Genomic DNA, 56,474 nt, shown 5'->3' on the forward strand with positions numbered 1-56,474 from the left:
TCTTTGCCGGCCCATGTCAATGTCAACCGGTTACAGTTGATGGCCACTGCGCAGGCCTTCGGCCCATTCGATATTCACCGCGAACGTTAAGTCTAGAGTAACTATAATATTGCGCTGCGGGAATTTCCCCCTTCCTATGCAGCCATGAGGTCGACGCCCGCCACGCCCAGCCTGTTGCTTGTCGCGATCACGCTGTTCTGCGTGGCGCTGGCCTTCGGTCTTGTCGTGGCGGCGACCTCGTTCAATTCCCTGTCGCTGCGGCTCATGCCCACCGACGGGGATGCCGTGCTCATCACCCAGGTGCATGACGGGGCGGTGTTTTCCGAACCGGGCCCGCGCTGGGCCACTGTGCTCAAGGCCATCGGCAGCGCCCCGCCCGACGGCGCGCGTCCGGCCGATTGGCCCGCGCCCCTGCCGGTCACCAGTGCGGACCTGCTGCCCGAGCCTGACAGCCTCGCCAGCTATGCCGAATATGACGCCTTCCTCGCGCGCCAGTCCGCCCTGGCCGATGTCATGGCGGCCGATGCGGTCGAGCTTTACCTGCAGGACATCTTCACCCAGGAAGAATTCACCTCGGTCCTTTATACCGACTATCGCGACGTCACCGCGCTGGGTGACGGCTTCTGGCTGCAATTGCTGACCGGGGTTGCCGCACTGCTCATCGCCGGCTGGGTCTGGGCTTTGCGTCCACGACATATCGGGCCGATCATGTTCCTGATCAGCGCCATCGGACTGACCTGCTCCACCGCGACCTCGGCGCTTTATGCGAACAGGGAACTGGCGCTGCATGCCGACCTCTATGCCATGCTGGTGCCCATCAACCATCTCGGCGTCGTGACCTTCGGCCTCGCCATGATCGGCCTGTTGCTCAGCTATCCACGGCAACTGGTTAACCCGCGCTGGTTCTGGCTGCTGCCGGTCATCGGCGCCGCCTATATGGTTTTCGATACCAGCCATGTCGAACTGGGTCTCGGCCCGTCCCAGCTTTATGTCTTCATCGCGCTGGCCATGCTGGGCATTCTCGCCGCCATCGCGCTGCAATGGCGCGCCACGCGCGGAAGCCCGCCGGATCGGGCGGCACTGGGCTGGCTGGGCCTGTCCGTGGTGGCCGGCGCCGGCGCCTATACTTTGCTCGGCGCCGCGCCCATCCTGCTCGACACGCCTTTCGCGCTGCCGCAAAGCCATGTCACCAGTGTGCTCGTCGTCATCTATGCCGGGCTCGCGCTCGGGCTCAGCCGCTATCGCCTGTTCGACCTGGGCGAGTGGTCCTATCGGGTGCTGTTCTACACCGTTGGCGCGCTGGTGCTGCTGGCACTCGATGCCGCTGTCATCTACCTGCTCAATATCGATGCCGCGCCGGCTCTGGGCATTTCGCTGCTGCTGGTTGCCTTCATCTACCTGCCCTTCCGCGACTGGATCTGGCGCCGTGCCACTGCCCGCCGGGCCATCGGGCAGGATGAGCTGTTTTCCGCCGCGCTCGACGTGGCCTTCGCGCCATCGCCGTCGCAAAGCGCGGCGCGCTGGCAGGCCCTGCTGCGCCGTTTGTTCGATCCGCTGCAGATCATCGAGACCGAACCGGCCAGCTCCCAGCCCGCAATGGGCGAGGACGGGCTATCGATGCAATTGCCCGCCGTGGCCGGGGCGCCGCCTTTGCGCCTGACCTATCCCTTTGCCGGGCGCGGGCTGTTCTCGCCCAATCATCTCAAGCTCGCCACCAACCTGGTGTCGCTCACCGAACGCGCCGAGGAAGGCCGCGAGGCCTATATGCGCGGCGTGGGCGAGGAGCGGCGCCGCATGGCGCGCGACCTGCATGACGATGTCGGCGCAAGGCTGCTGACTGGCCTTCACACCGCCGACGACACCACGCGCCCGACGCTGCAGGCGGCGCTCAGCGATATCCGCGCCATCGTCAGCGGCCTGTCGGGTGAGGAAGCCAGCCTCGACCGCGTGCTGGCCGAAACCCGCCACGAAGCCGCCCGCCGGCTCGAAGCGGCGGAAATCATGCTCGACTGGCCCCTGCCCGAAGCCGAGATCGAGGCGATCCAGCTTGACTATCGGTTGCACAAGGCACTGACCTCGGCGGTGCGCGAAATCGTCTCCAACGCCATCCGCCATTCCGGCGCCAGCCGCTTCACGGTGACGGCCAGCCTCTCGCCCGGACAACTGGCGCTGCATTTCGCCGACAATGGCAAGGGCATGCCATCAGAGGCACTGGCCGGGGAAACAGCAGGCTTCGGCCTGCGCAACCTGCGCCACCGCATCGAGGATGTCGGCGGGCATCTGACGCTGGCCGCCCAAGCCACCGGCACCACGATCACGCTCGATATTCCGCTGGTGCTGGCGCCCCACACCCCGGAACCGGGGGTGCTGGAACCGGCCGATCCGCTTAATTCACCGCTATGACTGTCGAACCCGTCGCTGCCCGCCTGTGCCTGCTGATCGAGGATCAACCCCGTACCCGCGACTGGATGCTGGTCGTGCTGGCCTCGGCCTTTCCCGACCTGCGCATCGAAACCGCGGGCACGCTCAAGGCCGCCCATGCCTGGCTCGACCGCCACGGCGCCGGCCTCTGGCTCGCCATCATCGATATAGGCCTGCCCGACGGTTCGGGCGTCGATATCGTGCGGCGCCTCAATCGCGATCACCCCCAGGTGCTTCCCGTTGTCGCCACAATCTATGACGATGACGCGCATCTGTTCGAGGCCATCGCTGCCGGCGCCCGCGGCTATGTGCTCAAGGACGAGGAAGCGGACCTGCTGGTCAATTATCTGCGCCGCATCGAGCGCGGCGAGCCGCCTTTGTCGCCCTCCATCGCTCACCGCATGCTGAGCCATTTCCGCGCGCCCGCCGTGGTCAAGGACGAAGCCGGCCTCAGCCCACGCGAAACCGAGGTGCTGACCCTGCTCGCCCGCGGCATGACCGTCTCGGAAGCCGCTTCACGCCTGAGCCTGCAACCGCAGACCGTCGCGTCCTATGTCAAGGTGATCTACCAGAAACTCTGCGTCACCAGCCGAGCGGAGGCGACACGCGAAGCGGTGAGGCGGGGGCTGGCCTAGGCTCCCCCCCGAACCGGGGCTGATCCCTGAGCTTAACTGGCCCATTCTCCGCAGCAGCCGGAGAAGACCGATGAAACTGCGCTCTGCCTTGACCATTCTCGCCATTGCCGTCATGGCGATATTGCTGTTCCTGCCGGCCGATATCCGTGCGGCGCCTCTGCCCGGCCCCGACGATACGCGCCTCGAAGGCTCTACAGCCCCAGGAACCTGATCGTATCCGGATCGACCGGCACGCCTTCCTGCTGCCGGTGCGCCATTTCTTCCCATTCGCGGTCGCCCGGGGCCATCACGCGTTCGGCGCCCTCGCGCACCGGGGCGCTGCGCAGGCTGGCGAGGTAGCGCGTGATCATCGCCCCGAACAGCTCGCGCCCGACGAACTTGTCCGGGTCGATGACCAGCACGAAATGGCCCATGTTCCGCGGCGTCGAAATATCGTCCCCGCCATACATGGGGATGAAATCGGTATCGAGTGTCGTGCCGGTCAGCAGCGCCGAGAACAGCGTGGCCACCCCGGCCAGAGCCGCGCCCTTGTAGCCATATTCGGCTCCGCCCAGCGGCAGCAGCATGTCGGCGGTATTGGGGTCCGTGGTTGCACCGCCATGCTTGTCTGCCGCCACACCGTCAGGCAGTTCCAGCTCCAGCGAGCGATGCAGCAGCACGCGATTCATCGGAATGGACGAGGTTGCCATGTCGAGCAGCCAGGGCCTGCTGTCCGGCACCGGCGCGGCGAAGGCCAGCGGATTGGTGCCGTGGAACCGTGCCGCGCCATCGAACAGGGCCACCATGGAATCGGTATTGGTCGTGGCGAAGGTGACGAAGCCCCGCTCCGCGCCAGCAAGCGCATAGGCGCCCGCCGCGCCCAGATGGGACGAATGGGCAATGCCTACCGCTCCCACGCCGGCCTTTTGCGCCAGCTCTATCCCCACCTCGACGGCATGATAGGCCGCGTAATGCCCCAGCCCGTCATCGCCATCCACCATGGCGCTGCCGGCAGCACGGATATCCACCTTGAGCTGCGGATTCTTGTTGAGCCGGCCACCGGCCAGCATGTTGCAATAGTGTTCCGTCAGCCGCACGCCATGGCTGTCCACGCCGACCAGCGACGCGTGCAGCATGGCCCTGGTGGCCGCTGTGAGCGATGCCTCGCTGGCTCCTGCTTCGCGCAGCCGCGTGGCGACTTTCTCCTCAAGCAGCGTCGCCGGAAACCGTTGCGATGAACTTTCCAAGTCTAAAATCTCCCCGACACCAGCCAGTCGCGGTGTCATTCCCGCGAAAGCGGGAACCTCCGTTGGCCGAACCCTCATCGAAACAGAGGTCCCCGCTTTCGCGGGGATGACTCAATGTGTGGTGGAACATTAGCGGCCACGACCTCATCCGTCATTCACACAACGGAGATTCCCGCTGACCGGGCATGACACCGCGGATCGGGCGGACTATGCTCAGCGCCAACAGTTGAGACCTGCAATGACGACCATCGATCCCACTACCCGCGACCTCTGGCAGGTCATAGCCGCCACCGACGAAGTGCCTGTCGGCATGGTCGAGACCACTGTCCTGCTCGATGTCAGGCTCGCCCTGACCCGCGACACGTCAGGCAATCCCGTGGTCTGGCGCCGTACCAATGAGGAGCAGGACGACGAGATCGACCCCGAAACCGTGCTCGATCGTCTCCCCGTTATCACCGGCTATGGCTATGTCTGGACCAGCCTGGGCAATCCGCCCAGGGAACTGTTTCCCATCCCCGAATATGCCGAAGCCGACCGCAAGAACATGAGCTGCGGCTCGATCGGCCTGGCCGTATCGGCCCCGCGCGCGGTGGAAAATTTTCTCGACATGGGCCACTTCCCCTATGTCCATACCGACATTCTCGGCGCCGAACCGCATACCGAGGTCAAGGAATATGACGTCGAGGTGTCCGAGGAACGCGACGAGGTGCTCGCCACCCGCTGCAAGTTCATCCAGCCCCGCGCCGCCAAGTCGGCGACCGAGGCCATGGAAGTCGAATACGTCTATCGCGTGCCGCACCCGTTCTGCTCGGTGCTCTACAAATCCTGCCCCGAGGACGAGAGCCGCCGCGACGTCATCGCCATTTTCCTGCAGCCGATGACCGAAGAGCGCTGCCGCGCCCACCTGCTGCAGTCGATGATCGATTCCGAATCCACCATTACCGACCTGCGCCGCTTCCAGCAGACCATTTTCGGCCAGGACAAGCCGATCCTCGAAAACCAGTATCCCAAGCGCCTGCCGCTCGACCCACGCGCCGAAACGCCGATCCGCGCCGACAAGAGCGCCATCGCCTATCGCCGCTGGCTGAGCCAGAAGGGCATCACCTATGGCGTGATCCCGATGGCAAGCTGATCCGATGCAGCGCGCCTCGTACGCCAAGGCCCGCAAGAAAACGACCTCATCCGATCGTGGCGCGATCCCTGACTATCCTCGGATGACCGAATGACTCTCTCCCTCTCCGACCCCACCTGGTACCCCATCGCCTCGAGCGAGGACCTGCCCTTCCGCCATGTTTATCAGGGCCAGTTGCTCGGCCGCGAACTCGCCGTCTGGCGGGCCGATGACGGCAATGTCAATGTCTGGGAAAACCGGTGCCTGCATCGCGGAGTGCGCCTCTCCATCGGCATCAACGAAGGCGGCGAGCTCAAATGCCAGTATCACGGCTGGCGCTATGCCAACCGCTCGGCCGGCTGCACCTATATTCCGGCCCACCCCGCCGATGCCCCGGCCCGCCGCATCCAGAACCGCACCTATCCGGTGCGCGAGGCCTATGGCCTCATCTGGTCGGCCGCTAATGACCAGCAGGCTTTCCGCCCCTTTGCCGGCGCCGAAGGGCATGACTGGTTCGCGCTTCGCCCCGTGCCGGTCAATGCCGCACCCGAGGATGTGCTGGCCGCGCTTGGCGGACTCGCGCCAGACGACCAGCCGGCCGATCTGCTGCCCGGCCTCGCCGTTCGTTTTGGCGGCATCTATTACTTCGTCCAGCCCGTCGATGCCGGCCGTGCCGTGATCCGCGGCCTGCTGCGCGAGCAGCCAGTCGATGCAGTGGCGACCCTCCGCCACTACAATGAGTTGCTGTCCAAGCTGCGCGACCGCCTCGAACGCTCGGCCGCCCGCAAGCCGGCGCCCGAGCCGCTGCAGCCTGCATACGACAAGGTCTCGGCCGACCTAGCCACCATGCCCGATATCGCCATTCCCAAGGGCAATACCATCACCGTCATGGTCAAGCGCAAATGGGTCAGCGCCGATGGCGTTATCGGCTTCGAGCTGGCGGGGCGCGACGGGCACCTTCCCACGTTCCAGCCCGGCGCCCATATCGACCTGCATTTGCCCAATGGCATGACGCGGCAATATTCCATCACCAATGGGCCGGGCGAGCTGATGAGCTATATCATCGGCGTCAAGCAGGAGAGCGCTTCCAAGGGCGGCTCCAAGGTGCTGGTCGAAACCGTGCGCGAGGGCGACCTGCTCTCCATTTCCGAGCCGCGCAACAATTTCCCGCTGCGCCGCGACGCTATCAGAACCGTGCTGATCGCGGGCGGCATCGGCATCACGCCTTTGCTCTCCATGGCACGCTTCCTAGACAAGTCCGCCTTGCCCTACGAATTGCATTACTTCACCCGGGCCGGCGAAACCGTCGCCTTCCGCAGCGAACTCGAGGCGTTGCATGGCAAGGTGATCTTCCACACCGGCCTGCCCCGCGCCGAAATCGGCACTGCCATCGCCACGGCCCTGGGCCAGTGGAGCATGGCCCAGCATGTCTATGTCTGCGGCCCCGGCCCGATGCTCGAAACCGTCCGCGACACCGCTGCCGCGCAGGGCTGGCCGGATGAGTCGATCCATTTCGAATATTTCAAGAATGACAAGATCATCGACAATTCGTCGGCCTTCGATGTCGAACTCGCGCGTTCGGCCATGACGCTGCATGTGCCTTCGGGCAAATCCATCATGGAAGTGATGCGCGAGGCCGGCCTCACCGTGCCCTCATCCTGCGAACAGGGTGCCTGCGGCACCTGCCTCACCACGGTCATCGAAGGCGAGGTGGACCATCAGGACGTCTATCTCAACGACAGCGAAAAACGCGCCAATAGCTGCATGATGACCTGCGTAAGCAGGGCGAAATCGGCCCGCCTGGTGCTGGATATCTGACCATGGCCATTACCCTTTACGACTTCGAACTGTCAGGGAACTGCTACAAGCTCCGCCTGCTGATGGGCATCCTCAAGCTGCGCTACGACATCGTGCCGGTGGATTTCTATCCCGGCCGCCAGCACAAGGCCGATTGGTTCCTGCGCCTCAACCCCTTCGGCCAGCTCCCCGTGTTGCAGGACGGCGACCTGACCCTGTCGGATTCCGGCGCCATCCTCACCTATCTGGCGAAGAAATATGACGAGACCGGCCTGTGGTTTCCCGATGATCCGGCTATCACGGCCGAAGTGCTGCGCTGGCATGCCGTGGCCGACGACATCACGTCCACGGCCTCGGCCGCGCGGCTGGCACTGGGTTTCTTCTACGATTTCGACGTCGAAAAGGCCCAGAGGGGCGCTCACCGCATCTTCCGGTTGATGGATGAGCATCTCTGGTTCGGCGAGCGCGAAGGCCGCGACTGGTTGTGTTCACCTGCGCACCCGACGACGGCCGATATCGCCTGCTTCCCCTACGTCATGCTGAGCGAAGAAGGCGGCATTTCCCGCCAGGACTATCCAGCCTTGCGGCGGTGGACCGACCGGGTGCGGCGGATACCGGCTTTCACCGTGATGTCAGGGGTTTTCCCAGCCGGTCGGGCGGTGGAAGAGGCGTAGCGACCCGATCATTAGGGCGGATAGCGATGGTCCCCGCCCTGCCAGTCGCGCACGGTAAAGCATCCGTCGCCGCCTGATATGGCGCTGGCCCCGATTTCTGCCTTGCCGTGTCCGCCGGGAATGTCGAGCACATAGGTCGGCTGCGCCAGCCCGGAAATCCGGCCGCGCAGGGCCGAAACCAATTGCTGCCCCTCTTCGATGCCAAGGCGGAAATGGCTGGTTCCCGGCGCCAGGTCGGGGTGGTGCAGGTAATAGGGCTTCACCCGGTTTTCGACGAAAGCCTTCATCAGGTCAGCCAGCGTGTCGACATCGTCATTGACGCCCCTGAGCAGCACCGACTGGCTGACCAGCACCACGCCGCCATCGGCCAGCCGCGCCAGCGCTGCCTTGGCCTGGGGCGTGAATTCGCGCGGATGATTGGCATGCACCGCCAGATAGGTGGTCTTGCCGCTGGCCTTGAATGCCGCGACCATGTCGCCATCCACCCGGTCCGGCTCCACCACCGGCACGCGCGTATGGAAGCGCACGATCTTCAGATGCTCAATATCAGCCAGCCGCTCCATGATATCGCGCAGGCGCCGGGGCGACAGCACCAGCGGGTCACCCCCGGTGAGGATGACCTCCCAGATTTCGGCGTGGTCCGCGATATAGGCGATAGCCGCGTCGAGCTCGGTCGCGGTCAACGTGCCCAGGCCCTGCGGCCCCACCATTTCGCGACGGAAGCAGAAGCGGCAATAGACCGGGCAGACATGCACCGCCTTGAGCAGCACCCGATCAGGATAGCGATGTACGATGCCTTCCACCGGCGAATGGGAAAGGTCGCCGATCGGGTCAGCCCGCTCCTCCGGCGTGGTCACCAGCTCGGCCGCATCAGGCACGAATTGGCGGGCGATGGGATCGTCCGGGTCTGCCGCATCGATCAGCGCGGCCACATCAGGCGTGATGGCGATGGCATATCTGGCCGCCACGGCGTCAAGGCCGACGCCATCGCTCAGTCCGGCATCGACCAGCGCCTCCACGGTCTTGATGGCGGCGCTCATTCCGCCACCGGCGCCCATAGCACCGCCTCGATCTTCGGCGCGCCCGTCGCCAGCATGACCAGTCGGTCGAAGCCCAGGGCTACGCCGCTCGCCTCCGGCATCAGTTCGAGCGCCGCCAGAAAGTCTTCGTCCAGCGGGTAGCGCTCGCCATAGATGCGCTGCTTCTCCGCCATTTCGGCGAGAAACCGCCGCCTCTGCTCCTCGGCATCGGTCAGTTCACCGAAGCCGTTGGCCAGTTCCACCCCGCAGGCATAGAGTTCGAACCGTTCCGATACCCGCTGGTCATCCGCCGCGCGCCGCGCCAGGGCCGCCTCGGCGGCCGGATAGCGGTCCAGCACGGTCACCCGCCCCATGCCGAGATTGGGCTCGACCTTCTCGACCAGGATGCGGCTGAAGAGATAGCTCCAGCTCCGATCATCGGGCACGTCGAGCCCGACAGCCAGCATCTGCCCGGCCAATTGCTCGCCATCGGGCACGCCCTCGCTGTCCATGCTGGCCAGCAGGTCTATGTTTGCATAGCGCTGGAAGGCATCGACCACGCTGAGCCGCTCCGGCTCGGCAAACGGATCGCATTGCCTGTCCCTGAAACGCAGCGCCTCGACGCCTGTCGCCCTTGCCGCAATGCGCAGCAATTCCACGCAGTCGGCGATAACAGCGTCATAGCCCTCGCCGGCCCGATACCATTCCAGCATGGTGAATTCAGGGTGGTGCAGCGCGCTGCGCTCGCGGTTGCGCCACACATGCTGGAGGCTCGCAATCCGCCGCTCCCCGGCGGCCAGCAGCTTCTTCATGGTGAATTCGGGCGAGGTGTGGAGATACATCGGCCGCCCCACGCCATCATTGCCGATCATGGTGGTGCCGAAAGCATGCAGGTGCGTCTCGTTGCCCGGCGAAAGCTGCAGGCCCGGCGGATCGACGATGAGAAAATCGTGGCTGGCGAGATAGGCCCGCACCCCCGCCTCGATCCGCCCGCGCGCCACAAGGATCGGCCGCCGGTCGGCATGGACCTGAGGCGACCACCATGGCGAGGGCTGGAAAACGGGCTGACTCATGTGACCTTTATTGCGGCCGGGCTGGCGATTTTCGCCGGAATAGGGTAGTGGGCGCTCGAAAAGTCTATTCCGGCGCCACAGACTGGCCGTCTCAACACGGCCCTGCCTCTACGACGCGCATCCGAAATGAACAAGGAAGAATAATGGTCAAGGTCATCGCCTCTTCGCTGCGCAAGGGCAACGTCGTCGAACAGGACGGCAATCTGCATGTCGTGCTGACGGCGGAAAACGTCCACCCCGGCAAGGGCAATTCCATCACCAACGTCAATATGCGCCGCATTTCCGATGGCGTGAAGGTCGTCGGCCGCTGGCGCACCGTCGAAATGGTCGAGAAGGCCGATGTCGACGATCGTGAATACGATTATCTCTATTCCGACGGCGAAGGCCACCACTTCATGGAGCCGGTCAGCTACGAGCAGATCACCGTAGCCGACGATGTCATCGGCGACCAGCGCGCCTATCTCACCGACGGCATGAAGGTGCATCTCAAGACCTTCGAAGGCACCGCCCTTTCGATGGAACTGCCGCAGCGCCTGACCTTCGAGATTGTCGAGACCGAGCCTGTCGTCAAGGGCCAGACGGCTTCCTCATCCTACAAGCCCGCCGTGCTCAATAACGGCCTGCGCGTCATGGTCCCACCCCATATCGGTACCGGCACCCGCATCGTGATTTTGACGGACGACAATTCGTATGTAGAGCGCGCGAAGGACTGATCGCCGGCCGCCCCTTCGGCGGCAAAATCTCCCCAGTGGGGAGATTTTAGGCGATCAGGCCCGGAGAGCTACGCTCGCAGGGCCCAGCTTCTCCTGCGGCACAATCTCGACCAAACGGGCCCTTTCGGGCCCGTTCTCATTTCTGCTCGATCTCTCCTGCTGCATCGCGCCAGTGCTCTTCGGCGCGGTCCACCGGCGTGCCTTCGGCCAGCCATTTGTCATAGGCCATCTGGCGCACCAGCATGTCCTTGGCGCGCAGCCAGTAATGGAACGGCCGACCCTCCGGCCGCCCATCCTGTTCCCACAGGAAATAGGCCGTCTGCCGAATTTGTTCGGCCACATCCGAATTTTTCCGCATCGCCGCAACCGGTTAGAAAGGGCGCAGGTTTCCCTGCGCCCGGTGGATCAGGCCGCCTTCAGGTTCACATTGGCCATGGCCACCTGGCTCAGCTTCTTGTCGGTCGCCACTTCTTCCTGCAGCGTGGCATCGAGCAGGGTCACGGCCTCGCTGAGGCCCAGTTGCTGCGCCCAGGTCTTGAGCGTGCCATAGCGGGCGATCTCGTAATGCTCCACCGCCTGCGCCGCCGAGACCAGTCCGGCATCGAGCGCCGCCGTGCCCTTGAACTCGTCCATGATGGACTTGCCTTCCTCGATAATGCCGAGAATGGCGTCGCAGGTCTTGCCGCGGGCCGGCTTGTCCAGCAGTTCGAAAATCTGCTCCAGCCGCTCGACATGGCCCTCGGTCTCTTCGAGATGCTTCTCGAACCCGGCCTTGAGCTCGGCCGAACTGGCCGCCTTGGCCATTTTGGGCAGCGTTTTCACGATCTGGCGTTCGGCGTAGTAGATGTCCTTGAGCGTGTCGAGGAACAGGTCATTGAGCGTTTTTTCGGTAGCCATGTGTCATCTCCAAAAAATGGTTTGACGCTGCTGCCGCAACTCTCCGCCTTGCCTGGGGGTTCCGCCCCGGCATGGTCTTTCCGTTCACTTCCGGGTGGCACCCAGGCCTAGCGCGCCGCCCAGACCAGTCCGCGCCGCAATATCTCGCGCACCGGCCCCACCAGCTCGTCGGCCGTATGCCCCAGCGAGGAATAGAATACCCGCCCCTGGTCATGCATGGTCGTGAACACGACCGGCATCACCACATCCTTACGCCAGGGGTGGAATTCCCCTGAAAAGGTGGTCGTCGCCAGCACGTCGACCGCCGGATCGTAGTTGAGATAATACTGCTCGCTCGTATGCTCGAAGCTGCCGATATCGGCCATGATGGGGTGGTCGCCCCGCTTCACGTCCACCGTGTAGGTGATGATATTGCCCGGATGCTGCACCCAGTAGACGCTGGCGGCATAGCGGAATGGCACCGAACTGCGGAAGCTCGTGGCCAGTCCCATATGGAACCCGGCCAGCCCGGTTCCCGCGCGGATCGCCGCGACCAGGTTGGCCATCTTTTCCGGCGCCAGTACCCCGTCGGTGATGACGGGCACGACGAGGTCGTTGCTGGCGATATCGTCAGCCCCCAGCGCCTCGTAATCCGAGGTCACCGTCACGGCGAAGCCTTCGGCCTCCAGCAGCTCGCGCACGACATTGGCGCTCCGCTCCGGCGTATGCAGTTCCATCCCGCCCCAGACCACGAGGGCTTTCTTCATAGTCCCAATCCCACTGCCTGCGTTCGATGTACCCCCTTGGGCACAAAGACGAATTCACCCGCAATATCCAGCAACTCCGCGGCCAGATGTACGACGCTGAGCCACATTTCGGTGCCCTGCAGGCTTGTCTCCTGCCCGTCGGCAAAGGCAAAGCCCGCGCCCGCCACCCAGCGTTCCCCTGCCCGGCCGATCACGGCACGCGCAATCGCCTCGGCCTCGGGCCGGCGATGATCGGTCTGCCTGAGGCAGAGCAGCAGCGGGTGCACGGTATCGAGCAGGTTGCAGGCCGTATAGGTCCGCCCGGAAAAGCCGTCGTGATTGCGATAGTTGAGCAGCACCGAGTCGATGGCCCGCTCGGCATTGGGCACCGGCAGGCCGAATTGCGCATAGGTGCCGCGGGTCAACCGGTAGAAGCCGTTGACCGGCTGCAGCAGCCCTTCCGCCGGTGTCGGCGAGCCCCACAGTCCCGTCGCCCGATCCTGTTTCAGCGCCAGCCAGCCGAACAAGGTCTCCCGCGCCCGCCCGGTCTCGAAATAGCGCGCATTGAAATAGAGCGCCGTGCCGATGGCATCCACGGCCGCTCCGGCGCCCCAGGCCCGCTCGCGCCAGGACAGGCTATCGAGCCAGTCGCATAGCGCCCGCGCGCCCAGTTCCACAGCCGAGACCCGATGCAGCGGCTGCCCGCCCAGCACTTCGATGGCATAGCCGACCGACAATACATTGTAGAGCGCCAGCCCATTGTCCCGCTGTGCCTGCCCGGCGGCGGGCGGTTGGTGCGGATCGGGGAACAGGCCGGTCTCCGGGTCCTGCAAGGCTTGCAATTGCTGGAGCGTCGCCGCCGCATCCAGCCCCTCGGGCAGCGCGCCAAACCCGGCTGCGATCTCGATGGCGTCGTTCAGGTGGCGCGCGCTGCGTCGCACGGTCCCGTCTGCCTCGCGCGAGATATATTCCCCGTCCTCGCGGAATCGCGCCAGGACCTCGGGCCACTGCGCTGCCGCAGCTTCCCCCAGCCGCACCAGCGCCCCGGCAGTATCGCGCCTGCTCGATTGTCCGCGATAGCGCACCACTTTGGCCGGCACGCCGCCGACAATGGCGAGATCAGGCACATCCTTGCTCACCACCGCCCCGGCCGCGATCACCGCGCCCTTGCCGACTTTGACCCCGTCGAGCACCACGGCATTGGCGCCGATCCACACATCGTCCCCGATGGTGATGCCCAGGCTTTCATGCTTCTGCATATGAATGGGCACGCCGGGATCGTCGAACCCGTGGTTGAACCCCACGATGGACACATGGCTGGCAATCCGCACGCCGTCGCCGCAGCGCACCTTGCCCGAAATCATCGCATAGCGATTGACCGTGCAATGCGCACCGAATTCCACATCGCCACGCACCAGCGCGTGGCCAGCGATCCAGCTATCCGCGCCCAGCACCAGATGCGACGTGAAGATCGCCGCCTCAGCTGCCACATAGGCCGTGGGGTGGAACGTCGCCCCCGCCACGGCGGCCCACCGCGCCAGCCGCGCCCGGTGCGCGGGCGAGTCGATGTCCGCGGGCGTCCGGTCCCAGGTCAGGAATTGCAGGCGCGCTTCATGCTCGGGATCGGGTTGATCGGATGGCTTGGCGGACAGAGACGTCATTCAATCCTCACCGGGTCAGGCCAGCCGTTCGAGCAGCGCCGGCTCGATCTCGAATTCCAACGGCGCCCCGGCCACGAAGCGCTCGATTTCCTCGATCGCCATCTGGCCCAGCCGCAGCCGTTCCGTGCCGACGGCCCCGGCCACATGCGGGGTCAGGAACACATTGGGCAGGTCATAGAGCGGGGAGCCGCGTTCGGGAATTTCGGGGTCGGTCACGTCGATCACGGCATGGATACGCCCCGATTGCAGCTCGGCAATCAGCGCCGCCTCGTCGATCAGCGCTCCGCGCGCCGTATTGATGAAGGCTGCGCCGTCCTTCATCAGCCCGAGTTGCCCGGCCCCGATCATCGCCCGCGTCGTCGGCAGCGATGGGGCGTGGATCGACACCACGTCCGAGCGCGCCATCAGCGTATCGAGATCGACCAGTTCCGCCCCATCGAGCACCGGATCATCAGGCTTCACGAAAGGGTCGCTCAGCAGCACGGTGAAGTCGAAGGCCTGCAGCATCCGCGCCACCTTGCGGCCGATGCGCGAGGCACCCACCAGACCGACCGTGCGGTGATAATTGCCGATCGGTTCGTCCATCAGGGCGTAACTGCTCCGCCGCCCCGGATCAGCCCGGTAGCGGTCGCGCAGTTCGAACACGCGCTTGTTGGCGAAGATGATCGCGGCCAATGTGAACTCCGCCACCGGTACCGCATTGGCGTCGGCCGCATGGGTCACCCTGATGCCCGCGTCATAGACGACGGGGTCCAGTGTGAATTTCACCGTTCCCGCCGCATGGGCAATGAGCTTCAGGTTCGGTGCGGCCTTGACCACTTCGGCCGTCACCATGGGGCAACCCCAGCCGGTGACGAGAATGTCGATCTCATCAAGTACGGCGCGCGCCTCGGCGCTGGAAAATTCCTCCAGCGGCACGGCGCGGACGATGTCACAGGTCTGCGCCAGCCGTGCCAGCGCCTCCTCGTCAAACACATGCCTGGTCTTGTCCGCCGCCATGGCGAAGGCGAGTTTAGGGCACATTTCAGAACCGCTCCGGCACCAGGATGGCGCTGACATCCACGCCCTCGCGGGCAAACATGGCCTCGAGCGCCGCCATATCAGGCGCATGCGGAACCTGGCTCAACGCCGCCTCGGCCTCAGCCCCCGCGGGCAGCGCCATCGCCGCCGTCACCAGCAGCGTCGTTCCATCAGGAATCTCGCCGCGCAATTGCGGCACGATGGTCTTGGAGACGATGAGGTTGGTGTTTGGATAGGCCCGGTGCGCACGGCCCTCGCGCTTGCCGGTGAGATCAACGATGGCACTCACATCGTCAGCGCTCTTGGCAACGGCTCGACCGGCCTCGTCGATATAGGTATCGGCATTGAGGTCGGCCCGCGCTATGGCAAAGCCACCTTCGGTGGCGTGCAACGCCCTCGGCGTCGTAATGCGATGCACGCGGATATGCCAGAGGTTGGCCGGGATCAGCCAGGTCTCGACCTCGACATCGCTCCACGGTTTCCACCGCGAATAGAGCGTCTGCTCGGCAATCTGCGCGACCTCATTGGTCTCGCGCACCCGGTAGTGCCGGCCGTCATCGGAAAAGGCCAAAGCCCCGTCGAAGGCGCCCTGGCTATAGGCGCGCTCGTCCACCTCGGTCGAAAAGCCGTAGCGGCTCGAATAGACGAATTTGGCATATTTCTCGGTGCCGGCCCGCATCTGCCAGTTCTGCTGGCCGCTCGACAGGGCGACCACATTGCCCGGCGTATGGGTCATCACCATGCCAGGATGCTTGAGCGGCACCGGCTTCTTGCTCACCACAGCCGGCGTTTCCTCGGCCATCCAGAACGGGTGATCGGCTGGCAGCGCCAGCGGCAGGAAAGCCTTAAGCGCCCAATAGGGCGAGCCGGCCGAATTGTAGCTCTCGGACATGAACAGGTTCGGATAGCCGTAGCCGATGGACAGCACGCCATCGCGGTTGGCGATCGGCTTGTCGGCCCACCAGCGCAGGTGGCGCAGGAACTGCCCCTTGATCTCGCCCCATGGCAGAGCTTCGAGGTCGGCAAAGGCCAGTGCGCCCCAGATGCCGCCACAGGCAAAGCGATAGGTCAGGCTCCGTCCGAAGGCCAGCACGCCGCCATCCTCGTCGAACCAATGGCGGATATCCTTGGCGAAGAGCTCGGCGCGTTCCTTGTAGGCCGCCACGCGCTTCTCGTCGCCTCGCGCCAGCTTGGCATAGATCAGCCCGTAAAAGTGCATGGCGAAGGGAATGTAGTGGTCGATGCGCCGGACATTGCCATCGCGATACCAGCCATCGCCCAGATAGAAGCCGTCCAGCTCTTCGAGATATTTTTCCGTCAGCGAGCGGTCGAACTCGACGCCGCATTCCGCGAGGCCAAGATCGACCAGGATGCGGAAGAATTTCCAGTTATTGTCGGCGTAATCAAACTGACGAGCATGCTTGAGGTATGCTGCCAGATTTCTTTTGGCTTTCTCGCTCAATGGCTCCCACACCAGATGCGGCAGCAGCCGCATGGTGAAGCCGATGGCCGCTAACTCGACCATGCGCTGGTCGGTGGCATTGACCGTGCCCCAATATTCGGGATGCTCGGGGTCGGTGCCATTGGCGAGGCCCCGCCGGTAGAGTTCCCAATGGTCGAATTTTCCGCCGCCTGCCGCCAGCGGCGTCAGCCCCCAGAGCGGGCGGGCAAAGCCTTCGAGGTCCGCCGCTGCGCGGTCGAAATGCGCCCCTGCCCCATCGAGCCGCACCCGCGCCGCGCCTTCAGAAAAGAAGGGCAGCAGCGGATTGAACAGGTCACCCAGCGCCCTTTCCACATCGGCGCGGGTCTTGAGCGGATTGCCATGCAGCGGATTGGCGCTCACCGGATCATAGATCATTTCAGGCAAAAACCTCGTTTGGCGCGTCGTCATAAGCGCCCTTCAAATTGAGTTTTTCGGCAAAGTGGCAGGCCGCTTCCTGCGCCGTTCCGTTGATGGGGCGCAAAGCCGGTTTGTCGGTGCGGCAGCGGTCCTCGGCATATTTGCAGCGCGTGTGGAACGGGCAGCCCACAGGGCGATTGCCGAGATAGGGGGATTTCCCCGCGCACTTCCTTCTTCCGCCCCTTGCGCCGCGTCGGGTCGGCAATGGGCAGCGCTTCGAGCAGCAATTCGGTATAGGGGTGGCGCGGCCGCTCGAACAGCATTTCGGTGGGCGCATTCTCGACCACATGCCCGAGATACATCACCACCACCCGGTCGGCGATATAATTGACCACCCCCAGGTCGTGGCTGATGAAGATATAGGTCAGCCCGAACTCGGCCTTGAGGTCTTCGAGCAGGTTCAGCACCTGCGCCTGGATGGAGACGTCGAGCGCCGAGACTGCCTCGTCGGCAATCACCAGCTTGGGGTCCAGCACCAGCGCGCGGGCAATGCCGATGCGCTGACGCTGGCCGCCGGAGAAGGCGTGCGGATAGCGTCCCACCGCTTCGGCGGGAATGCCGACCTTTTCGAGTGTGCTCAGCACGCGCTCTTCCAGTTCCTTGCCCTTGCAGATCTTGTGAATGCGCAGGGGCTCGGCCACGATATCGAAGACCCGCATATTGGGATTGAGCGAGCTCATCGGGTCCTGGAAGATCATGCGGATATCCTGCCGCCACGGCTTGATCTCCCGCTTGTTGAGCGCGGTCAGTTCCACCTCGCCGCCGGACTTGGGGTGATAGACCACCCTGCCCTCGCTGACCGGCTGCGCTTTGATGATGCAGCGGCCCAGAGTGGTCTTGCCGCAGCCGCTTTCGCCCACAATGGCCAGCGTTTCGCCGGCTTCTACCGTCAGGTTGATATCAGTCAGCGCATCGAGCCGCCGTTCCGGCCCGAACCAGCCGCCCGATAGTGTGAAATGCTTGGAGAGATGCTCGACAGTCAGCAAGGTACTCATGCCACCGCCTCCGCAGGTTGACGCGTCAGCAGGTGGCAGCGCGCATGATGGCCATTGCCCACCGCGGTCCGCTCCGGCCGCACCGTGGCACAGGGCTCGAAGGCATAGGGGCAGCGGCTGGTAAAGGCGCAGCCTTCGGGCCGATCCCGGGGCGCCGGCACCGTACCCTTGATGGGTGAGAGACGCACCCGATCGGCCTTGCGCGCCATCTTGGGAATGGAAGCCATCAGCGCCTGCGTATAGGGGTGGCTCGGGCGGGCAAACACATCGTGCACATTGCCCTGCTCGACCACATCGCCCAGATACATCACCGCCACCTCGTCAGCGATCTCGGCCACCACACCGAGATCATGGGTGATGAACAGCATGGCCATGCCGAAATCGGCCTGCAGTTGGCGCAGCAGGTCGAGAATCTGCGCCTGCGTGGTGACATCGAGCGCCGTGGTCGGCTCGTCCGCGATCAGCAGCTTGGGCGTACAGGCCAGCGCCATGGCGATCATCGCGCGCTGCCGCAAACCGCCCGATAGCTGGAACGGATAGGCATCCGCCCGCTCCCGCGCGCCGGGAATTCCCACCTGGTCGAGCAAAGCCACCGTGCGCTCCCGCGCCTGTTTGGGCTTGAGCCCTTCGTGGATGATGACCATTTCGTCGATCTGGTCGCCGATCGTATGCACCGGCGACAGCGAGCTCATCGGCTCCTGGAAGATCATCGAGATCTGGTTGCCCCGGATAGCCCGGAGCGGCAGGCTGTCCGGCTTGAGCTTGACGATATCGGTCGGTGGTTCGTCACCGGGCGAAAAGACAATCGAGCCACGCCGGATTTCCGCATTCTTGTCGAGCAGCCGCAGCACCGCCCGCGCGGTGACCGACTTGCCGCAACCGCTCTCGCCCACCAGCGCCAGCGTCTTGCCCGGCGTCAGCGTCAGGTCGACCTGCCGCACCGCTTCGATATCCGCCTCGTCGGGCGACGAGAAGGTGATGGACATGTCGGAAATGGTGAGGATGGGTTGGGTCACCTGGCAACTCCTGCACAACGAACGTGGCCCGGGACCACCCCCTCCCTAGCTCCGCTACGCCCCTTCAGGCCAAGCTTCGCTACCCTCCCCTCAAGGGGGAGGGTGACATTGAGGTTGTGGCACCATCTTGCCGAACCCTCCGGGTTCACCTCCCCCCTTGAGGGGGAGGCAAGCAGAGCTTGGCGCACAGCGCCTAGCGTCGCTCGGAGGGGGGTGTCTTTCCGCAAACGCGAAACGCCTGAAACCATCGTCTCACCGCCCATGTGGATCGGCCGCATCGCGCAGCCCATCGCCAAAGAAGTTCATGCTGAGAATGATCACCACCACGCAGATGCCCGGCGTCAAAAGCCAGGGTGCCGTGGCCAGCGTGCGGATATTCTGCGCGTCCTGCAGCAGCGTGCCCCAGCTAACGATTGGTGCCTGCAATCCGAGCCCGAGAAACGAGAGCGCGGTTTCGGCCAAGATCATGCCGGGAATGGCCAGCGTTGCTGCCGCGATGATGTGGCTCATGAAGCTGGGCACCATGTGCCGCGTGATGATGCGCCAATCGCTGGCGCCATCAAGCTGCGCCGCGGTCACGAAATCCTCGGTTCGCAGACTGAGGAAACGCCCGCGCACCACGCGCGCCAGTTCGGTCCAGCCGATGAGGCTCAATATGATGGTGATGGCGAAATAGGTCTGCAGCGCCGTCCAGTCCTTGGGCAAGGCCGCAGCCAGCCCCAGCCAGAGTGGAATGGTCGGCATCGAACGAATGAACTCGACCACGCGCATAACCGCGCTGTCGAACCAGCCGCCGTAATAGCCGGCAAAGCCGCCGATGATGATGCCGAAGAACAGGCTCAGCGTCACACCGGCGAGGCCGATCGAGAGCGAAATGCGCGTGCCGTGGATCAGCCGGCTCAGCAGGTCGCGGCCCAGCCGGTCGGCCCCCAGGATGTAGAATGGCGCCCGCGCCTCGGTCACCCCGATGAACTTGACCGACAGGGGGATGATGCCCAGCAGCATATAGGGGTCGGAGGGTGCGAAGAACCGCACCGGTATTTCCACCTCGGGATCGAGCACGAAAGTGCGTCGCATCGCCTTGGGGTCGATTTCGGTGGCATAACCGTTCACATGCGGGAAAAACCGCCAGGAGCCATCCTCGCTGGTCGAGAAAAACTGGATGCCCTGCGGCGGCGCATAGGTATAGCGCGCGCTATAGGCTGCCGGATCGGCAGGCGCCAGGAATTCGGCGAGCAGGGCCACGAGATAGAAGGCGATGACGATCCACAGGCTGACCAGCGCCAGCCGGTGCCGCTTGAAGCGCCGCCACATCAGCCCAAGCTGGCTCTCGCGCCGGGCGCGGACCACGGGAATGTCGATGGCAGCAGGATTTTGGGTGATTGTGTCCACGGCCACTTACTTGCTCCCGTAGCGAATGCGCGGGTCGATCCACGCGAGGAGAAGGTCCGAAATCAGCGTGCCGATCACGGTGAGTATGCCCAGCAGCATGATGATGGCGCCGGCCAGATACATGTCCTGTGATGTCAACGAGCGCAGCAGCAGCGGCCCGGCGGTTGGCAGGTTGAGCACGACCGACACCAGCACCGAACTCGACACCAGCGCCGGCAGCAGCCAGCCGATGGTCGAGATCAGCGGATTGAGCGCCACCCGCACCGGATACTTCATGATGGTACGGAATTCGCTGAGCCCCTTGGCCCGCGCCGTCGTGACATAGGGCTTCTTGAGCTCGTCGAGCAGGTTGGCCCTGAGGATGCGGATCAGCTCCGCCGTCCCCGCCATGGACAGCACCAGGATGGGCGCCCAGGCGTGGCTCAGGAAATCCCAGATCCGGGCCGGGCTCCAGCGCGCCGCCTCGTATTCGGGCGAGAACAGCCCGCCCAGCGTTTCCCCGAACCACACGAAGCTCAGATACATCAGGATCAGCGCGAAGAAGAAGTTGGGAATGGCCAGGCCGATAAAGCCGCCAATGGTGGCGAGGTAATCGCCCAGCGAATATTTGCGCACCGCCGCATAGATGCCGATGGGCAGCGCCACCAGCCACATGACGATGACCGCCAGGCCCTCGAGCAGGATGGAATTGCCCAGGCGCCCCCAGATCAGCGTCGTTACCGGCGCCTTCCATTCGAAGCTCTGCCCGAAATCGCCGCGCAATACGATGCCGGTGATCCATTTCCAATATTGCACGACATAGGGCTCGCCGAACCCGTATTGCCGCCGCAAGGCCTCGATGGCGGCGGGGTCCACCCGGTCGCCATTGGCGGCCAAGGTGGCCATGTAGGTCGTCAGATAGTCGCCCGGTGGCAGCTGGATGATGGCAAAGGCCACGAAGCTCACCGCCCACATGGTCAGGACCATCGCAATCAGCCGGCCCGTAATGAAACGCAGCATCGGCGTCTCCTGTTCGTCTGGACCCGGTACCACCCTCTCCCCTTGCGGGAGAGGGAGCAATTCTGCGTTCAGCAGAATTGCAGGGTGAGGGGTTGCTTCCTCATACGCAGCGGGCCGAGAGATCGCAGACCCCTCATCCGCCCTTCGGGCCCTTCTCCCGCAAGGGGAGAAGGGAAGAATTCTCAACCCTCCGCGGCGCGGGGAGCGCCGCGGAGGGCGGGAGGGATCCGTTATTCAGCCGCAAAATACCACTGGAACGGATCATAGGGGCCCGGGGTCGGGAAGAGATATGCGTGCAGCATCGGTTCGGCGATGTTCCGCATATTGTTGCGGGCAATGTAGTAGCCGTTGCCAGGCAGGCTGATGCCGATGACCGGGAAGTTTTCCTTGGCGATGGCCAGGATCTGCTTCATCAGGTCGTCGCGCTTGACCGGGTCGCCCTCGCCACGCAGCTGGTTGAACAGATCCATCTGCTCCTTGGCCCACGGCGCCGGCTCTTCGGCGATTTCCGGGCGGGAACCCTGGAACCACTGCGCCCAACGATAGGCCCAGACCGATTCATCGCCATTCGCCATGTAGTAGCGGGGCTCCTGGATCACATCGAGGCCACCGTCGCCCTGCCAAATCTGCGCATCGTAATCGCCGGCCGGACGCTTCTCGTAATAGAGCGTGCGGTCGATATTGTTGAGCTCGATATCGATGCCGCCGGCCTCGATCTGGAGCTGCAGCAATTCCATCATGTCGATCCATTCGGGCCGCACGGTGGAGATCATGTCGATGGTGACGACCAGGGGCGAACCGTCGGCGAAGGTGTAGAAGCCATCGCCATTCCGGGCGCCCAGGCCGGCCGCTTCGAAGGCGGCGGCTGCGGCATCCGGGTCGAACTCGGTATACTGCTTGGCCATCTCCTCGTCATAGAACGGCGATTCCGGGCGCGGCGCGGCCTGGAAGGGCTCGCCCTGTCCGGTGAAGATGACGTCGATGATTTCCTGGCGGTCGATCAGCTGGCTGATGCCGACGCGGAAGTCCTTGTTCTGGAACAGTTCGGCCCGCTTGGGATCGACATGATTCATGTTGAACTGCAGGACCATGGTGTTCATGTTCGAGGGAACATTTTCACCAAGGCGGTAGTCGCCGGCTTCCTGGCCATCGAAGAACAGCGGCTGGTTGGCCACGGTCGCGATATGGCGATCCTGGAAGTCGATCTCGCCATTGAGCGCCATCAGGGTCAGCTCTTCGAGCGAGTCCGACACGCGCATGGAGAGATGGTCGATATAGGGCAGCTGGTTCCCTTCGGTGTCGACCTTCCAGTAATAGGGGTTGCGCACGAAGGTGGCGCGGCTCGCATCGCCCGTCAGCGGCTCGTCGATCATCCACGCATTCATCATCGGCAATTCGGGATTGGCCCAGCGGATGGTTTCCGTTGCCCATGAGCAGCGGTCGGTCATCCACAATTCCCACGTCTCGAAGCCGGCGGCCTTGGCCTGGGCGGCCGCGTCGGGGTTATATTTGGGGTAGAACTGGCTGCAGTAATCCTTGGAAAGCGACACGACGGTAAAGCCGTTGACGCTGGCCAGCTCGTCCATGATCACGCCATTCGGCTTCTCGAACACGAACTTGAACGTAGTGTCGTCCACCACTTCCACCGTCACCGGATTGCTGGGGTTCTTGATGAAGCCGCCCACGCCATAGCTGGGCTCGCTGAACAGCTCGACCGCGAAGGCGATATCGGCGCTGGTGAACGGCGTGCCGTTATTCCACTTCAGCCCTTCGCGCAGGTGGAAGGTATAGGTGGTTGCGTCCGCGCTGACTTCCCAGCTTTCGGCCAGGTTCGGGACGATCTCGTTCCATTCCCGGTTGTAGCGGACCAGGCCATCATAGGCGACGGTACGGGCGATCCACGCATTGTCGAGGCCGCCCCGCAGCGCCGAGCGCCAGGTGCCGCCATAGGTCCCTACGCTCTCCACCGGCGTCACGACCAGCGGATTGGCCGGCAGGCGCTCTTCGACAGGCGGAAGGTCGGTACCGTCAAGCATGGGTGCCTGATGGTATTGCTGGCCGTGGGCCGCGCCCGCAAGGGTCATCAGGCTCACGAGGGCAGTGGCGCCCCATAGTGTCGGCCTGGTTCGGCCTCCAGTCGATTTTCTCATCGGGTTTCTCCTCCCAGAAAACGCAAACACGGTTTGTGTGCGCCTCCTCACGACGCGTCAGGAGCCTAGAACACCACTTGCGTTAACGCAAGTATTGCGTCAAAATTCCGATAATTACGCAAATTGCGTGAATTTGCGTTTGCATTGAAGGCGTTGGGCTGTGGATTATTGCGGCCGACAGCAGCGAGGGGACCACCGAATGACGACGGCCGAGAAGGTTGCGAGCCATCACGATATCGATCTGCAATTGCTGTATTTCACCAGCACAAGCCTGTCGGCAGACGGCGAGAGCCTGGCCGCCATCGGCGAGCAGGACGGCAACCCCAACCTGTTCCGGGTCGACCTCGCGACCAGGGCCGTGACCCAGTTGACCCACAACACGGAAGGCTGGCTGCGCTCCTATGTCTATTTCGACGGAACGCCCTATCGCGGCTTCGCCAAGGCCAGCGTTAGTTTCGATGCCCAGCGGAACAGGCTTTACTACCTGCAGGGTCGCCAACTCCGCACTGTCGATTTCGACGGCAACGAGCGCATATTGGCGGAACTGCCGGACGACCAGGTGACCGCCTTCACCCATGTATCGGCCGATGGCAAGCTGATCTGCGTGCCCACCACCGACGAGGCCGCCTTCACCGAAGACAAAGCCTGGAGCGAGCGGCACAAGGGGATCGATGCCCGCGTGCAGCGGCTGGGGCTGAACTCCTACCTGCGCGTCTTTTCCACCGAGACCGGCGAGCAGGTGCTGTGCGAACCGGTTCCTAGCGCCTGGGTCACCCATGTCCAGTTCTCGCCCACCGATTCGAACGTGATCCTCTACAATCACGAATGGCCATCCGATTGCGGTATCCGGCGGGTCTGGCTGTGGGACGGCAAGAACCATACGCAGCTGCGCCAGGAAGGCGAAGGTCGCAGCCGCCTCGATTGGACCTGCCACGAAATGTGGGAGCGCGACGGCAAGGCCGTGATCTATCACGGCCTCTATACCGACGGCACCGCCTATGTCGGCCGCGCGCCGATCGACGGCGGCGAGCCGATCGAAATCCGCCTGCCGGCGGACTGGACCCGCTACGGCCACTTCACCGTCGGCCCGGACGAAACCATGCTGGTGACCGATGGCTATTACCGGGGCGCTGCCGACGACGAGGTCAAGGTCTCGCCCTGGATATCGCGGCTCGACCTCGACTGGCGTGATGGCGCGATCCGCTGGCGCGTGCTGGGCCGTTCGGATTCCAACTGGGACAGCCAGGACAGCCATCCCCATCCGATCACCGATGCCGCAGGCAGGTTCGTGTATTTCACGTCCAATGTCGAAGGCCGGCGCGCCATTTATCGGCTGCCCACCGCACCGGACGAGCCGGTTGCCGACGTGTCGCTGCGGCCGCCCTGACGCCTACTCCAGCGTCCAGACCGTCTCGCCCTCGACCATCGAGACGCCGATTTCGAGCTGCTGCACCGCGGTTTCGCCGTCCATATGCTCGGCCAGCAGCCGCACGGCCCCGCGCCCGATGGCTTCGCGATCGACCTGCGTCGTGCTCAGCCGCGGCGTGGCCATGCCGGCCAGTGGCAGGTCGTCAAAGCCGATGATCGAAAAATAACGCGGCAGCGGACTGTCGGCGCCATAAATGCCCTCGAGCATTTCCACCGCGGCAATATCGTTCCAGATGAAGGCAGCCGTGACGTCATGCTTGCCGGCCAGCAGGTCATCCAGCAATTCCCTGGTATGCCGCTCGTCGGTATTGACGATCGTGCCCACGGCGCCGGGCGTTCTGGCAATGGCCTGCTCGAAGCCGCGCTGGCGCTGCCTGATGGTCGGCCGGTAGCGATGGGTATAGTGCAGAATCTTGCGATGCCCTGCATCGAGCAGGCGCTGCGTCGCCATATAGGCGCCGTAGTAGTTGGCCGGCGACACCGAGCTGACCCGCATATTGGGGTCGCTGCCATTGACCAGCACCACGGGCACTTCCGCCTCGGCCGACCAGCTCGCCAGCTCGTCCCAGGCGTCGATCCCGGCCAGTAGCACGCCACCGGCATCGGCCTGGGCGATCTGCTTCTTGATCAGCTCCAGCGTCACCGAGGATTCATTGACCAGCCGCACGTCAAGCGTCATGCCGACCGACGCCGCCTGCGCCTGCATGCCCTCGACAATGCCGAAATAGAAGCCCGACAACCCGCTCGTCGCGCTGCCCAGCGGCACCAGTGCCACGGCTTTCTTGTTGCCACTCGCGGCCGCCGTACCATGCTTGGATTTGTAGCCCAAGGTGCGCGCCATGCGCTGCACGTCGCGCCGCACCGCATCGCTGATGCCGATCTCGTTGGCCAGCGCCCGCGACACCGTGCTGACCGAAACGCCGAGGCGTTCCGCGATATCGGCCTGGTTTGCGCGCTTCTGGGGTGCCACGGAGTCTGCCTCGCTGTTTCATCTACGCAATATTTGCGTTTTTTGAGCAGCGCAAGTCCCCCGCCTGATTTATCCCCCCTAGCTGAAGCGCTGCGCCAGCCAGATCATCTGCGCCCGGTCCTGGAAAGCCTGGCCGCCTTCATGGTTGTTGAACTCGTATTCTTCGATGCTCTTGTCGGCCCCGGCATAGGCATTATAGGCGCCATAGACCGTCGATGGCGGGCAGGTCTCGTCCATGACAGCCACCGAGAACAGGGCCGCCGCTTTGGCCCGCCGGGCGAAGTTGACGCCGTCGAAATAGTTGAGCACCTCAAAGACATTGGCCTTCTTGTCGCGGTGCTGCGCCAGGAAGCGCACGATTTCGAGATAGGGGTCACGCCCTGCCTTTTGCAGCGCCCGCCGGTAGTCGCAGAGGAAGGGTACGTCGGGCATGACAGCCTTGACCCGCTCGTCGATCCCGGCCACGGCCAGCGAGATGCCGCCGCCCTGGCTGCCGCCGCATACCGCGATCCTGGTGGCATCGACAAAGTCCTGCGCCACCAGCATATCCACCGCCCGCACCGCATCGGTGAAGACCCGGCGATAGTAATAGTCGTTCTTGTCCAGGATACCCTTGGTCATCATGCCGGGGCCGGATGGGGTCGTGCCCACTGGGTCGGCCGTGCCGCCCATGGACCAGCCACTACCCTGCCCGCGCGTATCCATGCGGAAATAGGCATAGCCCGACGCCGCCCAATGCAGTTGCTCATGCGGAAAGCCGCGGCCGCCGCCATAGCCCAGATATTGCACCACCAGCGGCAGCTTTCCGCTGCGCTGCGCCGGCAGCACCAGCCAGCCCTTGATCGGATGGCCGCCAAAGCCCGGAAAGGTCACATCGAACGCCTCGACCGCCCGCAGCGTGGTGTCGGCCTTGACAATACTCACCGCGCCGCCGATCGCCCGCGCCTCGGCAATGGTCGCCTCCCAGAATGCCGCGAAATCCGCGGGTATCTGGACGCTGCTCTGATAGGCGCCCAGCTCGGGCTGGATCAGGTCGGGAAAGGGCACGGCAGGACTCCTCGCAAAATCACCGGCGCGACCATGCACCGGGCCAGCCGGTCATGCCAGATAGCGCGCGAAATTTCCTAGGGCTTCAATCCGGCCGGCACCGGCGGGGTCTCGTAGAGCAGCGTAATCTCGATCCGCTCATTGGCCGCCATATAGGGGTCGTTGGGGAAGAACGGCTCCGCCGTCGACCGGCCCACGACCGAGTTGACGTGATCATCGGCCAGCCCGAATTCACCCAGAATCTGCCGCACCGTATTGGCGCGATCGGCCGACAGCTCCCATGAGCCGTAGCGCGGATTGGCATAGACCCCGCCGGCCGCCGTATGGCCCGAAATCCGCACCGGGTTCGACAGTTTCTGCAGGATCGGCGCAATCGCCGCGATGGCCTTTCGCGTCACCTCGTTGGGATATTTCGACCCCTCCGGGAACATCGGCCGCCCCTCCTGGTCGATGATGCGGATATTGAGGCCTTCCTCAGTCTCTTCGACGATCAGGTTATCGGCAATTTCGGTAATGGCCGGCATGGCTTGCCAGGCCTGTCGGATACTCGCCGCAGCGCTGTGAAAGCCCTGGTCTTCCTCGGCCTTGAGATCGGTTTGCGAGGCATTGGTGGTTTCGAATTCATTGCCCTGCTGCTGGTCGCGACCGCTCATCGCGCCCGTCACCGTGCCGAATTCCTCGCCCTTGGGCGTCACCGAGGCATCCACCCTCTCCTGGGGAGTCGAGCCCTGCATCAGGGCATCGGAATCATCCAGCGCCGTGCCGCCCATCAGCCCACCCGAACCACTGGTGGTCGGGCTGACATTGGGTGGCGCGAAATAGGAGGCCAGACCTTCCTTCTGCTCGGGCGTCGTCATGCTGATCAGCCAGAGCAGCAGGAAGAAGGCCATCATGGCGGTCACGAAGTCGGCATAGGCGATCTTCCACGCGCCACCATGGTGGGCATGCTTCTTCTTCTTGACCTTCTTGATGATGATCGGCTGGTCGAAATTCGCCATTCTGGCTTCCTGGAGCTTGACCTATGTGGCGGCGGGCAGGTTCGCCGTCGCCTCGTCGATTTCGGCAAAGCTGGGCCGGTCTTCCGACATCAGCGCCTTGCGCGCGAATTCGATGGCCATGACCGGCACCTGGCCGGAAATGTGGGCCAGCAGCCCGACCTTGAGCGACAGGAAATACTTGTCTTCCGCCTCGTAGATATTGCGCAGCGACTGCGCGAACGGCCCGAAAAAGCCATAGGCCACGAAGACGCCGAAGAAGGTGCCGACCAGCGCGCCGCCGATCATGTGGCCCAGCACTTCGGGTGGCTCGCTGATCGCGCCCATCGTGTGAATCACGCCCAGCACGGCCGCCACGATGCCCAAAGCCGGCGTCCCATCGGCCAGCGCCTGCATGGCATTGACGACGCGCTCGTTCTCCTGGTGGTGGGTTTCCAGTTCCTCATCCATCAGGGCTTCCATCTCGTGGACATTGTTGGAGCCCAGCGTCACCATGCGGAGATAGTCGCACACGAACTCGACGGCGTGGTGATTGTTGGCAAAGGTCGGGAAGCGCGCGAACAGCGTCGATTCATGCGGGTTTTCGATATGCTGCTCCAGCGCCAGGATGCCCTTGGACTGCACCAGCTTGTAGAGGCTGAACTGCATGCCGAGCAGTTCGACATAGGCCGCCTTGTTGTATTTCGGCCCCTTGAACAGCGTGCCGAACACACTCATCGTCTGCTTCAGCACCGGCCCGGTATTGCCGATGACGTAAGCCCCCATGGCCGCGCCGAGAATGATGACGAATTCGAAGGGCTGCCACAGCACATAGAGATGCCCGCCGACCCCCATATACCCGCCGATGACGCTGCCCACGACGATGAGGATGCCGATTAGAAGACGCATTAGACCTGAAACTCACCTTGTGGACGACATCGTTTCCAGGTCGGCATTATCGGTCGGTTTACCTTAACAGCCGGTTTACCCATGGGTTTACGCCCGGTTGCACAATGGCGGCCGGGTCATGCCACAAGGCTTAAGATGGCGGTGGGCAGTTGAATTGAATCCCGCCGTCGCGGGCAGGATCGGGGCGCAGGTCTAACCCCAGAGGCCGCGCTGGCTGCGGGCATGGATGACCTGGCGCAGGAAGACTTCCGCGGGGCGATAGTACCAGGCCAGTTCCGCCGGCGATTGCGCCGGCCCCAGTTCGGCCGGTAGGCATTCGACCCGCAGGGCGGCACGCATGGCGCATCCGAGGTAATAAACCCCGCCGGTCATCAGAAAGATCGCGCTCGCCAACAGGTCTAAACTCACGACAAGTCCCCCAAAACAATTGCCGTGAAATATAGACGGATGCGCCGCTACCCCAAGAAAAACGACCCATTAAGCCTAACCGGCTCAAGTCTATCCATTAATCGAACAACGAAACCGGAAATGCCTAGCGCTTTTCGCGCTGTCTCCAGGCCGCGAATTCCGCGGTGAAGCGGTCCTGCGTTTTGGGATAAAGACCGATGATCGGGGTACCCGCCTTGACCTGCTCGACCACGAAATCCTCATAGGCGGTCATTTCAACCGCCTCGTCGGCTACCTCTTCAGCTATGGCCTGGGGAATGACGATCACGCAATCGTCGTCACCCACCACGATATCGTCCGGAAACACCGCCACATCGCCGCAACCGATCGGCATGTTGAGGTCCAGGGCCTCATGCAGGGTCAGGTTGGTCGGACTGGATGGGCGGGTATGATAGGCGGGAATATCGAGCGCCCCAATCGTGGCGGCGTCGCGGAAACCGCCATCGGTGACGACCCCGGCCACGCCGCGCACCATCAGGCGGGTGACCAATATGTCCCCGGCCGAAGCGGCGCGCGGATCCTTGCGACTATCCATCACCAGCACATGACCCGGAGGGCACGTTTCCACGGCCACGCGTTGCGGATGCGCTGGATTGCGGAATTCGGCCAGTTGGTTGCGATCCTCCCGCGCCGGAATATAGCGCAAAGTGAAAGCCGGGCCGACCATGTTGCGCCCCTTGGCCGTGATCGGATGCACACCCTGGATCACCTGGTTGCGCAAACCGCGCTTGAACAGGGCCGTGGCCAGGGTGGCGACGGAAACACCCGCCAGCTTTTCACGCAGGATCTCATTCATGGCGGCATTCCTCGGCGGTCAGGTGAGCTGGTTGGCGGCGATGAAAGCGTCGAGCTTGGCCTGCTGGCTTGATGTCAGCGGCCAGGCCGAGGGTGGCCGGGTCGGTCCGCAATCGCGGCCCAGCGCCAGCAATGCCGCCTTGACCCCGGTGACATTGGTGCCGTTCATCTCCTCGGCGCGGATTTCCTCAAAGGCCTTCATGCCTGAGATAAGCCGGTTGGCTTCGGTGTAGTCGCTCGCTTCCAGCGCCGCATGGATGGCCAGCGACCGTTCGGGCCAAACATTGATGAGACCGGAGGTGAAGCCGCGCGCGCCCACGGCATAAAAGGCCGGCGCCCAGACTTCTGCCAGCCCCCCAACCCAGACGATGGCCGGATCGCATGCGGCAATGGCTTCGGCCAGCTTGAGCGGGTTGGGCGTGGCCCATTTGACGCCCTTGACGCCGGGGCGGGCGCAGAGCTCCGCGATAGCCTTGGTGCCGATGGCGTCATTGCGCAGATAGAGCATCATGGGCAGCCCGCCCGACGCGTCGGCAATGGCATCCATATAGTCGACAATGCCGCGCGGCGAGACGAAGGGATCGGGTGGCTGATGCACCATGAGCGCAGTCGCCCCGGCCGCCGCGGAGGCTTTTGCCAGGGCGCAAGCATCGCGGATGCCGCGCCCGATTCCGGCCAGCAGCGGCGCACGCCCGTCGATCAGGCCCGCCACTTCACGCACCATGGTCGCCGCTTCTTCGATGGTGAGCGCGTAGAATTCACCGGTATTGCCGTTGACGACAGGCATATGCAGGCCCGCCCCAAGTGCACGATCGATAATGGGCGCGAGGCGCCCGGGCGCAACATCGCCATTGGCGTCGTAGGGCGTAACGAGAATGCCGGAAATGCCGGTCAGCGCCTGATCGAGGGACAGCATCATGATAGACCTTGATAGCTAGAAAATGTCGGGTTCGCCGGCGGCAGCGCCGAAATCGCGTTCGAGGAAATCGAAGTCGCAGCCCTTGTCGGCCTGGGTGACGTGCCTGGTATACATCCAGCCCCAGCCGCGCTCGAAACGAGGCTCGGGCGGCGACCAGACGGCCCGGCGCCGCTCCAGCTCGTCCTCGGCGACCAGCATGTCGAGGCGCCGATTGGGCAGGTCCAGCCGCACGATATCGCCGGTCTTCAGCAGGCCCAGCGGCCCGCCGACATAGGATTCGGGCGCCACATGCAGCACGCAGGCGCCATAAGACGTGCCGGACATGCGCGCATCGGAAATGCGCAGCATGTCGCGATGCCCCTGCTTGATCAGCGCTTTGGGAATGGGAAGCATGCCCCATTCCGGCATGGCCGGCCCGCCTTTCGGCCCGGCATTGCGCAGCACCAGAACATGGTCCGGCGTAACGGCCAGGTTTTCGTCCTCCACCGCCTTCTTCATCTCGGGATAGCTGTCAAAGACCAGTGCGGGGCCTTGGTGAACGTGGAATTTCACATCGCAAGCCGCCGGCTTGATGACGGCGCCATCAGGGCAAAGATTGCCCCGCAGAACCGCCAGCGAGCCCTCGTGATAAACCGGGTTCGAGAGCGGCCGGATGACATCGTCATTGTAGACCACGGCATCGGCGATATTCTCGCCCACCGTCTTGCCGTTGACGGTCAGGCAGGACGTATCGAGCCGGTCGGCGATCTGTTTCATCAATGCCCGCAACCCGCCGGCAAAGTAGAAGTCCTCCATCAGGTAATCCTTGCCGGACGGCCGGACATTGGCGAGCAGCGGGGTGACCCGGCCCAGCGCATCGAGTTCATCGAGGCCGAGATCGATACCGGCACGCCGCGCCATGGCGACCAGATGCACGACGGCATTGGTCGAGCAGCCCGTCGCCATGGCGACGATGGCCGCATTGCGCACCGACGCTGCGGTGACAATGCGCGACGGCACCAAATCCTCCCAGACCATGTCGACGATCCGCCGGCCGCAATCCGCCGACATGCGCGAATGGCCCGAATCCACGGCCGGGATTGAAGAGGCGCCCGGCAGGGTGAGGCCCAGCGCGTCGGTGATGGCAGTCATGGTGGACGCCGTGCCCATGGTCATGCAGACACCGGCCGAGCGGGCAATGCCGCCCTGCAGGCCGCGCCACTGTTCGTCGCTGACATTGCCGGCGCGCCGCTCGTCCCAGTATTTCCAGGCGTCGGAGCCCGAGCCCAGCACCGTGCCGGCATAATTACCGCGCAGCATGGGACCGGCTGGCAGGAAGATCAGCGGAATGCCGGCCGTAAGGGCACCCATCACCAGGCCCGGCGTGGTCTTGTCGCAACCGCCCATCAGCACCACGCCATCGAGCGGGTGCGAGCGGATCATCTCCTCGGTCTCCAAGGCCAACAGGTTGCGATAGAGCATGGAGGTGGGCTTGGTGAAACTCTCATCCACCGACAGTGTCGGCAGTTCGACCGCGAACCCGCCGGCCTGCGCGATACCGCGTTTGACCGACTGGACCCGCTCGGGGAAATGGCTGTGGCACGAATTGAGCTCGGACCAGGTGTTGAGAATGCCGATCACCGGCCGGCCCATGAAATCTTCTTCCGAATAGCCCAACTGCATCAGCCGCGACCGATGCCCGAAGCTGCGCAGATCATCCGGCGCGAACCACCGGGCCGACCGCAAATCTGCTGCCGTTTTGCGCGTAGCGTTGGCCATCATGCTCCTCCATATCCGTGCCGCTGTGTATGCGCATACATTTTGCACTGTCAATACGTTGCGATGGCAGATTGACAGGTAGCGCAACTATGCCACATCAATATGCATGCGCATTCATTCACGCTCGTCCGTCCGCTTCGCCAATCGACACCAGCAGTGCTTGGCGCGTCAGCGACCCTGGGGTAAGAGCGCTTCATGACCAATCGCGCCAAGGGCTCCGATCAGCTTCGCCGCAGCAGCGGCGTCACCATGACCGATGTGGGGCGCCTGGCCGGCGTCTCCCAGGTCACGGTTTCACGCGCCCTCTCGACGCCGCAAAAGGTGTCGCCCGAAACTTTGCAGCGCATCGAGGATGCCATCCGCCAGACCGGTTACGTGCCCAATGCCGTGGCCGGCGCCCTCGCCTCGAGCAAGAGCAATCTCGTGGCCGCCCTCATGCCCTCGGTCACCAACATCGTCTATTCCAGCATGCTCCATGCCTTTTCCGACATCATGTGGGGACACGGCTACCAGATCATCTTTTCCGAGACCGGCTTCGATCTCGACCGCGAAGAAAAGGCGATCGCCACCCATCTTTCGCGGCGGCCCGATGCGATGCTGCTCACCGGCATAAAGCACGGCCAGGGCGCGCGGCGCATGCTCGTCAATGCCGGCATTCCAGTGGTGGAAGTCTGGGACATCACCGATACCCCGATCGATTGCTGCGTCGGTTTCTCTCACGCCGGCGCCGGCAGCGCCGCGGCGGATTTCGCCATCGAGGCCGGCTATCGCCACGCCGTCACCATCACGGCCGGCGACGAGCGGGCCTGCCGCCGGCGTGACGCCTTTGCCGCCCGCTTCGCCAAGCTTTCGCAGACACAGGTACCGGCCGTCGATTTTGACAGGTCCGCCTCGCTCGGCCTCGGCCGCCAGGCGCTGACCCAGGTGCTGGAACAGGGCGTATTGCCCGGCACCGTGCTGTTTTGCAGTTCAGACCAGTTCGCCCAGGGTGTGCTGGTGGAAGCGGCCGATCGCGGCCTGTCGGTGCCGCGCGATATCGCCGTCATCGGTTTCGGCGACCAGGAATTTGCCGCCTATACCGAGCCATCGCTGACCAGCATCCGCATCGACCGGCAGATTCTGGGACAACTGGCCGCCAATGCCCTGGTGGACCGCTTCACCGCCGGCACGACGCTGAACGCCGTTCACGACGTGGGATTTGAACTCGTCCGGCGCAGCTCTGCATAACGATTGCGACATCAGCCGAAATGCCGATCGCTTTGCGCCTTTCTGCTGGTAGACCTCAAATGCGACAATGAGATACACCTGCCGCTGACGAGGAATCATTCATAATTGTCGTCATGCCTGCGATGATGTCTTCATGGCAGAAAGCTGATTCTAGAACATGAGGAACTGAGCGCTGGGATTCGATGACATGATGCTTATTGCCCTGATCGGCTTGCCGTTTCTCGGTAGCGTGATTGCAGCACTGCTACCGTCGGGCGCGCGCACCGGGGCGGCGATCCTGGCCGGGTTGGTTGCACTTGTCTGTCTTGCCCTGACGATATTCAGCTATACCGGCATTGCCGGTGGGGAAGTCGTCCGCCACGACATTGCCTGGCTGCCCGATCTGGGCCTGAACGTGGTTCTCAGGCTGAACGGGTTTTCCTGGCTCTTCGCCATCATGATCACCGGGATCGGCTTTCTCGTCGTGCTCTATGCACGCTACTACATGTCGCCGAAAGACCCGGTGCCGCGCTTCTTCTCGTTCCTGCTTGCCTTCATGGGCGCCATGCTCGGCATCGTGCTGTCGGGCAACCTGATCCAGTTGGTGATGTTCTGGGAACTGACCGGCATCTTCTCCTTCCTGCTGATCGGCTACTGGCACCACAATGCCGGCGCCCGCGACGGTGCGCGCATGGCGCTGATCGTGACCGGCACGGGCGGGCTGGCGCTGCTGGTGGCCATGCTGCTCATGGGCCATATCGTGGGCAGCTATGACCTCGATGTGGTGCTGGCTTCCGGCGACACGATTCGCAACCATCCCTATTACATACCGACGCTGCTCCTGGTCCTGCTGGCGGCCTTCACCAAGAGCGCCCAGTTTCCCTTCCAGTTCTGGCTGCCCCGCGCCATGGCGGCGCCGACGCCGGTCTCGGCCTATCTGCACTCGGCCACCATGGTGAAGGCCGGCGTTTTCCTGCTGGTGCTGTTTTGGCCCGTCATGGCGGGAACCCAGGCCTGGCAGTGGATCGTTACCTATACCGGCCTCGCCACCCTGCTGATCGGCGCCTATTCGGCTATTTTCCAGCAGGACCTCAAGGGCGTGCTGGCCTATTCCACCATCAGCCATCTCGGTCTCATCACCGCCCTTATCGGCATGAGTTCGCCGCTGGCTCTGGTGGCCGCCATCTTCCACATCGCCAACCACGCCACGTTCAAGGCGTCCTTGTTCATGGCGGCGGGTATCATCGACCACGAAACCGGCACGCGCGATATCCGACGCCTCAGCGGCCTGTTCCGCTTCATGCCGTTTACCGCGACCCTGGCCATGGTCGCCGCGGCCGCCATGGCGGGCGTGCCGCTGCTCAACGGGTTCCTGTCCAAGGAAATGTTCTTCGCCGAAACCGCCATCAAGAACACCAACCCCTTCGTCGATGTCTCGCTGCCCTTTGCCGCGGTGCTGGGGAGCCTGTTCGCGGTGACCTATTCGCTGCGCTTCATTCACGGCGTCTTCTTCGGTCCGCCGCCAACCGAACTCGACCGCGTGCCGCACGAGCCGCCGGCCCTGATGCGCCGGCCCATCGAAATCCTGGTGCTGATCTGCCTGCTGGTCGGCATCATTCCGGGCATCGCCATCGGGCCTTATCTGGGCGCGGCGGTGCTGTCGGTACTGGGACCCGAAGCGCCCTATTACAGCCTTGCCATCTGGCACGGCTTCACTACGCCCCTGCTGATGAGCCTTGTGGCGCTGGTGGGCGGCGTACTGCTCTATTTCCTGCTGCAGAAATATCTGGCGCGGGGCATCGATGGCGCGCCGCTGATCGACGACCTGATCGGCCCGCGCACTTTCGAGCGCCTGCTGATCCTGCTGTCGGTGCGCTGGGCCAAGACGCTCGAGCGCGTCTTCGGTACGCGACGCCTGCAGCCGCAACTGGCCATACTGGTCGGCATTGCAGTCCTGGCAGGCGCCGCGCCCTTCCTCGGCGCTTCCGGCCGGCTCAGCCTGTCGCTCGAAGGCGCCGACCTGGCTCTCGCTTTCGTCTGGGTGATCGGCACGACCTGCGCCGTCGGCGCCGCAGTGCAGGCAAAATATCACCGGCTGGCCGCGCTGATGCTGATGGGCGGCGCCGGACTGGCCACCTGCATCACCTTTGTCTGGTTCTCGGCGCCCGACCTGGCATTGACGCAATTGCTGGTCGAAGTCGTCACCACCGTGCTGATCCTGCTGGGGCTGCGCTGGCTGCCCAAGCGCTGGCAGGATGCCAATATCGATGTGGCGAAGTCGCGCGGGGCACGGTTCCGGCGCGCCCGCGACATGGTCCTCGCCATCGCGTCGGGAACCGGCCTCGCCTTCATGGCCTATGCCGTCATGACCCGCGACGCCCCCCGCAGCATTGCCAGCTTCTTCGTCGAAAATGCCTACGCGCTGGGCGGCGGGCACAATGTGGTCAATGTCATCCTCGTCGATTTCCGCGGTTTCGACACGCTGGGCGAAATCACCGTGCTCGGCATCGTGGCACTGACAACGTTTGCCCTGCTGCGGCGCTTCCGCCCCGCGGCGGACAGTATCGAGCGCCCCGAACAGCAGGTCATCCAGAGCGGCTTTGAGGGGCAGCGCAGTGCCGATGCGGAGGGCACGATCCTGTCCGATTTCCTGTTCGTGCCATCGGTCATCATGCGCTGGCTGTTTCCCGTCATCATTGTGCTGGCGATCTACCTGTTCCTGCGCGGACACGATCAGCCGGGCGGCGGCTTCATCGCCGGGATCACCATGTCGATCGCCTTCGTGCTGCAATATCTCGCCGGCGGCACGCGCTGGGTCGAAGACCGGCTGCGCATCCTGCCCACCTACTGGATTGGCGCCGGCCTGCTGCTGGCGCTGCTGACCGGCATCGGATCGTGGCTGTTCGGCTACCCGTTCCTCACGACGAGCTTCCGCTATCTCGACCTGCCGCTCTTCGGCAAGATACCCATGGCGACGGCACTGCTGTTCGACCTTGGCGTCTTCATCCTCGTCGTGGGCGCAACCGTGCTGATCCTCGTCGCGATCGCGCACCAGTCGATCCGCGGCGCCAAGCCGGCACGGCTGCGGCCGGCACGCGTCGACACCCCGCCGGCTGGCAACGCGGAGGCCGAGTGATGGAAGCGATCCTGGCAATCAGTATCGGCGTACTTGCCGGCTCGGGCGTGTGGCTGCTGCTGCGCCCCCGCAGCTTCCAGGTCATTATCGGGCTGTCGCTGATATCCTATGCGGTCAACCTCTTCATCTTCAGCATGGGAGGGCTGAAGAGTGACGCGGCGCCCATCGTCGACGGCATCACTGATGCGGCTGCCTATGCCGATCCGGTGCCGCAGGCTTTGGTGCTCACGGCCATCGTCATCGGCTTTGCCATGACCGCACTTTTCCTCGTCGTACTGCTGGCCGCACGCGGCCTGACCGGTACCGACCATGTCGACGGGCAGGAACGCTGATGATGGAAAGCCTGTTCGCCCACATCGCCATCCTGCCCATCGTGCTGCCGCTGCTGGCCGGCATCGTGCTGGTGCTGATCGAAGACCGGCATCACCGCACCAAGCTGGTCATCGATATCGTCGCCACGGTGCTGCTGCTGGTCGTGGCGCTGGCGCTGCTGGTCCATGTCAACAATGGCGGGCCGAACCTCAGCACCTACAGGCTCGGCGACTGGCCGGTGCCGTTCGGCATCGTGCTGGTGGCCGACCCGCTGGCTGCGCTCATGGTGCTGCTGACGGCCATACTGGGGCTGAGCACGGTCGTCTTTTCTGCCGCCCGCTGGCACCGCGCCGGATCGCATTTCCACAGCCTGTTCCAGCTTTTGCTGATGGGGCTGAACGGAGCCTTTCTCACCGGCGACCTGTTCAATCTCTTCGTCTTCTTCGAAGTGCTGCTGGCCGCTTCATACGGCCTGATGCTGCATGGTTCGGGCACGGTGCGGATCAAGGCCGGCCTGCACTATATCGCGGTCAACCTGGCCACCTCGTCGCTGTTCCTGATCGGCGTGAGCCTCATCTACGGCGTGACCGGCACTCTCAATATGGCCGACCTGGCACACCGCATTCCGCTCATCCCCGAAGAAAGTCGCATGCTATTCGAGGCCGGCGCCGCCATCCTGGGCATCGCCTTCCTGGTCAAGGCCGGCATGTGGCCGCTGAGCTTCTGGCTGCCGACCACCTATGCGGCGGCAAGCCCGCCGGTGGCGGCAATGTTCGCCATCATGAGCAAGGTCGGCATCTATGTGGTGCTGCGGCTGTCCTTGCTGCTGTTCGGCGAAGGCGCCGCGGCGCATCCAGGCGAGCAATGGCTGCTCTATGGCGGCATGGCGACCATAGCCTTCGGCACTGTCGGCGTGCTGTCCTCGCAGGGAACGGCCCGCATGGCGGCATTCTGCGTGCTGGTCTCGTCGGGCACCCTGCTGGCCATGATCGGCTACGAGAATGCCGGGGTCACGGCGGGGGCGCTCTTTTACCTCGTCAGCTCGACGCTCGCTTTGTCCTGCCTGTTTCTGCTGTCCGAACTGGTGGAACGCGGCCGTGGCAGCGAGGCCGGAGTCCTGGCCGTTACGCTCGAGGCTTTTGGCGACGACGAAGAGCCGGCCCATGACGAGGAGATCGGCATAGCCACGCCGCTGACCCTGGCCTTGCTGGGCATCGCCTTCCTGTGTTGCGCACTGGTGATTGCCGGCATGCCGCCATTCTCGGGCTTCATCGCCAAATTCGCCATGATCGGCGCCGTACTCAACCCGCAGGGGCTGGGCGCCAGCGTCGGCATCTCCGCCACGAGTTGGGCGCTGGTGGCGCTGCTGATCGTTTCGGGGCTGGCGGCAACCATCGCCTTGCTACGCGCAGGCATCAACATTTTCTGGGTGACATTCGACGGCGAAGTGCCGCGCGTCAGCATTGCCGAAATGCTGCCGGTACTGCTGCTGCTCGGGCTCTGCGTGATATTGACCGTGCTGGCCGGCCCGGCCATGGCCTATATGCAGGACACCGCACAATATCTGCATGTGCCGACCGCCTATGTCGATGTCCTGCTCGGTACCAGCGCGGGGGCGACGCCATGAGACGCCTGCTGCCCTATCCCCTGCTCTGGGTCGGCCTATTCGCCATGTGGCTGCTGCTTGCCGGCAGTCTCGCGCCGGGTCAGGTGCTGCTCGGCGCCATTATCGCCACCCTGGCCTGCCGGGCGGCTGTGCTGCTCGATCCACCCAAGCCGCGCATGCGCCGGCCCGGCACGATTCTGCGCCTGATCGGCACTGTCATTGCCGATATCGTGGTGTCCAATATTGCCGTGCTCGGGCTGATCCTGAGCGGGCGGAAACCACGTTCCGCTTTCGTCACGATTCCGCTCGACCTGAAAGACCCGACCGGGCTTGCCATCCTGTCGGGCATCGTCACGGCGACACCAGGCAGCGCCTGGATCCACTATGACTCGATCCTGCACAGCGTCACGATCCATATTCTCGACACCGAGGATCCGGAAGCCTGGGCCGCAACGCTCAGACGTGTCTATGAACAGCGGCTGGTGGAGATATTCCAATGAGTACGAGCATCATCTTCTGGGCGGTATCGGCAGCGCAGGTCATGCTGGCGCTGGCCATGGCAGCAGCCTGCTGGCGGTTGCTGCGCGGCCCCCGCGCGCAGGATCGCGTGTTGGCCGTCGACAGCCTTTATCTCAGCGCCATGCTGCTCCTGGTCACGGTCGGCATCCGCACCGAAAGCCTGTTCTATTTCGAGGCCGCCCTGGTGATCGGCATGCTCAGCTTCGTCTCCACCGTGGCACTGGCCAAGTTCCTCATGCGCGGCGAGGTGATCGAATGAGCGCATTGTCGGCACTTCCCGAATGGGCGGCCATACTGGTCGCGATACTGGTCCTGGCCGGCGCTGCCATCACCCTGATCGGCACGATCGGGCTGATCCGGTTCCCCACCTTCTACATGCGCATCCACGCGCCGACACTGGGCAGCAGCCTGGGGGCAGCCCTGGTGCTGCTGGCTTCCTCGCTGTATTTCTCGATCGCGCTGGAACGCCCCATGCTGCATGAGGTGCTGATCTTCGCCTGCATCATTGTCACCACCCCGGTCACCCTGATGCTTCTCGCCCGCTCTGCGCTCTATCGCGACAGGGCCGAGGGAAATGACGGCATCCCGACCATCGAGCCGGCCAACCGCGACGACACCTGAAGTCCGGAACCGACTGTCGTTCGCCTACTGCATGATCTCGGTGGGGAAGAGGCGCTTGCGGGATCCCATCAGGTGCTCATGCATCAGGCGCTGCGCCGCCTCGGCCTCGCCATCGCGGATAGCCTCAAACACACCGGTATGCTCGACAAAGACGTGCTTCAGCCCGCCCTGCGTACTCTTGAGCGAGAGACCGTGGAGACGCATGCCGACGGCAATATGCTCCTCAAGCGCCTGCATGGCGGTGACGAAATAAGGGTTCATCGAGGCCTGGGCGATGCTCAGGTGAAACATGAAATCCGCATCGGCGCGGTGAGACTGGCGGTTGGTGGCATCCCGCAGCAGGCTTAGCGCAGTCTTGATTTTCGCCAGCGACTCCGGGGTTCGGCGATGCGCCGCCATGGCGGCGGCTTCCGGTTCGATGGTGAGGCGGAAGTCATAGCAATGCTGCAAATCCGACAGGTTCGCCATCTGCCCGAAGCCGAGGGGCTCGCGGATGCCCTGCTCCCGCACGAAACTGCCGGCGCCCCGGCGCGAATAGATCAGACCCTGGTCACGCAGGCGCTGCAGGGCGTCACGGATGATCGGACGCGAGACCTGAAATTCGGCGGCCAGAGAGTGTTCCGTCGGCAGACGTTCATCGACGGCATAGGCGCCGGACTTGATGGCGCGCTGGATGCGCTCGAATACGGTTTCGGAAAGGCTGCGCCGTCCGGTGATACTATCCGACATGATGCTGCGCTAGGCTCCCGCTGTTGCGATAGGAGGCGGTCAACCGGGACAGGGTCTCCTTGTCGCCAAACCCGCCCGATTTGGTGATGACAGTCAAGCCACCTGCCCGCGCCAGCGGCAGGCCCGGCAGCGCTTCTCCCACAAGTTCGAGCACGCCTATGCCCAACTGGCCCAGGATGACCTGCGCCGTCGCCCCGCCGGAAAGGATCAGCAGCGAACCCGGAGCTGGTGCGAGGCGGGACAGCGACAGCCCCAGCGCGGCGGCGACCGCGCTCCCATCGGCCGGCGCAGGCCCGGGCAGGGCCTGAATGACGGTCAGCCGCGCCGGGGCCGGCAGACGAGCCGGCGCCATGCCGTTGGGTGCCGCGATATAGGCGAGATCAGGATGGCTCCGGCGCAGGTCCTGCAACTGCGTAAGCGTGATGGGGTCAGTGGAGCCGACGACGCAATAGACATCGCCTGCGGGCAGGGAAAGATCGGGCGCGCGGCCATCGGGAGCCATTGCGCGGGCCATGGCTTCGGCCAGCCCGCGCGCTCCGATGGGCAGGTCGAAATCCAGCGACAGGGCGCGATCGATATCGGCCTGTTCCGCGATGTCGGGGATACCAGCCATCGCGCCATGACGACCAAGCTTCTCGGCAATGTCGATGGGCTCGACCACGCCGAAGCCTCCCAGCCTGCCGCCACACGTCCAGCGCCCGAAAGCGGGAATGGCGGGGATGACAAGACTGCGGCGATGGGGGATGGCGTCAAGTTCGGCGGCAATGTTGCCCTTGAGGCGCGAGTCCACCTTCTTGAACAGCGGAGTGCCCACGGGCAGTCGAGAAATTGCCGCCTGCACGGCGTCCCGCGCCGCATCGGGCGACAGGTCACGGCTATCGGTCGATACCCCGACGATCCGGGCACCGCTGGCAATGGCCTCGGGCAGCGAGGCCGGACCGAGCGCCACCACGGTGGCAATGCCGCGCATGGCAAAGGGGGCTGCGGCGTCGAGCGCCCCAGTCACATCGTCGGCAATGATCACCCGCTCAAGCATGAACCGCAGCGGCCCGCCGCTTGTCCTGCAGGTCGGGATCAGGATCGAGATTGGCGGCCAGCAGGCGCTGGGTATAGGCGTGCTGCGGCGCGCCGAAAATCTGCCCGGTGGGGCCGCGCTCGACGATTTCGCCCGCCTTCATGACGATGACCGTATCGGCAAAGTCGCGCACCACGCCCAGATCGTGGGCGATGAACAGGAAGGAGATGTTCAGACGCTTGCGCAGATCATCCAGCAGCGCGATGACCTGGGCCTGGATCGACACGTCCAGCGCCGACACTGCCTCGTCGCAGATGATCAGTTCCGGCTCGAGCGCCAAGGCCCGGGCGATAGCGATGCGCTGGCGCTGCCCGCCCGAGAACTGGTGTGGATAGCGGTCGACATGCTCGGCCGCAAGACCGACCTGTTCCAGCAATTCGATGACGCGGGCGCGGCGCTTGCTCCGGTCTGGCATCAGCTTGTGAATGTCCCAGCCTTCCGCGATCAGGTGATAGACCGACATGCGCGGATTGAGCGACTGGGTCGGGTCCTGGAACACCATCTGGATTTCCCGGCGAACGCCAAGCAGTTCCCTTCCGCCCATGCTGATCAGGTCGCGGCCCTTCCAGTGCGCCTCGCCGCTATCGGCCTGCTCGAGCCGCAACAGGGTTCGCGCCAGCGTGGACTTGCCCGAGCCGCTCTCACCAACGACGGCAAGGCTCTGGCCCCGCGCCAGGGTCAGCGATACGTCCTTGAGCGCGGTGAAATCGCCATAGGTCTTGCAAAGCTTCTTCGCATCCAGCAGCAGGGGCGCAGCGGCATCGAGCAGCTTGATGTCACCCTTGCCGGGTGCTGCATCGATCAGCTTGCGCGTATAGGCGTGCCGGGGGTTGTGATAGACGTCGCGTACCGCGCCGGTCTCGACGATCTCGCCCTGGTTCATCACCACGACGCGATCGGCGATTTCGGCGACGACGCCCAGATCATGGGTGATCAGCACCAGCGCCATGCCGGTTTCGGCCTGCAATTCCTTGAGCAGGGCCAGCACTTCGGCCTGGATGGTCACGTCGAGCGCCGTGGTCGGTTCGTCAGCGATCAGGATATCGGGCTTGAGCATCAGCGCCATGGCGATCATCAGGCGCTGCCGCTGCCCGCCCGAAAACTGATGCGGATATTTGTGCATCGCCTTGTCGGGTTCGGGAATGCCGACACGCGTGATCAGCTCAAGCGCCCGCGCCCGCGCCATATCGGCGGGGCGACCATGGGCGGTCATCATTTCCACGATCTGCCAGCCCACCGTATAGACCGGATTGAGATGGCCGAGCGGGTCCTGGAAGATCATGGCGATCTTCTTGCCGTTGAGCGCCCGGTGCGTCTCGTAGCTGACCTTCAGCAGGTCCTCGCCACCGTAGAGGATTTCGCCGGACACGATCTCGGCCGGCGGAATGTCGAGCAGGTTCATCACCGCATTGGCTGAGACCGACTTGCCCGACCCGCTTTCGCCAAGGATGGCCAGGGTTTCGCCGCGGGACACGGACCAGCTCACATTCCTGACGGCGTGGACCGAGCCACGCGCCGTGTGAAAGTCGACCGAGAGGTTTTTGACCTCGAGCAGCACCTCAGACATGCTTGGTCCTCCTTGCTTCGAGGCGCCAGCGCTGGGCGGGGTCGAGCGCGATCCGCGTCCAGTTCGAGAGCAGGTTCAGCGACAGGGCGGTGATGACGATCATCAGACCCGGCCAGAAGGCCAGCCACCAGGCTGTCGTCAGGTAGGGGCGGCCCTGGCTGACCATAAGCCCCCAGGTAATATCGGGCGGCTGTACACCGATGCCGAGGAAGGACAGCGAGGATTCCGCCAGCATGACGAAGGCGAAATCCAGCGTCGCAATGGTCACCAGGGTTGGTGCCACGACTGGCAGGATATGGCGCAGGATGATGCGCGCGTGGCCGGCGCCCATGACCACCGCCGCCTGCACGAACATGCGTTCGCGCACTTCGAGCACTTCGGCACGGGTGGTGCGCAGGTAGATCGGGATGCGGGTGATGGCGAGTACCAGGATCATGTTGGGGATCGAGGCGCCCAGCACATAGAGCACGACCACGGCGATCAGCAGCGAGGGGAAGGACATGATGACGTCGGCCAGCCGCATGATGACCTGCGACGTGGTCTTGCCGGCATAGCCGGCCACGAGGCCAAGCGTGGCGCCGACAATGGCAGCCGACAACACGGTTCCGGACGCGATCAGGATGGTGCTGTGCGCCGCCACGACGAGGCGCGCCAATATCGGCCGGCCCAAGGCGTCCCCACCCAGGAAGAAGGCCCAACCGCGTTCGAAGCTGTAAGGCGCAAAGTTGCGGCCGCGCAGGTTCTGGCTCGATGCCAGGTCGCCCAGCAGCGTCGGCCCGAGCAGCGCGAGCACGATGATAATCAGCAGCGTGACTGCCGATGCAAAGGCCAGCTTGTCCCGCCACAACATGGAGAGCAACGAGGGTCCGCGCGGATCGGCCGGCTTATCCGGCGTGGCGAGCGAGAGGTCTGCCATCTCGCGCCTCCTAGTGTCGTATCCGGGGATCGAGCAGGCCATAGGCGATGTCAATCAGGATGTTCATGATGAAGATGGCGAGCGCCGTGACCATGATCGCGGCCAGGACGACATTGAAGTCACGCTGCAGGATGGAGTCGATCATCAGCTTGCCGATACCGGGAAAGCCAAAGATGGTCTCGACGATAACGGCACCATTGAGCATGGCTGCCGCCTGGTCGCCGATGACCGTGATGACCGGCAGCATGCCGTTGCGCAGGGTATGGACGAAGATCAATGGCAGGTTCTTGACGCCCTTGGCGCGCGCCGTTTTCACATAGGGCGCGCCCAGGGCCGACAGCATCGAGCCGCGCACCACCTGCACTACGAGGCCGAAGGGGCGAATGAACAGCACGGCCACCGGCAGAATCCAGTGCCACGGCGTTCCGACACCCGAGGTCGGCAGCCAGCCCAGGCCAATGGAAAAGACCACGATCGCCACGATGGCGATCCAGAAATCCGGCGCCGAGGCGCCCACCAGCGAAACGATGGAGACGAGGCGATCGAAGAAGCCGCCGACATTGAAGGCGGCCAGCGAGCCCAGCACGATGGCAAGCACAACCACGATGCTCATCGTGATCAGCGCCAGCGGCAGGGTCCAGGCATAAGCCTCCAGCACCACGTCGATGGCCGGGCGTGCCTTGCGCAGGCTTTCACCGAAATCGAGTTGCAGCAGATCCCAGACATAGCGGGTGAATTGCTCGAACAGCGGCAGGTCGAGCCCATGCAGCGCGCGGAATTCCTGCTTCATCTGCTCGGTGGCGTCGATTGGCAGAAACAGCACGGCCGGGTCACCGGTCAGGCGCGAGAGAAAAAACACCAGGATCATCAAACCCAGGAGGGAAAGAAGGCTGGCGATGGCGCGCTGTCCGATCATCTTGGTCATGGCGTCACCCGATCTTCCTTAATTGGCTGAAGTGCCGGGGAGACCCCGGCACTTCGCTTTGTAGAACTCGACCAGCTGTTATTTGAAGCCGATTTCGCTCAGTTGGAGCTGCTGGTTGGTCGCGGTGGTCGGCTTGAAGTCGAGACGCTCGCTGACACGGCTGAGGCCAACCATGTGGAACAGCAGCACATCGGCAACGATGTCATCATGGACATAGGCCATCACTTCGGACCAGAGCGCAGCGCGTTCGTCGCCGGTGGCAGCCGAGGCGCGCGCGATCAGGTCATCGACCTTGGGGTCGTTGACGCCGGACTGCGTGCCTTCGCTGGCATACTTGAAGAACATCGAGAAGACCGGATCGCCGCGGCTGTTATCGTGCTGAGCGAGGACCAGACGCGTACCTTCGCTCTCCGGATAAGGCTTGGAGTAATACTGCTCGTGCTCGGCCACTTCGACCATTTTCAGGCTTGCGTTGAAGCCGACTTCGACCAGCATCTGGGTCAGCGCCTCGGCAACTTCCGTGACGTTCGGGAAGTTTTCGGTGCGGGCGATGATCTCGATCGGCAGGCTGGTATCGACGCCATCGGCTTTCGCTTCTTCCAGCAGCTTACGCGCAAGATCACGATCATAGGCCGGCGGCTTCAGGTTCGGATTCCAGCCCAGCGTGGTCGGGGGAACCATGGCCACGGCCAGTTCGGTGCCCTCGGGCAGCACAGTGCCGATAAAGGCTTCGCGTTCAATGGCGGCATTCAGTGCCTGGCGAACGCGGAGGTCGTTGGTCGGAGCATCCTGGCTATCGATGCGAAGATAGACCGTTTCCGAATTCAGGTAGCTGAAATCGGTCGCCTTGTTGTCGGCGACTTCGGCCGTGATCTGCGGCGCGATATCGGCTTCGCCGGCGGCCACCATGCCAGCACGGACGGCGGGTTCGGACCGGAACAGATAGGTCGCCTTGGTGACCTCAGGCTGCTCGCCCCAGTAGTCGTCACGACGATCCAGCACGATCTGCTGGCCGGCGGTCCATTCGGACATGATATAGGGGCCGGTGCCGATAGGGTCGCGCACGAATTCCATCGGGGTTTCCGAGGGAACGATGGTGACGAGGGTCATCAGCAGCGGCAGGACGGGCTGCGCCGGCTCGGCCTTGATATTGATGGTCAGGTCATCGACCACGTTGAAGCTCAGAGTGGTGTCGGCGAAGTAGCGCTTGCTCTCGCAACTGACCTGATCCGAGAAGACACGGTCGAACGAATGCTTGACGTCATTGGCGTCGAAATCGGTGCCATCGGAGAATTTGACACCATCACGCAGCTTGAACTGCCAGGTGCCATCGCCCTTGTCTTCCCAGCTTTCCGCCAGACGGGGCTTCAGGCCCTCATTGCCACGCACGTCGAGCTCAGTCAGCGTTTCGCTGATATTCTGCAGGATGACGCGACCGATATTGGAACGAGTCGCCATGCAGGGATCGACCAGATCGAGCTCTTCGCTGAGCACCACGGTGATGTCGGTGTCCGCCTGCGCCAGCGCAGGAGCAACGGCCGTCGACGCCAGCAGGGCGCCGACAAGAATCGGCTTCAGGAACAATGTAACCTCCCATCGCAGCTTTGCGGCACCATGAGCGTCGCTGCGGGGAGCACTCATGCAAATTTCCTCCGGGACGGACGATGCCATCCACGGGCAGAACTAATCTTACCCATGCCTTAGTTGTCAATTCAAAAAGCCAAAACGGACCCTTCCAGGTTCCAAAATTTTCATATCTATCTGTTATAATTGATTTATTTTTGCAATTTTCAAACACAAAGCCAGAAATCAGGACAACATGAACTTGACAACATGTTGTTAGACGTGAATTTTCAGGCAACCAGAACGAGGAGAAATCATGACACCGGAGGACATTGCGGCGCGGATGGACGGCCAGCTTCTTGCGGGCGCGGACGGCCGGATCGAGGCATTGCTGCCCTCGCCCATGGTTCAGAATCATGCTGCCTTCCTCGAACATCTCGACGATGGCTCGCTTGCCTGCCTGTGGTTCGGCGGCACGCTTGAAGGCAAGTCCGACATTTCCATCTATGGCTCGACGCTGGCGCCCGGCGCGGAGCGCTGGGGCCCGCATGTGCGCCTCAGCGATGATCCCGATCGCTCCGAGCAGAATCCGGTGCTCTGGCTCAATGGCGAGGGTGTCCTGCAGCTCTTCCACACGGCCCAGCCGGCCGGCAACCAGGACGAGTGCCTGTTGCGCGCGCGGGTGATCTCGGTCGAGAACGGCACCATGCGGGGTGACGAACCGCGCGACCTCGACCTGCCCTTGGGCAGCTTCGTCCGTGGCCGTTTCGTGCGCCGCAAGGATGGCGCATGGATGATGCCGGTTTTCCGCTGTATTTCGCGGCCCGGCCAGCGCTGGAACGGCAGCCACGATATGGCCGGCGTCGCCGTAAGTACCGACGAGGGCCGGACCTGGACCCTTTCGGAAGTGCCCGGCTCCATCGGCTCGGTGCATATGACCATTGTGCCGCTGGACGGCGATCACATGGTGGCGTTCTATCGTCGCCGCCAGTCCGATTTCGTCGGCCGCTCTGAAAGCGTCGACGGCGGCCACACCTGGTCGCCCCCTGAAATGACCGACGTGCCCAACAACAATTCCTCGATCAACGTCATCCGCCTCGCAGACGGGCGTCTGGCCATGGTGTGCAATCCCGTCTCGGCCGCGACGTCGGATGACCGTCGCACGTCGCTCTATGACGAGATCGAGAAGGGCGACGACAGGCCCGACGCAACGGGCGGCTGTTCGCCGATCTGGGGCGTGCCGCGCGCGCCGCTGACGCTGTGTATCTCGACCGATGGCGGCAAGACCTGGCCACAGCGCCGTATCGTCGACAACAGCAGCGGCACGTGCCTCTCCAACAATTCGGTCGACGGACGCAACAAGGAACTGTCCTATCCCTACCTGCTGGAAGACAAGGATGGCGTGCTGCACGTCGCCTACACCTATTTCCGGCGCGCCATCAAATATGTCCGTCTCCCCGCGGGATGGATCGACGGAGAAAATTCGTGAGCAATATCATCGGCATTACCATGGGCGATCCGGCCGGCGTCGGCCCCGAGATTTCGGTCAAGGCCGTGGCGGAAATGTCTGCCGACGAGCGCGCCCGCACGCGCATCTATGGCAACCTCGCCACGCTGGAAAAAGCGCGCGAGGCGCTTGGCGTTTCGCTCGACCTTGCTGAGATCGTGGTTGATCTGCCGATCGAGGGCGGTCCCCTGCCTTGGGGCAAGCTCGATCCACGCGGTGGTGACGCCGCCTTCCGCTTCATCGAAAAAGCCGTGCGCGATGCCCAGGCCGGCAAGATCGGCTGCATCGTTACCGCGCCGATCAACAAGGGGGCGCTGAACCTGGCCGGCCACCACTATGATGGCCATACCGGCATGCTCGCTGCACTGACCGGCCAGAAATCGGCTTTCATGTTGCTGGCTTCAGATCGCCTCAAGGTCATCCATGTTTCGACCCATGTTTCGCTGAAGACCGCCATCGACCGGGCCACGCCCGAGCGCATTCTGGCGACCATCCGCGCCGGCAACGACCATCTGAAACGCATCGGCTATGACAGGCCGCGCATCGCCGTGGCCGGCATCAACCCGCATTGCGGCGAAAGCGGCCTGTTCGGCACCGAAGACGATGAGCAGGTGGTTCCCGCCGTAGCCATGGCAAAAGCCGAGGGCATCGACGTGGTCGGCCCTATCTCGGCCGACACGGTCTATCACCGCGCTTATACCGGCGCCTTCGACCTCGTCATCGCGCAGTATCACGATCAGGGCCATATCCCGATCAAGCTGGTGGCCTTCGACACCGCAGTCAACGTCTCGCTAGGCCTGCCTATCGATCGCACCTCCGTCGATCACGGCACAGCCTTCGACATTGCCGGGTCAGGCAAGGCCAACCACGTCAATATGAAGTCCGCAATCGCCTATGCGCGGCGTCTCGTTTCGGGGAAAACTGAATGAATCCCGCCGCCAGCCTGCCAATTTCCGGCGTTTTCTGCGCCTCCGCCACGCCGATTGCCGCAGATGGCTCGCCCGACCACGCCGCCTTTGCCGCCCATTGCAAGGCACTGATCGAAGAAGGCTGCGATGGCGTGGCCCTGCTCGGCACGACCGGGGAGGCCAATTCCTTCAGCATCGCCCAGCGCCAGCAACTGCTGGAAAAGGTCATCGCCGCAGGTCTCCACCCGCAGCGCCTCCTGCCCGGCACCTCGCAGACCAACGTGCCCGACAGCGTTACGCTGGTGAAACACGCCGTCCAGGCGGGCGTCAAAGCCTGCGTGGTCCTGCCGCCCTTCTACTACAAGGGCGTCAGTGACGAAGGCCTCTTCCGCTTCTACGCCGAACTGATCGAGGGTGTCGGCAGCAATGACCTGCGCGTCGTGCTCTACCACATCCCGCCCATCGCCCAGATCGGCATTTCGCTCGAGCTGACCGCCCGCCTGCGCGAGGCCTTTCCCGGTGTCATCGTCGGGGTCAAGGACAGCTCGGGCAAGATCGAGAGCATGGAAGCCTTCGCCAGGTCCTTCGACAATTTCTCCGTCCTGGCCGGTGCCGACCCGTTCATGCTGCCGCTGCTGCGCGCCGGCGGCGCGGGCTGCATCACTTCGAGTTCCAATCTCATCGGCAGGCATCTGAGCGCGGTCTTCGACAACTGGTTCGATGCGAACAAGAGCGACATGGTCGATGCCGCCCAGGCACGCATCAATGCCTGGCGCGACCTCTCCAATGCCTATGTTCAGCTCCCGACCATCAAGGCCATGCTGGCCAGGCGCCGCAACCATGCGGGCTGGACCCGCCTGCGCCCGCCGCTGGTCGAACTGAATGCCGCCGAACTGGACACGGTCTGGACCAAGATGGCCGCGCTGGAGGCAGACGAGCATGTCTGACACCACCCTCTCGATGGGTCACCCCATCACCCTGCTGCAACCTGCGCGGCTGGAAATCGGGGCCGGCGCGATCACCCGGCTGGGTGATTGGGCCTCGTCCCATAGGCGTATCTTTGTTGTCGCCATGGCACCGACGGTCGGCTTCATCGACCGCACCGGCCTCAAGGGCGAGGTCCAGGCCTATACCGACATTCCCCCCGAACCCGATCTGCCGGCCGTGGAGGCCGTTCTTGCGGCGGCCCGTGCCTTTCGACCCGATCTGGTGATCGGTCTTGGCGGCGGTTCGGTGATGGACGTCGCCAAGCTCGTTGCGGTGCTGTGGGACAGCGAGCAATCCGTTCTCGATGTCGTCGGCGTCGACAAGATCACTGGTCGCCGCTCGGCACTGGCGCAGGTGCCCACCACGTCGGGCACGGGGTCGGAAGCGGGTATCCGCTCGCTGGTCACCAATCCCCAGACGCTGGCCAAGCTGGCCGTCGAAAGCCGGCACATGCTGGCCGATATCGCCGTGCTCGATCCCGAGTTGACGCATTCGGTGCCGGCCGCCGTCACCGCCGCAACTGGAATCGATGCCCTTGCCCACTGCGTGGAATCCTTCACCAATATCAAGGCGCATCCACTCATCGATGGCTATGCCACCCTTGGCATCGAGCTTATCGGCAAGTATCTCGCCCGTGCCGTTGCCAATGGCGCCGACACCGAAGCGCGAGCCGGCATGATGCTGGCATCCTATTATGGCGGTTTGTGCCTGGGGCCGGTGAACACGGCCGGTGGCCACGCACTTGCCTACCCCCTCGGCACCCGCCTGAAACTGCCCCATGGCTTGGCCAACGCGATCATCTTCCCGCATATGCTGGCCTTCAACGCGCCGGCGCACCCGGAAAAGACCGCTGCCGTGCTGGCCGCCCTCGGCCTGCCGAACCACTCGGACGAGCGCAACGTGCTGGCCGGCAGCCATGGCTACTGCAAATCCCTCGGCGTGGACATGAGCCTTGCCAGCCATGGCGCCCAGGAAGCCGATCTCCGGTCCTGGGCCGAAGAAGCCTTTGCCATCAAGCGCCTGATCGACAACAATCCGCGCGCCCTCGGGGTCGAGGACATATTGTCGATCTACAAGAGTGCATTCTGAACGCGAACCGAATTTCGCACCCTACGGGTGGTTCATCATGCCGCCTGCTGTGCGCTATTCATGCTTGCCTTGAGCGCATTCCCCTTGATCTTGCGCAGGCCGGCCAGCAGGCGTTTTCCTTCGGCGGGTGATACGCCCTCAAGAAACTCCTTGAACAGGAGCTTGCCCTCGTCCGTCATATGCTTGAACAGAGGTATGGCAGCGTGTCGAAGGAAAATCCGGCGCACCCGGCTGTCCGAGGCATCCGGGCGGCGCTCGATCCAGGATTTTGCCTCCAGCCGCTCGACGAGTTTTCCCAGCGATGCCCGGCCCATCTGCATCAGTTCGGCCAGTTGCGTCTGCGTCAGCCCCTCGTTTTCATAGATATGCATCATGGCCCACCACTGAATGTGGGTCACCCCGGCCTTGGCGAGATATTGGTCGGTATGGGTCGATACCCGTCGCGACAATTCGTGCATCAGATAGAGCAGTTCGGAATGTTCGCGATAGGAAGCGTCCGTTGTCGCGCGGATGAGATCCCGCGCTGATAGCTCTGCTTCCGTGTTCTGGTCGTCCGGTCCTGTGGGTCTGGTCACTGCACCCTCCATGTCGCGCGCCCTTATATGCGACAAAAGTATAGTCCCGCCAGCATGCGAGGGAAGTTCGCGAAGCAATGTTGCCAGTTCAAAACTGTATGCTACCTTACAAAGGTTGAGGAGCGGGCGACGCAAGGGAGGAGGTAATCCCTGCTGCGGTGCCGCAAGGCGGCAGGTTGGTCTGCAAGACCCGCGATTTGGTCGCGCCGCCGTCCGATTGAAAGGTTTTCTGATGAGCAAGAAGAACGTGAGTTGGATCATAGGCGGCGCAGCGGCGATAACCGTGGCGGGCGCGAGCTTTTTCGCCTACGGCCTCGAAAGCCAGGCATTGACGACGGCCCCCGTGCCGCAGGCCCAGGACCACATACTGGTCGCGCAGGCTGAGACAGCGACGGTCTCCTACACCTCCGCGCAAGCCGATCGCGGCAAGACCGAATTCAACAAGGAATGCGTGGAATGCCACGGCAAGGATCTGCGGGGCGGACTGCTCGGCGGGCCACCGCTGCGCGGCGTGAGCTTTTTGCAAAAGTATGGCGGCGGCAGCCCGGCTGGCGTGTTGTATGAGGTCATGAGCTCGACCATGCCGCCGAACGCACCGGGAAGCTATTCGCCCGCCGTATACGCCGACCTGATGGCGCATATCCTCAAGACCAACGGCGTCAGGGCCGGCAACACCGAACTGCCTTCGGATATCGACGCACTCTACAATCTCACCATCGACAAGTGACGATACCCGGCAGAACCCTGGCCGCGATACGCGGGTGATCGACCTGGACCTGACCCTGCAACTGATGGTGACACGCTTCCTCGCAGGCGTGATCATGGCCACAGTGCAGGGCCTGACCATCGCGGCCATTGCCGTGCTGCTCGGCGACAAGGGGCCGCGATATGATGGGCGGCTGACGCCTCTGCCCGCCAGTCATATCGACCTGCTGGGGCTCGGTTCGCTCGTGCTGACCGGCTTCGGCTGGAGCAAGCCGGTGGCGATCGACCCCGGCGAACTCCGCGTCGGCCGCTGGGGGCTGGTGCTCGCCCCCATCGCCGGCGGCCTGGCTTTGCTCATCGCCGGCGCACTGCTCGTTCTGCTCGTCATTCCGGCCCTGACGCTCCTGCCGCACACGGCCGCCTTGCTGGTTGCCGCCTTCCTGCGCAGCACCGCACAGCTCTGCGTCTGGATGGCGCTGTTCACGCTCGTGCCGCTACCACCGCTCGCCGGGGGGCACATCCTTGCCGCGCTGGGCATCCGCCTCCCGCCCGCCGCCGGCACGATCATCGGCTGCCTGCTGCTGGCGCTTTCTCTGCTGGGTATCACCAGAATGGTGCTGGCACCGGCCTATCAGCTCCTTGCCCCACTCGTGCTCGGCGCCAATTTCATTCGCTAAGATCAGTCGATCGGGCGCACGCCATAACGCGCCATGATGGCGGCGATCGTGCCGTCGGCCGCCAGTTCGGCGAAGGTCTGGTCGATGACGCGCTTGAGCGTGATGTCGCCCTTCCACAGGCCGAAGACCATATTGTAGCGGGCGAGTTCGGGCGGGGCCCAGCGCACGGTCCAGTCATGCTCTTCCGCCAGCCGGCTCGCCAGCATCGCCTCGGTCACGCCGGCATCCAGCGTGCCATCGGCAAGGCCGGCTGCCAGCGCCTCGGGGCTGGTCAGAATGCGTGCCGCGGCGCCCTGCTCACGCAGGAAGCTCGCAAGCCCAATTCGGTCGAGACCCGATATCAGCGTCAGCACGCCGACCTGCTTGCCCTCAAGGCTTGCAACCGGGGCCGGCGAGACAATCGCCCAACCCGTCTGCGCATAGGCCGGACCGGTCTCGAGAAAGGAGCGCGTTTGCACCGAATTGACCACGCCGCCGGCGATCACCTGGCATTGCGCGCGGTTGAGGCCCCAGTTGCGTGGGTTGAAATCGCGCCCCATGGCACGGTTCTCGTTGATGACAAGCGAGACCCCGATGCGGTCAGCTACCACCTGCAGCAATTCGATATCGACGCCGGGCTGGTTCGGATCGCCGGTCACCAGCGGCGGATAAAGCGGCGGCACGCAGGCGCGCAACGCCCCGGCCCGTTCGATCTCGCGCAGCGATGTATCCGGCGGCAAAAAACTTATGCTGACCAGCAGCGCCAGCACCGCTCCGAAACTGATGAGATCGCGTATCGCCCCGTTCTCGGCCACCGCAGCCTCACATCCGGTGGAAGTCGTAGAGCGCGATGCTGAACAGCACCACGCAGGCGGTAACGATCACGGCAATCCCCATCCAAGGGTCGAACTGGTTGTAGCCGATCAACGCGCCGCGCAACGCATCCACCGCATAGGTCAGCGGGTTCCACTCGATAATGGTCACCAGCCAGTCGGGATAGACCACGCGCGTCTGCGCCCGGCTCAGCGCCGGATCGAGCGGAAAGATCGAGCTGGAGGTGAAATACAGCGGCAGGATCACCGCATTGGAGAAAACGCCGAAACCCTGAAAGCTGCTTATGCGATTGGCAATCACAACGCCCAGCGAGGTCAGCGCGAAGGCAAGCAGCGCCATCAGGCCCAGCGCCCTGACAATGTCGGTCAGGGTGAGCGGTATATCGGCAAAGCGCGCCAGGATCAGCACCAGGCATCCATGCAGCACCGCCACTGTCGTGCCCCCCAGCACCTTGGCCAGCAGGATCGTCGTGCGCGACAGCGGCGAAACCAGCACTTCGCGCAGGAAGCCGAATTCGCGATCCCAGATCACCGATACGGCTGACTGCACCGAGGTGAACATGATGTTGAGCGCTATAACGGCCGGAAAGATGAACTGCAGGTAAGTGAAGGGCACCACGAAGGTGACCGCGCCATAGACCTCGCCGCGGAAATAGGGATTGAGCCCGATCCCCAGGATCAGCACCCACAGGATCGGCCGGCTGACCCCGCCAATGAGCTGACCCCGGTCGCGAAACGCACGCTTTACTTCACGCAGCCACAGCCCGTAGAGCCCACCCAGCTGCACCATCAGCGCACGACGCCATTCCATTGCCCGAGCCTCGCTCATCTCGTGTGCTCGCCTCCGCGCTTGCCGAAGGCAAAGGTCTGTTCACGCGCGCCGGCGGCCTGGTCGCGCAACTCGCGACCGGTCAGCGACAGGAAGACGGTTTCGAGGCTCGGCACCTCCACCTTGAGCGCACTGATCCGCGTGCCGAACTCTGCCAGGAATGCGGCGATGAAGGCATCGTCGCTGACAAGCGTCAGTTCTGCGCCCTGCCTGCCGGTCAGGCGGTCGGCATATTGTGCCGAAATTGCCGCGCTGTCGGCCTCGGTCAGCGGTGTCACGCGCACCAGGGCCTGCCCATGCGCCTGCTTCAGTGCCTCGGGCGTATCGAGCGCCAGCACCTTGCCGCCATCGATGATGCAGACGCGGTCGCAGCTCTCGACTTCCTCGATATAGTGGGTGGTCACCAGCACCGTGATGTCCCGCTCCGCCCGCAGCCGGCGCAGATAGGCCCAGATGCGATCGCGTGTCTGTGCGTCGAGCCCGACAGTGGGTTCGTCAAGCAGCAGGATCCCGGAATCATGGATCAGCGCCCGCGCGATTTCGAGCCGCCGCTTCATGCCTGATGACAGCGTCCGCACCGGCTTGGCGGCCCAATCGGAAAGTTCGACCAGCGCCAGCATTTCCTCGATGCGCTGCCGCCGGAGCTTGCGGGGCACGCCGAAAACCAGCCCATGCAGTTCGAGGTTTTCACGCACAGTCAGCCGGTCGTCGAGGCTCGGCTCCTGAAAGACGATGCCGAGGCGCTGGCGCGCAGCGCGCGGGTTTTTCGCCACATCTATGCCGTCGATGAGCGCGGTGCCGCTATCGGGCCGTAGAATGGAGCTCAGGATATGCAGCAGCGTCGTCTTGCCGGCGCCGTTTGGCCCCAGCAGCGCGAACAGTTCCTGCTCGCGCACGGCAAAGCTCACCCCGTCGAGCGCCAGCGTGCGCCCATAGCGCTTGGAGATGGCGTCGAGATGGATCGCGTCAGCAGGAGGAACCGGGATAGCGTCGGGCATCATGGCGCTGCAACAGTGGCGGGAAAATCGAAGCTTTCGAGTATGCCCGCCAGTGTACCGTCGGCGGCAAGCGCCGCAATGGCCTCGTCGATGGCGTTGCGCAGGAATTTCTGGTCGGACAGCACCACCGCACCCACGCCAAGCGTGGTCGGCGGCAGCGGATCGGGAGCGATACTATGCAGCGCCGCATAGGCGGGATCGTTGTGCTGCTTGCCCCACAGGCTCGGCGCCCATACCAGCGCGACATCGACCGAGCCGTTGAGCAGCGATGCAAGCGCCTGATCGTTGGTGCCCATGGGATAGGCCGGCCAGCGCCTGTCGGCCGGCAGCGCCGACAGGTATGAGACGAGCCGGAGATGGGCCGTTGTGCCTACCGTGGCCCCGATGGGGCGTCCCGGCGGCAGGTCGGCAAGCGCGGTCAACGCCGGGTCGGAGGCGACAAAGACATATTGGGCGTCGTAATAGGCGCGGGTCAGCGCGATCCAGCTGGCATAGCCCTCCGGGATCAGCTTGAAGCCCATATAGACGTCGCAATGCTCCA

Annotated in this window: 55 protein-coding genes (2 of these 55 cut by a window edge); 22 read left to right on the forward strand and 33 right to left on the reverse strand. The window is 63.8% G+C overall.

Translation table 11 applies throughout. The annotated features are described in order from the left end of the window. The 4 genes from FPZ08_RS11040 to FPZ08_RS21945 all read left to right on the forward strand — a co-directional run. Positions 1-90, forward strand: partial view of an SDR family NAD(P)-dependent oxidoreductase gene (locus FPZ08_RS11040; RefSeq protein WP_146290072.1) — the 3' portion only. Its footprint begins 687 nt before the window's first position; 90 of the gene's 777 nt are visible here — the last part of the coding sequence; its start codon lies off the left edge, out of view; the stop codon is at positions 88-90. Between the two features lie 54 nt (positions 91-144). Then, positions 145-2,403, forward strand: a complete 2,259-nt coding sequence (locus FPZ08_RS11045) for an ATP-binding protein (RefSeq protein ID WP_146290073.1) — start codon at positions 145-147, stop codon at positions 2,401-2,403. Next, positions 2,400-3,056, forward strand: a complete 657-nt coding sequence (locus FPZ08_RS11050; protein ID WP_146290074.1) for a LuxR C-terminal-related transcriptional regulator — start codon at positions 2,400-2,402, stop codon at positions 3,054-3,056. Before FPZ08_RS11045 ends, FPZ08_RS11050 begins: the two co-directional genes overlap by 4 nt. 70 nt (positions 3,057-3,126) lie before the next feature. After that, positions 3,127-3,267, forward strand: coding sequence for a hypothetical protein (locus FPZ08_RS21945; protein ID WP_186766948.1), 141 nt, complete (start codon positions 3,127-3,129; stop codon positions 3,265-3,267). On the opposite strand, the gene FPZ08_RS11055 is transcribed toward FPZ08_RS21945, so the two are convergent. Further along, positions 3,248-4,282, reverse strand: a complete 1,035-nt coding sequence (locus FPZ08_RS11055) for an Ldh family oxidoreductase (RefSeq protein WP_246132624.1) — start codon at positions 4,280-4,282, stop codon at positions 3,248-3,250. The genes FPZ08_RS21945 and FPZ08_RS11055 overlap by 20 nt on opposite strands. 238 nt (positions 4,283-4,520) lie before the next feature. Here FPZ08_RS11055 and FPZ08_RS11060 point away from each other — a divergent pair, with 238 nt between their 5' ends. The 3 genes from FPZ08_RS11060 to FPZ08_RS11070 all read left to right on the forward strand — a co-directional run bounded on the left by FPZ08_RS11060 (position 4,521) and on the right by FPZ08_RS11070 (position 7,864). Next, complete coding sequence (locus tag FPZ08_RS11060; protein WP_146290076.1) at positions 4,521-5,414, forward strand: aromatic ring-hydroxylating oxygenase subunit alpha; 894 nt, start codon at positions 4,521-4,523, stop codon at positions 5,412-5,414. Positions 5,415-5,504: 90 nt separating this feature from the next. Continuing rightward, the gene (locus FPZ08_RS11065; protein ID WP_146290077.1) at positions 5,505-7,211 is read left to right on the forward strand and encodes a Rieske 2Fe-2S domain-containing protein; all 1,707 of its coding nucleotides are present in this window, start codon (positions 5,505-5,507) and stop codon (positions 7,209-7,211) included. Between the two features lie 2 nt (positions 7,212-7,213). Beyond that, positions 7,214-7,864 carry a glutathione S-transferase family protein gene (locus FPZ08_RS11070; protein WP_146290078.1) on the forward strand — a complete coding sequence of 217 codons (651 nt, stop codon included), beginning with the start codon at positions 7,214-7,216 and terminating at the stop codon, positions 7,862-7,864. Positions 7,865-7,875: 11 nt separating this feature from the next. Here FPZ08_RS11070 and FPZ08_RS11075 read toward each other — a convergent pair whose 3' ends face one another. Both FPZ08_RS11075 and epmA read right to left on the reverse strand, forming a co-directional pair. Beyond that, positions 7,876-8,904 (reverse strand): lysine-2,3-aminomutase-like protein, encoded by a 1,029-nt coding sequence (locus FPZ08_RS11075; protein WP_146290079.1) that lies wholly within the window; start codon positions 8,902-8,904, stop codon positions 7,876-7,878. Further along, on the reverse strand, positions 8,901-9,956 hold the full coding sequence (gene epmA, locus FPZ08_RS11080; protein WP_146290080.1) for an EF-P lysine aminoacylase EpmA: 1,056 nt from the start codon (positions 9,954-9,956) through the stop codon (positions 8,901-8,903). Before epmA ends, FPZ08_RS11075 begins: the two co-directional genes overlap by 4 nt. A 143-nt stretch (positions 9,957-10,099) precedes the next feature. On the opposite strand from epmA, the gene efp reads away from it, so the two are divergent. Then, complete coding sequence (gene efp / locus FPZ08_RS11085; RefSeq protein ID WP_146290081.1) at positions 10,100-10,669, forward strand: elongation factor P; 570 nt, start codon at positions 10,100-10,102, stop codon at positions 10,667-10,669. Positions 10,670-10,805: 136 nt separating this feature from the next. On the opposite strand, the gene FPZ08_RS22160 is transcribed toward efp, so the two are convergent. The 11 genes from FPZ08_RS22160 to FPZ08_RS11140 form a co-directional block, all read right to left on the reverse strand. After that, positions 10,806-11,009 carry a DUF2934 domain-containing protein gene (locus tag FPZ08_RS22160; protein ID WP_210246788.1) on the reverse strand — a complete coding sequence of 68 codons (204 nt, stop codon included), beginning with the start codon at positions 11,007-11,009 and terminating at the stop codon, positions 10,806-10,808. A gap of 65 nt (positions 11,010-11,074) precedes the next feature. Next, positions 11,075-11,566, reverse strand: a complete 492-nt coding sequence (locus FPZ08_RS11095) for a YciE/YciF ferroxidase family protein (RefSeq protein ID WP_146290082.1) — start codon at positions 11,564-11,566, stop codon at positions 11,075-11,077. A gap of 107 nt (positions 11,567-11,673) precedes the next feature. After that, positions 11,674-12,312, reverse strand: coding sequence for a ThuA domain-containing protein (locus tag FPZ08_RS11100; RefSeq protein ID WP_146290083.1), 639 nt, complete (start codon positions 12,310-12,312; stop codon positions 11,674-11,676). Continuing rightward, entirely contained in the window at positions 12,309-13,952 is a 1,644-nt protein-coding gene (locus FPZ08_RS11105) for an acyltransferase (protein WP_146290084.1), read from the reverse strand. Before FPZ08_RS11105 ends, FPZ08_RS11100 begins: the two co-directional genes overlap by 4 nt. 15 nt (positions 13,953-13,967) lie before the next feature. Next, a complete protein-coding gene (locus FPZ08_RS11110; protein ID WP_246132625.1) occupies positions 13,968-14,975 on the reverse strand; it encodes a hydroxyacid dehydrogenase in 1,008 nt (335 codons plus the stop codon). Position 14,976: 1 nt separating this feature from the next. Further along, positions 14,977-16,830, reverse strand: a complete 1,854-nt coding sequence (locus tag FPZ08_RS11115) for a DUF2264 domain-containing protein (RefSeq protein WP_146290085.1) — start codon at positions 16,828-16,830, stop codon at positions 14,977-14,979. A gap of 29 nt (positions 16,831-16,859) precedes the next feature. After that, on the reverse strand, positions 16,860-17,867 hold the full coding sequence (locus tag FPZ08_RS11120; protein WP_246132626.1) for an ABC transporter ATP-binding protein: 1,008 nt from the start codon (positions 17,865-17,867) through the stop codon (positions 16,860-16,862). Continuing rightward, the gene (locus FPZ08_RS11125; RefSeq protein ID WP_146293089.1) at positions 17,864-18,853 is read right to left on the reverse strand and encodes an ABC transporter ATP-binding protein; all 990 of its coding nucleotides are present in this window, start codon (positions 18,851-18,853) and stop codon (positions 17,864-17,866) included. Before FPZ08_RS11125 ends, FPZ08_RS11120 begins: the two co-directional genes overlap by 4 nt. Before the next feature lie 282 nt (positions 18,854-19,135). After that, the gene (locus FPZ08_RS11130) at positions 19,136-20,197 is read right to left on the reverse strand and encodes an ABC transporter permease (RefSeq protein ID WP_146293091.1); all 1,062 of its coding nucleotides are present in this window, start codon (positions 20,195-20,197) and stop codon (positions 19,136-19,138) included. A gap of 84 nt (positions 20,198-20,281) precedes the next feature. Continuing rightward, the gene (locus FPZ08_RS11135) at positions 20,282-21,274 is read right to left on the reverse strand and encodes an ABC transporter permease (RefSeq protein ID WP_146290086.1); all 993 of its coding nucleotides are present in this window, start codon (positions 21,272-21,274) and stop codon (positions 20,282-20,284) included. 230 nt (positions 21,275-21,504) lie between these two features. Continuing rightward, positions 21,505-23,310 (reverse strand): ABC transporter substrate-binding protein, encoded by a 1,806-nt coding sequence (locus tag FPZ08_RS11140; protein WP_186766949.1) that lies wholly within the window; start codon positions 23,308-23,310, stop codon positions 21,505-21,507. Between the two features lie 313 nt (positions 23,311-23,623). Here FPZ08_RS11140 and FPZ08_RS11145 point away from each other — a divergent pair, with 313 nt between their 5' ends. Then, entirely contained in the window at positions 23,624-24,811 is a 1,188-nt protein-coding gene (locus FPZ08_RS11145; RefSeq protein ID WP_146290088.1) for an oligogalacturonate lyase family protein, read from the forward strand. 3 nt (positions 24,812-24,814) lie between these two features. Here FPZ08_RS11145 and FPZ08_RS11150 read toward each other — a convergent pair whose 3' ends face one another. The 8 genes from FPZ08_RS11150 to araD form a co-directional block, all read right to left on the reverse strand. After that, positions 24,815-25,822 carry a LacI family DNA-binding transcriptional regulator gene (locus FPZ08_RS11150; protein WP_146290089.1) on the reverse strand — a complete coding sequence of 336 codons (1,008 nt, stop codon included), beginning with the start codon at positions 25,820-25,822 and terminating at the stop codon, positions 24,815-24,817. Positions 25,823-25,900: 78 nt separating this feature from the next. After that, positions 25,901-26,869, reverse strand: coding sequence for an acetylxylan esterase (locus FPZ08_RS11155; protein ID WP_146290090.1), 969 nt, complete (start codon positions 26,867-26,869; stop codon positions 25,901-25,903). 77 nt (positions 26,870-26,946) lie between these two features. Then, positions 26,947-27,867 carry a flagellar motor protein MotB gene (locus FPZ08_RS11160; protein ID WP_146290091.1) on the reverse strand — a complete coding sequence of 307 codons (921 nt, stop codon included), beginning with the start codon at positions 27,865-27,867 and terminating at the stop codon, positions 26,947-26,949. A gap of 21 nt (positions 27,868-27,888) precedes the next feature. After that, positions 27,889-28,752, reverse strand: a complete 864-nt coding sequence (gene motA, locus FPZ08_RS11165) for a flagellar motor stator protein MotA (RefSeq protein WP_146290092.1) — start codon at positions 28,750-28,752, stop codon at positions 27,889-27,891. A 192-nt stretch (positions 28,753-28,944) separates the two neighbouring features. Further along, positions 28,945-29,091 carry a hypothetical protein gene (locus FPZ08_RS21955; RefSeq protein WP_186766950.1) on the reverse strand — a complete coding sequence of 49 codons (147 nt, stop codon included), beginning with the start codon at positions 29,089-29,091 and terminating at the stop codon, positions 28,945-28,947. Positions 29,092-29,284: 193 nt separating this feature from the next. Further along, complete coding sequence (locus FPZ08_RS11170) at positions 29,285-29,995, reverse strand: ribonuclease activity regulator RraA (RefSeq protein ID WP_146290093.1); 711 nt, start codon at positions 29,993-29,995, stop codon at positions 29,285-29,287. 18 nt (positions 29,996-30,013) lie between these two features. Further along, entirely contained in the window at positions 30,014-30,913 is a 900-nt protein-coding gene (locus FPZ08_RS11175; protein ID WP_146290094.1) for a dihydrodipicolinate synthase family protein, read from the reverse strand. Positions 30,914-30,928: 15 nt separating this feature from the next. Next, positions 30,929-32,671, reverse strand: a complete 1,743-nt coding sequence (araD, locus tag FPZ08_RS11180) for an L-arabinonate dehydratase (protein WP_146290095.1) — start codon at positions 32,669-32,671, stop codon at positions 30,929-30,931. A 195-nt stretch (positions 32,672-32,866) separates the two neighbouring features. On the opposite strand from araD, the gene FPZ08_RS11185 reads away from it, so the two are divergent. The 7 genes from FPZ08_RS11185 to mnhG all read left to right on the forward strand — a co-directional run bounded on the left by FPZ08_RS11185 (position 32,867) and on the right by mnhG (position 40,071). Beyond that, positions 32,867-33,898 (forward strand): LacI family DNA-binding transcriptional regulator, encoded by a 1,032-nt coding sequence (locus FPZ08_RS11185; protein ID WP_246132629.1) that lies wholly within the window; start codon positions 32,867-32,869, stop codon positions 33,896-33,898. 172 nt (positions 33,899-34,070) lie between these two features. After that, on the forward strand, positions 34,071-37,013 hold the full coding sequence (locus FPZ08_RS11190; RefSeq protein WP_425457601.1) for a monovalent cation/H+ antiporter subunit A: 2,943 nt from the start codon (positions 34,071-34,073) through the stop codon (positions 37,011-37,013). Further along, positions 37,013-37,345 carry a Na+/H+ antiporter subunit C gene (locus FPZ08_RS11195; RefSeq protein WP_146290096.1) on the forward strand — a complete coding sequence of 111 codons (333 nt, stop codon included), beginning with the start codon at positions 37,013-37,015 and terminating at the stop codon, positions 37,343-37,345. Before FPZ08_RS11190 ends, FPZ08_RS11195 begins: the two co-directional genes overlap by 1 nt. Before the next feature lie 2 nt (positions 37,346-37,347). Further along, positions 37,348-38,952 (forward strand): monovalent cation/H+ antiporter subunit D, encoded by a 1,605-nt coding sequence (locus FPZ08_RS11200; RefSeq protein ID WP_146290097.1) that lies wholly within the window; start codon positions 37,348-37,350, stop codon positions 38,950-38,952. Next, positions 38,949-39,431, forward strand: a complete 483-nt coding sequence (locus FPZ08_RS11205) for a Na+/H+ antiporter subunit E (protein ID WP_146290098.1) — start codon at positions 38,949-38,951, stop codon at positions 39,429-39,431. Before FPZ08_RS11200 ends, FPZ08_RS11205 begins: the two co-directional genes overlap by 4 nt. After that, complete coding sequence (locus FPZ08_RS11210) at positions 39,428-39,709, forward strand: K+/H+ antiporter subunit F (protein ID WP_146290099.1); 282 nt, start codon at positions 39,428-39,430, stop codon at positions 39,707-39,709. The genes FPZ08_RS11205 and FPZ08_RS11210 overlap by 4 nt, the downstream gene beginning before the upstream one ends. After that, entirely contained in the window at positions 39,706-40,071 is a 366-nt protein-coding gene (gene mnhG / locus FPZ08_RS11215) for a monovalent cation/H(+) antiporter subunit G (protein WP_146290100.1), read from the forward strand. The genes FPZ08_RS11210 and mnhG overlap by 4 nt, the downstream gene beginning before the upstream one ends. 24 nt (positions 40,072-40,095) lie before the next feature. Here the strand turns inward: mnhG and FPZ08_RS11220 are convergent, their stop codons facing one another. From FPZ08_RS11220 to FPZ08_RS11245, 6 genes are all read right to left on the reverse strand, one after another. Beyond that, entirely contained in the window at positions 40,096-40,800 is a 705-nt protein-coding gene (locus FPZ08_RS11220) for a FadR/GntR family transcriptional regulator (protein WP_146290101.1), read from the reverse strand. Then, entirely contained in the window at positions 40,790-41,836 is a 1,047-nt protein-coding gene (locus FPZ08_RS11225) for a four-carbon acid sugar kinase family protein (RefSeq protein WP_146290102.1), read from the reverse strand. The genes FPZ08_RS11220 and FPZ08_RS11225 overlap by 11 nt, the downstream gene beginning before the upstream one ends. Continuing rightward, positions 41,829-43,442, reverse strand: coding sequence for an ABC transporter ATP-binding protein (locus FPZ08_RS11230; protein ID WP_146290103.1), 1,614 nt, complete (start codon positions 43,440-43,442; stop codon positions 41,829-41,831). The genes FPZ08_RS11225 and FPZ08_RS11230 overlap by 8 nt, the downstream gene beginning before the upstream one ends. Further along, a complete protein-coding gene (locus FPZ08_RS11235; protein WP_146290104.1) occupies positions 43,435-44,358 on the reverse strand; it encodes an ABC transporter permease in 924 nt (307 codons plus the stop codon). Before FPZ08_RS11235 ends, FPZ08_RS11230 begins: the two co-directional genes overlap by 8 nt. Positions 44,359-44,368: 10 nt before the next feature. Then, positions 44,369-45,283 (reverse strand): ABC transporter permease, encoded by a 915-nt coding sequence (locus FPZ08_RS11240; protein WP_146290105.1) that lies wholly within the window; start codon positions 45,281-45,283, stop codon positions 44,369-44,371. 78 nt (positions 45,284-45,361) lie between these two features. Beyond that, positions 45,362-46,924 (reverse strand): ABC transporter substrate-binding protein, encoded by a 1,563-nt coding sequence (locus tag FPZ08_RS11245; protein WP_146290106.1) that lies wholly within the window; start codon positions 46,922-46,924, stop codon positions 45,362-45,364. 238 nt (positions 46,925-47,162) lie between these two features. On the opposite strand from FPZ08_RS11245, the gene FPZ08_RS11250 reads away from it, so the two are divergent. From FPZ08_RS11250 to FPZ08_RS11265, 4 genes are read left to right on the forward strand one after another with little or no spacing between them, the layout of a single operon-like run. Further along, positions 47,163-48,335: a sialidase family protein gene (locus tag FPZ08_RS11250; RefSeq protein WP_146290107.1), complete on the forward strand. Its 1,173-nt coding sequence runs from the start codon at positions 47,163-47,165 to the stop codon at positions 48,333-48,335. Further along, a complete protein-coding gene (gene pdxA / locus FPZ08_RS11255) occupies positions 48,332-49,282 on the forward strand; it encodes a 4-hydroxythreonine-4-phosphate dehydrogenase PdxA (RefSeq protein ID WP_146290108.1) in 951 nt (316 codons plus the stop codon). The genes FPZ08_RS11250 and pdxA overlap by 4 nt, the downstream gene beginning before the upstream one ends. Next, positions 49,279-50,208, forward strand: coding sequence for a dihydrodipicolinate synthase family protein (locus FPZ08_RS11260; protein ID WP_146290109.1), 930 nt, complete (start codon positions 49,279-49,281; stop codon positions 50,206-50,208). The genes pdxA and FPZ08_RS11260 overlap by 4 nt, the downstream gene beginning before the upstream one ends. Continuing rightward, positions 50,201-51,337 (forward strand): iron-containing alcohol dehydrogenase, encoded by a 1,137-nt coding sequence (locus FPZ08_RS11265; RefSeq protein ID WP_146290110.1) that lies wholly within the window; start codon positions 50,201-50,203, stop codon positions 51,335-51,337. Before FPZ08_RS11260 ends, FPZ08_RS11265 begins: the two co-directional genes overlap by 8 nt. A 35-nt stretch (positions 51,338-51,372) precedes the next feature. Here FPZ08_RS11265 and FPZ08_RS11270 read toward each other — a convergent pair whose 3' ends face one another. After that, positions 51,373-51,912 (reverse strand): MarR family winged helix-turn-helix transcriptional regulator, encoded by a 540-nt coding sequence (locus tag FPZ08_RS11270; protein WP_186766951.1) that lies wholly within the window; start codon positions 51,910-51,912, stop codon positions 51,373-51,375. A 232-nt stretch (positions 51,913-52,144) separates the two neighbouring features. Here FPZ08_RS11270 and FPZ08_RS11275 point away from each other — a divergent pair, with 232 nt between their 5' ends. Further along, positions 52,145-52,639, forward strand: coding sequence for a c-type cytochrome (locus FPZ08_RS11275; RefSeq protein WP_146290112.1), 495 nt, complete (start codon positions 52,145-52,147; stop codon positions 52,637-52,639). 34 nt (positions 52,640-52,673) lie between these two features. Then, complete coding sequence (locus tag FPZ08_RS11280; RefSeq protein ID WP_146290113.1) at positions 52,674-53,294, forward strand: zinc metalloprotease; 621 nt, start codon at positions 52,674-52,676, stop codon at positions 53,292-53,294. Positions 53,295-53,296: 2 nt separating this feature from the next. Here FPZ08_RS11280 and FPZ08_RS11285 read toward each other — a convergent pair whose 3' ends face one another. The 4 genes in view from FPZ08_RS11285 to FPZ08_RS11300 are tightly spaced (at most 14 nt apart) and all read right to left on the reverse strand, a layout consistent with a single transcriptional unit that may run on beyond the window. Next, positions 53,297-54,088, reverse strand: coding sequence for a substrate-binding periplasmic protein (locus tag FPZ08_RS11285; RefSeq protein ID WP_146290114.1), 792 nt, complete (start codon positions 54,086-54,088; stop codon positions 53,297-53,299). Between the two features lie 7 nt (positions 54,089-54,095). Continuing rightward, the gene (locus FPZ08_RS11290) at positions 54,096-54,917 is read right to left on the reverse strand and encodes an ABC transporter permease (RefSeq protein ID WP_246132631.1); all 822 of its coding nucleotides are present in this window, start codon (positions 54,915-54,917) and stop codon (positions 54,096-54,098) included. A gap of 14 nt (positions 54,918-54,931) precedes the next feature. Continuing rightward, positions 54,932-55,933: an ABC transporter ATP-binding protein gene (locus FPZ08_RS11295; RefSeq protein ID WP_146290115.1), complete on the reverse strand. Its 1,002-nt coding sequence runs from the start codon at positions 55,931-55,933 to the stop codon at positions 54,932-54,934. Continuing rightward, on the reverse strand, positions 55,933-56,474 hold the 3' portion of the coding sequence (locus FPZ08_RS11300; RefSeq protein ID WP_146290116.1) for a substrate-binding periplasmic protein. 292 nt of this gene lie beyond the right edge of the window; the window shows 542 of its 834 coding nt (coding positions 293-834); the start codon falls outside the window, past its right edge — the gene reads right to left on this strand; it ends in the stop codon at positions 55,933-55,935. The genes FPZ08_RS11295 and FPZ08_RS11300 overlap by 1 nt, the downstream gene beginning before the upstream one ends.

Origin of the sequence: Devosia ginsengisoli (genome assembly GCF_007859655.1) — a bacterium.
Classification (GTDB): domain Bacteria; phylum Pseudomonadota; class Alphaproteobacteria; order Rhizobiales; family Devosiaceae; genus Devosia; species Devosia ginsengisoli.

Excerpts from the sequence above, each read along its gene's own strand:
- FPZ08_RS11045 (WP_146290073.1), top strand. The coding sequence starts at position 145 with ATGAGGTCGACGCCCGCCACGCCCAGCCTGTTGCTTGTCGCGATCACG.
- FPZ08_RS11050 (WP_146290074.1), top strand. The coding sequence starts at position 2,400 with ATGACTGTCGAACCCGTCGCTGCCCGCCTGTGCCTGCTGATCGAGGAT.
- FPZ08_RS21945 (WP_186766948.1), top strand. The coding sequence starts at position 3,127 with ATGAAACTGCGCTCTGCCTTGACCATTCTCGCCATTGCCGTCATGGCG.
- FPZ08_RS11060 (WP_146290076.1), top strand. The coding sequence starts at position 4,521 with ATGACGACCATCGATCCCACTACCCGCGACCTCTGGCAGGTCATAGCC.
- FPZ08_RS11065 (WP_146290077.1), top strand. The coding sequence starts at position 5,505 with ATGACTCTCTCCCTCTCCGACCCCACCTGGTACCCCATCGCCTCGAGC.
- FPZ08_RS11070 (WP_146290078.1), top strand. The coding sequence starts at position 7,214 with ATGGCCATTACCCTTTACGACTTCGAACTGTCAGGGAACTGCTACAAG.
- FPZ08_RS11075 (WP_146290079.1), bottom strand. The coding sequence starts at position 8,904 with ATGAGCGCCGCCATCAAGACCGTGGAGGCGCTGGTCGATGCCGGACTG.
- epmA (WP_146290080.1), bottom strand. The coding sequence starts at position 9,956 with ATGAGTCAGCCCGTTTTCCAGCCCTCGCCATGGTGGTCGCCTCAGGTC.
- efp (WP_146290081.1), top strand. The coding sequence starts at position 10,100 with ATGGTCAAGGTCATCGCCTCTTCGCTGCGCAAGGGCAACGTCGTCGAA.
- FPZ08_RS11095 (WP_146290082.1), bottom strand. The coding sequence starts at position 11,566 with ATGGCTACCGAAAAAACGCTCAATGACCTGTTCCTCGACACGCTCAAG.
- FPZ08_RS11100 (WP_146290083.1), bottom strand. The coding sequence starts at position 12,312 with ATGAAGAAAGCCCTCGTGGTCTGGGGCGGGATGGAACTGCATACGCCG.
- FPZ08_RS11105 (WP_146290084.1), bottom strand. The coding sequence starts at position 13,952 with ATGACGTCTCTGTCCGCCAAGCCATCCGATCAACCCGATCCCGAGCAT.
- FPZ08_RS11110 (WP_246132625.1), bottom strand. The coding sequence starts at position 14,975 with ATGTGCCCTAAACTCGCCTTCGCCATGGCGGCGGACAAGACCAGGCAT.
- FPZ08_RS11115 (WP_146290085.1), bottom strand. The coding sequence starts at position 16,830 with ATGATCTATGATCCGGTGAGCGCCAATCCGCTGCATGGCAATCCGCTC.
- FPZ08_RS11120 (WP_246132626.1), bottom strand. The coding sequence starts at position 17,867 with ATGAGTACCTTGCTGACTGTCGAGCATCTCTCCAAGCATTTCACACTA.
- FPZ08_RS11125 (WP_146293089.1), bottom strand. The coding sequence starts at position 18,853 with ATGTCCATCACCTTCTCGTCGCCCGACGAGGCGGATATCGAAGCGGTG.
- FPZ08_RS11130 (WP_146293091.1), bottom strand. The coding sequence starts at position 20,197 with ATGTGGCGGCGCTTCAAGCGGCACCGGCTGGCGCTGGTCAGCCTGTGG.
- FPZ08_RS11135 (WP_146290086.1), bottom strand. The coding sequence starts at position 21,274 with ATGCTGCGTTTCATTACGGGCCGGCTGATTGCGATGGTCCTGACCATG.
- FPZ08_RS11140 (WP_186766949.1), bottom strand. The coding sequence starts at position 23,310 with ATGCTTGACGGTACCGACCTTCCGCCTGTCGAAGAGCGCCTGCCGGCC.
- FPZ08_RS11145 (WP_146290088.1), top strand. The coding sequence starts at position 23,624 with ATGACGACGGCCGAGAAGGTTGCGAGCCATCACGATATCGATCTGCAA.
- FPZ08_RS11160 (WP_146290091.1), bottom strand. The coding sequence starts at position 27,867 with ATGGCGAATTTCGACCAGCCGATCATCATCAAGAAGGTCAAGAAGAAG.
- motA (WP_146290092.1), bottom strand. The coding sequence starts at position 28,752 with ATGCGTCTTCTAATCGGCATCCTCATCGTCGTGGGCAGCGTCATCGGC.
- FPZ08_RS21955 (WP_186766950.1), bottom strand. The coding sequence starts at position 29,091 with ATGCGTGCCGCCCTGCGGGTCGAATGCCTACCGGCCGAACTGGGGCCG.
- FPZ08_RS11170 (WP_146290093.1), bottom strand. The coding sequence starts at position 29,995 with ATGAATGAGATCCTGCGTGAAAAGCTGGCGGGTGTTTCCGTCGCCACC.
- FPZ08_RS11175 (WP_146290094.1), bottom strand. The coding sequence starts at position 30,913 with ATGATGCTGTCCCTCGATCAGGCGCTGACCGGCATTTCCGGCATTCTC.
- araD (WP_146290095.1), bottom strand. The coding sequence starts at position 32,671 with ATGGCCAACGCTACGCGCAAAACGGCAGCAGATTTGCGGTCGGCCCGG.
- FPZ08_RS11185 (WP_246132629.1), top strand. The coding sequence starts at position 32,867 with ATGACCAATCGCGCCAAGGGCTCCGATCAGCTTCGCCGCAGCAGCGGC.
- FPZ08_RS11195 (WP_146290096.1), top strand. The coding sequence starts at position 37,013 with ATGGAAGCGATCCTGGCAATCAGTATCGGCGTACTTGCCGGCTCGGGC.
- FPZ08_RS11200 (WP_146290097.1), top strand. The coding sequence starts at position 37,348 with ATGGAAAGCCTGTTCGCCCACATCGCCATCCTGCCCATCGTGCTGCCG.
- FPZ08_RS11205 (WP_146290098.1), top strand. The coding sequence starts at position 38,949 with ATGAGACGCCTGCTGCCCTATCCCCTGCTCTGGGTCGGCCTATTCGCC.
- FPZ08_RS11210 (WP_146290099.1), top strand. The coding sequence starts at position 39,428 with ATGAGTACGAGCATCATCTTCTGGGCGGTATCGGCAGCGCAGGTCATG.
- mnhG (WP_146290100.1), top strand. The coding sequence starts at position 39,706 with ATGAGCGCATTGTCGGCACTTCCCGAATGGGCGGCCATACTGGTCGCG.
- FPZ08_RS11220 (WP_146290101.1), bottom strand. The coding sequence starts at position 40,800 with ATGTCGGATAGTATCACCGGACGGCGCAGCCTTTCCGAAACCGTATTC.
- FPZ08_RS11225 (WP_146290102.1), bottom strand. The coding sequence starts at position 41,836 with ATGCTTGAGCGGGTGATCATTGCCGACGATGTGACTGGGGCGCTCGAC.
- FPZ08_RS11230 (WP_146290103.1), bottom strand. The coding sequence starts at position 43,442 with ATGTCTGAGGTGCTGCTCGAGGTCAAAAACCTCTCGGTCGACTTTCAC.
- FPZ08_RS11235 (WP_146290104.1), bottom strand. The coding sequence starts at position 44,358 with ATGGCAGACCTCTCGCTCGCCACGCCGGATAAGCCGGCCGATCCGCGC.
- FPZ08_RS11240 (WP_146290105.1), bottom strand. The coding sequence starts at position 45,283 with ATGACCAAGATGATCGGACAGCGCGCCATCGCCAGCCTTCTTTCCCTC.
- FPZ08_RS11245 (WP_146290106.1), bottom strand. The coding sequence starts at position 46,924 with ATGAGTGCTCCCCGCAGCGACGCTCATGGTGCCGCAAAGCTGCGATGG.
- FPZ08_RS11250 (WP_146290107.1), top strand. The coding sequence starts at position 47,163 with ATGACACCGGAGGACATTGCGGCGCGGATGGACGGCCAGCTTCTTGCG.
- FPZ08_RS11260 (WP_146290109.1), top strand. The coding sequence starts at position 49,279 with ATGAATCCCGCCGCCAGCCTGCCAATTTCCGGCGTTTTCTGCGCCTCC.
- FPZ08_RS11265 (WP_146290110.1), top strand. The coding sequence starts at position 50,201 with ATGTCTGACACCACCCTCTCGATGGGTCACCCCATCACCCTGCTGCAA.
- FPZ08_RS11275 (WP_146290112.1), top strand. The coding sequence starts at position 52,145 with ATGAGCAAGAAGAACGTGAGTTGGATCATAGGCGGCGCAGCGGCGATA.
- FPZ08_RS11290 (WP_246132631.1), bottom strand. The coding sequence starts at position 54,917 with ATGGAATGGCGTCGTGCGCTGATGGTGCAGCTGGGTGGGCTCTACGGG.
- FPZ08_RS11295 (WP_146290115.1), bottom strand. The coding sequence starts at position 55,933 with ATGCCCGACGCTATCCCGGTTCCTCCTGCTGACGCGATCCATCTCGAC.